Genomic DNA, 57,671 nt, shown 5'->3' on the forward strand with positions numbered 1-57,671 from the left:
CCATTTATAGAAAGTTGAATTACCCATGCCATATTTACGACAGAGCTCCTTGACAGGAATACCGGCTTCAGCTTCTTTTAAAATAGATACAATCTGATGTTCAGTCATTTTTTTCATAATTAAATCCCCTTTACTTTTATCATAGAGAATTTTCTACTTTTTTGCTGTACTATTTTAGGGGATAGTTACAAAGATATCGCACTATTTGCATCTGAAGAATTGGAAAAAGTGATATTGGATTTAATCGATGAACGTAAAAAGTGTGCTGGAGATGATATTATTTCTTTTATTATTCATAATAGTAATGAAAGTGAAATATTAAGTGATAGTGAGATAGTCGCACTTTCATTAAACATTTTACTTGCAGCTTCAGAACCAGTTGATAAAGTTTTAGCAAATTGTATCTATCACCTTTATAGAAATGAATCTTATATTGATCTAGTTATCCCCAATGATTGCAGCACTAATAGTATCTTGCAGGAAAGCTTACGAATTACACCACCTGTTCATTTAATTCCACGCCAAGTCGAGGATGATAGTTGTGTTGAAGGTGTTAACTTAAAAAAAGGAGATTTAATATTTTCCTTAATACCATCAGCAAATAGAGATGAAAAATATTTTGAACACCCAAACACATTCAATCCACGAAGAGAATTTAAGGGACATCTTTCATATGGAGTGGGAATTCATGCTTGTATTGGTGCTCAATTTGCAAATATGCAATTAAATATCGCCCTTCAAAAATTAGTTTTAATACTTAAAAATTATAAAGAAATTACACCGCCAACGTTCGGTGGAATATATACACGAGGCGCAACTCAATATAATCTGGAAAGAGTTTAATATGAAGCAATCGATTGACCTGACAACCTCAGAAAGAAAGTTAGTGTTTGCTATGACACTATCTAGTATATTGCCATTATTAGATAGCAGTATTGTTAATGTTATTTTACCCTCAATTTCGAATGACATTAATACCTCTTATGCTTATATGCAATGGGCTGTTACCATATATATGCTTGCTTGCGCAGCTGGCATATTACTATCACCTTATGTACATGAAAATTTTGGACTCAAGAAAGCATGGGTATGCTCAATTTTTGTCTTTCTTGTTGGTTCTATATTAGTTGGATTTTCATATAATCTGGTTTCTTTAATCTTGTATAGATGTCTACAAGGTTTTGGTGCAGGAATTTTAATTCCTATTACTCAATCTACAATAGCAACTTATTTTGGTAAGGAAAGACTAAAGCCGGTTATGGCATTGATTGCTATTCCGTCAGTCTTTGCCCCTGCACTAGGGCCAATTTTTGGAGCAATCATATCAGAACAGTTAAATTGGAGAATAGCTTTTTTTATCAACATACCTTTAGTACTTATGGCTTTTTTATTTGGTAGAACGACAATGCCTGATAATAAAACGTCTAAATACAATATGAATATTTATGTATTAATGACATTTTTAATTGCTTTAATAATATTTTTCATCTCTATTAAAAATATCACTTCTGGGCATTTTTTTGATATTTTTAATATTATTATGCTAGTTTTAGGTATTGGTTTGATGCTGGTTTCGCTTATTATTAATAACAAGTCAGACAGTAAACTGATCGATTTAAGTTCATTTAGTTGTATTCAATATTCGTTCGCAATAATTATGGGATTTCTGACGTCACTTATCTTTTTTGGTTTCATGATTTTTTTTCCTTTAATACAAGCAATAAATGATAATATATCTATTACATATATTGGTATGTTGCTAGCTCTACAAGGTGTAGGTGCCTGGTTGGCTAGAAAATTTATTTATAAATCTCTAAGTGAGATAAATTCATTTCTAATTATTGGTGTAGGATTAATAATATCAGCAATAAGTATATTAATAATTCAAGTAGGTGGCAACGCCTTTGAAATTATCGGTTTTACTGTTCGAGGTTCCGGATTAGGCGTCGCCACGATTGCTGTTCTCTCTTCTCCATTTGAGTTCTGTGATAAAAATCAAATTAAGGACACGAGCGCTATCACGCGTGTTACACAGCAAATTGGTGGTGCATTTGGAGGCGTAGTATCAGGAATATTAATCAACCTCACTCAACATCAAATAATTTCAATAAACTGCGCTTATCAGGCAATGTTTTTTGTGTCTCTGGCTTTTGGTTTTCTAGCGGTTATTGTCTATATTTTCTTTGGCCGAGTGAATACAAGGATTTAGCATACAAAAAAACGGAACATGTGAGTTCCGTTTTTTTCGCTTATTCAACGATACTGCTAAGCCACTTATTCAGTATTGAACAATTGAATGAACTATAAAGAGTCTCAACCGCTGACGCAGGTTTCAACTTTAATAAGGTATTTTTTCTGTTTAAACTAATTTTCTAAACCACTTACACAGTGTAACGGTATACTTTTCTTGCAGATATTCTTAGCGGTATGAAAAAGCATCAACTAATAAGATTATCCCGTGACAAGACAACTAAGTAGTGAATTTAAAAGAGAATGTGCAGAATTAGTTCTGAATTCTATATTTTTGGCAGGAATACCTTGTAGATATCTGCTCAGAACATCATGCACTAACATTCGGGTTACCAAATATTGGTGTTTATACTTGTCAAAGTATAATTTTGCCACTGCTCCAATTCCTGATGATTCAAAAATTGGACATAGTTGGTCAAAGCAAAATCGGGATTTATTTCCTCATTATAGGTAAACCAGATGTGTATTTCATTTTCTGCTATCTTCATAAAGCTTTCTACTTATTCTTTGGTTTCGTAAATACGGTTTAATTTGAAACTCCATTGACTGAACTAATCCAAGCTCATCTTTCAGGCAGCTTATTGAACTTTGATATCAAACTAGAGTTATCTGTACAGCAGGAAAGGCGCCTAGAATAGGGAAATGGCGATAAATAGTCACTTATCTAGAGGTATTTAGGTCTAAATATAAGCCCAAATGCCTCAAAAAAGCACGGTTAAAAATTTAGTTTGAGTGAAGCTTTACCGTACAAAGGTCTCAATAAAAATCAAAGTGGTTTATACATATGGTAATTTATCAGTACCTTGATCCTCGCCAAAATATTAGACAGTGCCCGCCTCTATCATTTTTTCGTTTTGGTAATATTGTTGTTCATATTGTTCAGGTGATACCCAGTCATTAGATGAATGACGGCGTATCCGATTATAATAGATTTCAATATATTCAAATAGTGCTTTATTAGCCAGTTTTCTCGTTTTGTAGTAACAGTCATGAATAATATGTGTTTTGAGTGTATGAAAAAAACTTTCAACAACCGCATTATCAAAGCAATTTCCTCTTCGACTCATGCTTTGCCTTAGTCCATATTGTAACAATAACTGCTTGAAATCAGCACTGCAATATTGGCTTCCTTGGTCACTATGAATGAGTACATTTTTAGGAAAATGACGCCGCAATAAGGCTTGTTTTAATGTATTACACACTAAATGACGGTCTATGTAGCGACTCGTTTGCCTAGCAATTACTTTTCGTCCATATAAATCGATAATCACCGACAAATATAACCAACCTTCTCCCGTTTTAATATAAGTAATATCGGTTACCCATGTCGTATTCGGCTTATCAGGGTTAAATTGCCTATCTAACGTGTTGGGCACAATATTGCGATGAGCCGTGTCTGTTTTATACTTGAATTTACGTGCTGCTTTACTCCGTAATCCCAATTGTTGCAAAACACGGCTAATTGTCCTTTCTGAAACTAGATAGCCCGCTTCCCTAGCATCATGAAGCAGGCTTGGCGCACCCAAACGGGCCTTATGTTGCCAATACTGCTTTTTAATATACTCGCTGAGTTTGGCTGATTTGTTTGCTCTTTTTAACCAAGCATCATAACCCGATGAACTGACACCAAGTAATGAGCATATCTTAGTAACGGGATAGCAGGTTAAATGATTTTTCATATAAGCGTACTTCACCGACTTGGATTATTGATGAAGTACACATGCGCCTTTTTTAGTATATCATTGGCCATTTTCAGTTCTTTAATCTCTTTTTCTAACGCCATAATCCGCTGTTGCTCAGCCGTTAACTCTCGACGGCTGGTTTTATTCGGGGAAAGTTGCCTAATCCATTTATCTAGGGTTGATTTACCCACACCTAGATGGTTGGAAAGTTCGCTAATAGAAAGGTGTGCATGAGATAATGCATAATCAACTGGTTGTTGTTTGAATTCGATACTAAATTTTTTAACCATGATATTTATCTCGCCATTTATAGAAAGTTGAATTTCCCATGCCATATTTACGGCAAAGTTCCTTGACAGGGATACCGGCCTCAGCTTCTTTTAAAATAGATACAATCTGATGTTCAGTCATTTTTTTCATGGTTAAATCCTCAGTGGATTAATAAAGAGAATTTTCTACTCTTTTGCTGTACTATTTTAAGGGGTAGTTACAGAACTGATCTTAAAATCCCAGCTTCAGGAAGAAATCATAAAAAAGCTTTAGTGCCCACAAAGGCACGTAAAACGTGGGCAAAGCAACTACAACAAAATCATTCAGTTACTATTGCTATGAGTTGTGCCATTGTTGGCTTAAGCCGTTGTGCTTACTATTATCAACCTAAGTTACTGGATGATTCAGTGATTGTTTCGGTGTTGAATGCTATCACAGATCGGCATTTACGCTGGGGCTTTCCTAAATGCTTTAATCGTATCAGATAGCTCGGCTATAAATGGAATCATAAACGGGTGTATCGGGTGTATTGTGAATTAAAGCTTAATCTCAGGGTAAAGCGTAAAAAACGCATTCCTCCACGATGCCCGGAAAGGTTATTAGTACCCAATAAATAAGGTGAATGTTGGTCAATGGATTTTATGAGTGACAGTAGTGGTAATCAACGTCACTTTAGGACATTCGATGTCATCGATGACTTTAATCGTGAGGCGTTAGGTATTGATATTGCAGTCAGCTTACCGGCAGGGAGAGTTACCCGTTACTTAGATAAACTGGCTGAATATCATGGGTATCCATTAAAAATACGAGTCGATAATGGATCAGAATTTACAGGAAAAACCTTTATAAACTGGGCTAAATCCCATGATATAGCCATTGATTATATCCAGCCCGGTAGCCCTTATCAAAATGGCTATATTGAACGATTTAATCGTACCTATCGCACAGAGGTATTAGATTTATATTTATTTAATAATCTGTAACAAGTAAGAAAGGTAACCGAAGAATGGCTAACCAGTTATAACACCGAAAGACCTCATGAAGCACTAAATAATATGACGCCGATTGAGTATAAAACACTAAAACAGGCAGCTTAATTTTCTACGTGAGTTGTGTACTGGGTTTGGGGTATTTACAAAACCACCCTATCAGATTACCCACCCGACTGAACAAAAGGCGATTTTAGATAATAGCCAAGAGTGGGGCGTGATTGATGACGAAACGGGTGAGCTTATCGACTATGGTCAATTTAAAAGACCCAAGAAAAAAGCCAGCCGAAAAAGAAAAACAAAAACAGCAAAACAAGCAGAAAAGCCCATAAAAGAGAATTCAGAGGATTAATTGTTAAGGTCAAAGCACTGCTGATCCAGTGCTTTGGAAGCAAAATTTATTGTAAAAATTCATTACCTACGTAAGTTGGCAAACAAAACTGTAAAAAATTTAAGATGCAGTCCAAAACCCTGTGACATTCACTTTGTCCTGCTGCAAAACAGCACGAATAGGCATTTGATTAACATTATGATCTTTTTCGGCTTGTTCTAATACCTGCATTTTACTTTCACCAACTAAATGTAGATAGATATTTTTACTATTTAAAATAGTAGGTAACGTTAAAGTAATACGATCAAGTGGCGCTGTTAATGGTGTCATTCCAACAACTTTTTGACCAGATTTCATATCTAAACCGGCCGCTAAATTAGCTGCCCCTGGGAATAATGAAGCTGTATGTCCATCTTCGCCCATACCTAAAACAATTACATCAAATGGCATCGGAATTTTATCTAACATCTTGTCAGTCATTTCGGCGCCATCAAATGGATTATCACAACTGTTTTTTAAACCGACAAAATTAGCCAATTTTGCATTGTTTTGTAATAAATGCGTCATCACTAACTTTTCGTTACTGGCATCATCATTATCATCAACCCATCTATCATCAACTAATGTAATAAAAGCTCGGCTCCATTCTATATTTTGTTGACTTAGTGATACAAATAATGGAATAGGTGTTTTCCCCCCCGAAACCGCAATAGAAGCATGTCCTTTTTGTACAATGGCCTGTTTTAATTCATTGACGATATGTGAGGTTAAATCTTCGATCAATAATTGACTATTTTGATATTTATTTAACGTAAACATAGTTATTTTTCCTTTATTCAAATTCGTGCCATGAATGCCCATCTTTAGTGATTAAGGCAACGGATGCGACTGGTCCCCAAGTTCCAGCTTGATAAGTTTTTGGTGGTTCTTTTTCTGTTTCCCATGCACTAATAATTGAATCAACCCATTTCCATGCTGCTTCAACTTCATCACGATGAACAAATAACGCTTGGCGCCCCCGCATAACTTCAAGTAATAAACGCTCATAGGCATCAGCGCTTTGTTGGTGAAAAGTTTCGCTAAAACTTAAATCAAGTTTAGTGGTTTGTAAATTGTGAGTACTATCTAATCCCGGTACTTTGTTTAGAATTTCAATATCCATTCCTTCATCAGGTTGTAAACGAATTGTCAATTTATTTTGCGGTAATTGTGGATAAAATTCACTAAATAGATTAAGTGGTAATGGTTTGAAATAAACAACAACTTCAGAACATTTGCTCGGTAAACGCTTACCTGTACGTAAATAAAATGGAACGCCCGCCCAACGCCAGTTATCAATATCAACTCGAATCGCAACAAATGTTTCGGTATTGCTTTTTTGATTTGCGCCGTCTTCTTCTAGATAGCCCGGTACATTAACACCATTAACGAATCCTGCTGTATATTGTCCACGAACTACTTTTTCGCGTATATTGGTTTTATCAATTGGCCTAAGGGCATTTAGTACGGCTATCTTTTCACTACGTAAACTGTCATCTTCAAGGTTAGCGGGTGGTGACATGGCAATCATGGTTAATATTTGTAATAAATGATTTTGCACCATATCACGCATTTGACCGGCTTTATCAAAATACCCCCAACGTCCTTCAATGCCTACTTGTTCAGCTACTGTAATTTCGACATGATCAATAGAATTACGATCCCAAAATGACGCAAACACTGTATTGGCAAAACGTAAGGCTAAGAGATTTAGTACTGACTCTTTACCTAAATAATGATCAATACGATAAACTTGTGATTCACTAAAGAATTTAGCCACCGAATCATTGATTTCACGAGATGATTGCAAATCAGTTCCAAGTGGTTTTTCCATCACAATGCGGTTTTGTGATTGATTTAATCCTGCGGCAGCTAAACCTTGGCAAATAGTCCCAAAAGCACCTGGATGCATTGCAAAATAGAAAATAGCGGGATGACCTGAATCAAGTTTATTTTTCAACCCTGCAAAACCCGCGCTATCATTAACATCTAATTTATGAAAATCCAATCGTTGACTAAATCGTCGCCAAATACTATCGTCTAACGGCTCCGGCATAAATGAGATGAGTGCATCTTTTGCAACTTCACAATAAGCGGCATGATCCCAATCAGCGCGTCCTACGCCTAAAATCTTGGTTTGTTCAGGTAGTTTTCCATATTTTTCTAGTTGATATAAAGACGGTAGTAATTTACGTCTTGTCAAATCCCCTTTAGCACCAAAAATAACTAAATCGCAAGCTGGGATATCAGACATGGTTTTCTCCTAGGATGGTATAATGTAATTATTCTATTATGTTGGATGGTTAGTGTACAGGCTAAATCATAACAATAGGCATTAGCCTACATTAGCGCTAAAACAAAAAGGTCACCACTGTGGTGACCTTTTGCTTGAAACAAGGAATTGGATAATATTCCAATATATAAATTATACGCGTACAAAATCCATATGAACTAATTTTGGTTTAAATGCATGACGTTGTACTGCTTGTACTTTTACTTTAACTGCTTTGCCGTCAACCTCGATAGTTAACACTTCAGAGTAAAACTCTGGTTTTTCTTGCATATTAAAGATTTGGTTGTGATCAAGCACAACAGAGATTGCAGGTTCAGTTCCACCATAAATGATGGCTGGGAATTGACCAGCGTGACGCAGGCGGCGGCTCGCACCCTTACCATGCTCTTTTCTAACTTCAGCTTTGAATGTAAACATATTTATTTCTCTTAATGATTTAAAATAAAAGCCAATTACAGGCGACCCAGTAGTTGACTATCAAACTAGCACTTTAAAAAGTGGTGTGGATTATAAAGTGTTATGCCTGTAAACGCAATCAATTAATCATATTACAAATGAGTAAAACATTGATTGCGTATGTGGCATAAAATATGAACGATTAGATCAATTCTATCAGAAAACCATAAGTTGATTTTTTATTAGGAGATGATTTTAATGGTTTTGTAATACAACCGGATTCTACACAAACCATTGATTTATATTCATCATCACCAAAATCCGCCATGGCTTTAGCTTTATTTATCCATGGATTCCAAGTAACTACATCACTGACATTAGTATTGGTTAATCGAATTGTTCGGATGCCATCAGTTATCGTTAGTTGTTTACTCGCATCAGTATAAATACGATCGACTTCTTGATTAAAAGTTAATTGACCTACTGTCGCCGGTTTGTTTTCAACTGCAAGTCGTTCTTGATAAGTTTCACCTAAACCTTTGACTACAACATGGTCAATGTTATCAATACCAAAATAAGTATGTAGCGCACTAGTTACATCAAAGTCAGCAAAACAGCTTAAAGTAACTTCACAAGTTTTACCTAAATGAAGATTTAATGACACAGTAAAAGGTTGGTGACAATAAGGTGCTGTCTGCTGATTATTAGTAAGAGACAATATGAGATCAACACCATTATCGCCCTCTTTACAAGAGTCTAATTTCCATTCAACAATACGCGCAAAACCATGAGAAAGATTCCCTAATTGACCAAACCAAGGCCAGCAAACGGGTACCCCTCCTCGAATAGCCACTCCTTGTTTAAAATTTGTTTTGTCGCTTAGCCAAACAACGGGGGGTTGCTCAGTAGCGGGTTGCCAAAATAGCAAATGTGCACCTTGTAATGTAACCGCTGCCTTGCAAGTTTTATGGTTAATAACCACAATAGGGAGTTCACCATAAGTCGATTGCTTAACCGATGAGCTTAGTGATACGCCTGATAAGCCACTATCTAAAATCGCTTTATATATACTCATACTTACTCCTAAATAATAAATTTAATCAACAATTAATATCGAAACATATCGATAATTGTACGCTTTTTAACTTAATAATAAAAACACTATAGATGCCAAAAGCTTTTTTTAATAAATTGGAGTAAAATGGCCGGCTATAAAAATAAGATAACACACGGGTTATTTTTGTTAAAAAGTTTCAGGAAAGGCTACGTTTATGTATAAAATCCCAATGAGTTTGTATATTCATATGCCATGGTGTGTACAAAAATGTCCTTATTGTGATTTTAATTCACATACCGTTAAAAGAACGCCAGATTATGAAGCTTATGTAGAGCATTTGATTAAAGATTTACAGCATGATGCTGTTTTTTGTTCAAACCGTTCAATTCATTCAATCTTTATTGGCGGAGGTACACCGAGTCTGTTTTCTGCTGAATTGATTGATAAATTATTATTGAATATAAATAAGATTATCCCCATAAATAAGAATGCCGAAATCACCATTGAAGCCAATCCAAATTCTGTAGATATAGAAAGATTCAATGGTTATCAGCAAGCAGGTATAAATCGAATATCAATTGGTGTGCAAAGTTTTCAAGCCGATAAGCTGGTTAAATTAGGGCGGATACATGATCCCAAAGAAGCAATCACAGCAGGAAAACTAGCCCAAAAATTAAATTTAAGAAGTTTTAATTTAGACTTAATGCATGGATTGCCAAATCAAAGTATTGATGATGCCATATATGACTTAGAACAAGCCATTGCTATCGCGCCGCCTAATTTGTCTTGGTATCAATTAACTATTGAGCCCAATACACTATTTGGATCAAAACCACCCGTTTTACCAGATGATGATAAACTTTGGGAAATTTATCAACGAGGACATCAATTATTGACAAGCCATGGTTATCAGCAATATGAAACTTCGGCTTATGCTAAAGAAGATTTCCAATGCCAACATAATTTAAATTATTGGCGATTTGGGGACTATTTAGGTATTGGATGTGGTGCTCATGGTAAATTAACACAACCTGATGGCAAAATTATTCGCACCATAAAAACGCGTCACCCAAAAGGGTATTTAGAAGGACGTTATTTAGATAAATATTATACAGTACCGGAAGAAGATCTGCCCTTTGAATTTTTTATGAATCGTTTTAGACTATTTGAACCAACTCCTAAACACGAATTTGAACAACGAACTTATTTACCATTACAAACAATCGAGAATCAAATAGCAACTGCCATTGAAAAAAACTATTTAATTGAGGATAAGCAAAACTGGCAAATAACCGATCATGGAAAGTTATTTTTGAATTCGTTATTAGAGCTATTTTTATAGTTAATTAAATGATATATATTAATTTATTTAAAATAAGATAATTGTTTACATTTATTTAACATGATAGATACGAACTATTTAATCAATCATTCTGTTATCTTTACATACTTTTTTTAAAAAAAAGTGCATAATGTCTCTCGACAATGCATTTATTTCATTGTTTTCCTATTCCTTATGTTTTCCCAATAACTTTGTTATTGGGATTTTTTTTGCCTATACTATTAATAGTATTATTGCTTTTAATGATTAGTTGAAAGAAGCGTGCGAAAGAAATTGTTCTTGTTGAGCTAATGTAGATGTGCCTTCCATTGGGCCTTTCTTAGATACGGCAAGTGCACCACTCGCATTTGCATATTGCAAGGCTTTTTCGACCGAATAACCTGCCAACATTAAACTGACGAATGTTGCGCCAAAACAGTCGCCGGCTCCTGTTGGATCCAGCAAATTGACCTTGTACCCATTAATATGCAGTGTTTTTAAATGACCTTGTTCATTAAGTCCATAGTAATTAGCGCCTTTAGTGCCCCCTTTTACCACTATATGCTTAATACCTTTTTTTAGCAAAGTAGACATGGTTTGTTGCTCTGTTTCACCATTATGCTCAGCAAAATAACTGACTTCATTTTCACTCGGTAAAAAGATATCGGTATATTCCATAATATAATCAAAAGATTGCTCCATTTCGGGTATATCAAACATCTCTTTGCGTAAGTTAGGATCGAATGAAATTGTACCGCCTTTATTTTTGATAATATCTAACGCTTTACGCATAGCATCAATCACGCGAAACGAATAAAGCGATGACCCCATTACATGTAAATGAGTACAATCTTTTAATAAGTTTTCATTAATATGATTAAATGAAAGTAAACCACATGCACTATTTGGAATATTAAAAATAAAATCTCTTTCGTTAGCACCTTTATAAGTAACAAATGCACTGCCGGTATTGGCTTTATGATGTGAAGTAATGCCATCAATAATCACACCGTCCTTTTTGAGGCGACTAATACACATTTTGCCAAAGGCATCTTTTCCGACACAACTAAAAAAGACAACGGGAAAACCTAATTTTGCAACTTGATCTGCAAATATTGCGGGAGCACCACTAACAAAAGGACCGATAAACTCTCCTGTTTGATCGAAACGTTGATTTTGTGTTTTCGCCAAAAACTCAACCAACAGCTCACCTATCGTGCAGATTTTAAAATGCATATTATGTCTCCAAGATGTTTTGATAAGTCACACAATATTTATTGGAAATAAGCTGATCAAAATGAGTATCTAATAATTGTTGATGATATTCAGTCACAGCCGGTCGTGACAAAACCACCATATCAATATCAGCTAATATCCCAATGCTATTGTTATCATTATGGGCGATGCGTTGTGGCAAAATGCCAATAGTATGTGCCGCTTTTTTCATTATTTGTTGATAAGTTTTAACTTGTTCTAAATTTTCAATAATCAATTGATTATCAGAATTAATTGCACTTAATTCAGTGATAAAATGCGTGACTGAAAATTGATTCAAGACAAAATTAATCATCTTGTTATCTTGCAAAATATTGCCATCAAGTAACACGCCGCCAACAACAATCACTTCAGCATCGGTAAATTCTTTTGCTAATTGTGCGTTACTAATATCATTCATAATAAGTATTAATGATTTTTTGCTATGTAAAAATGGAATCAATTTCCTTATTAAATTGCCATGGCTTAAAAACAACGTATCACCATCATTAATATAACTTAAGCAGACTTTGACTAATTCAATATCACGACAATCACTAACACTTTGTGTATAACTTTGGGTAATGGTACTTGCCTGATTAAACACACTCTCTGGAGCAATATAAATCGCTCCACCAAAGGATCGCTTTAAATATCCTTGCTGCTCTAAATAAGTTAAATCTTGACGAATAGTCACATTCGAGACTTGAAGCAATTCTGATAACTCATCAACTTTAACTTCGCCTTGCTGACGAACTATTTCTGCAATTTGCAATCGTCGCTTTAATAGGGCTGAAGATGCTCTAGCCAATTTTATTTCCCATGCTGTAGATAAAAATAAAGAAGCAGTGATAATAGAATTAATCCTATACTTGGTCAACATCAAACTAGATCAATGTTTTACCTTATAAATCATATTAATAATGCTTAACACATTCTTTATTTTGCAGCATTCCCTATATACATATTAACCATCAAAACGAAAATTTATAAATTATTTTTATTTCGTTTCGAAAGTAAAGTTGAATTTTGTGATCTATCTCACGTGATTACCACTAGAATAACTTACGTTTTGAAAGTATATTCATTAACAATAAATTTCAAAAAGAAAGTTATTAGCACAATATCAATCAAAACCAAATTATTAAGGGAAAGTCATATGTCTATCATTTCAAGCCACAATATGTTAAAAAAAGCGCAAACAGAACACTACGCTGTACCTGCCTTTAACATCCATAATTTAGAAACCATGCAGGTTGTTGTCGAAACTGTCGCCGAATTGCAGTCCCCTGTCATTTTAGCTGGCACACCTGGGACATATAGTTATGCCGGAACAGAAAATATTATTGCCATTGCTGATGAGTTATCGAAAAAACATAACATTCCATTAGCAGTTCATTTAGATCATCATGAACAATTCGACGATATAGCTCATAAAATTAGCGCCGGTGTTCGCTCGGTGATGATTGATGGTTCACATTTCCCATTTGAAGAAAATATTGCGATTGTTAAACATGTGGTGGATTACGCCCACCGTTACGATGTCAGCGTTGAAGCTGAACTAGGCCGTCTTGGAGGCGTTGAAGATGATCTCGTTGTTGATGCAAAAGATGCTTTATATACCAATCCTAAGCAAGCAGTAGAATTTATTGAAAAAACTGGAATTGACTCTCTTGCTATCGCCATTGGTACCGCACATGGTCTTTATAAATCAGAACCCAAACTAGATTTTGAACGCTTATCAGAAATCCGTTCAATGGTTGATATCCCCCTTGTATTACATGGTGCATCTGGCGTGCCAGAAAAGGATGTCCGTGAGTGTATTCGACGTGGCATTTGTAAAGTCAATGTCGCAACCGAATTAAAAATTGCATTTTCAGATGCCCTAAAACAGTATCTTATTGAACATCCTGATGCTAATGATCCTCGTCACTATATGAAACCTGCAAAAGCAGCAATGAAAGATATTGTCAAAAAAATTATTGCGACATGTGGATGTGCAGGCAAATTATAGGGGGTCGAGATGATGATCTATACATTAACGCTTAACACGGCAATCGATATGAATATTCATTGTCAGGGGCTTAACCCTAATAGCGTCAATCGCACATTACACACGAAATATAGTCCCAATGGTAAAGCAATCAATGTTTCCATTGTCTTACATAAATTTGCTAAACCAACTTGTGCAATAGGCTTTTTTGGCGGGTTTTCAGGTAAATATATTACCGATGAACTGACAAAAATGCAGATTGAAACAAAACCTTGTTTTATTGACGATATTACCCGTATCAATGTTTTTATTAATGATGGGCAAAATGAATATAAATTGGTGAGTAAAGGTCCATTTGTACCGAACGATAAAAAAATCGAACTGCTCACTATCATTGAATCATTAGTCAACAATAGCTATTTAGTTATTAGTGGTAGTTTACCTAATAATGTTGAGCCTGAATATTATGAAACTATTTTAGATTTATGTAATCAAAAAAATATTAAAGTTATTCTTGATATTAGCCACAAAAAATTAAGCCAGTTACTTACCTATAAGCCACTATTAATTAAACCTAATGATGATGAAGTAAAAGAGATTTTTGGTCTTGAAACAAGAACCACATCACAAATCATTACCACGCTAGAAACGCTACACGCGCAAGGTGCACAAAACATTTTATTAACCATGGGGGCCAAGGGACTCTACTTTTCTAATGGGGTGCATATTTGGTATTGCAATGCTGTAGCAATCAAATTAATCAGCTCTGCTTGTGCTGGTGATGCTTCACTGGCGGCTTTTCTTAGTGAATGGTTACCTGAGCAACAACATATTGAAAAATCAATAAAAAAAGCGGCTGCGACTGGTGCTAACGTGGCCGAATCAGATGGATTAGGGTTATTAGATAAAGTCAATATTTATATGGATCAGCTTGAAGTTACCCAAATAAAGTAAGGGGGATTATTATGAAAAAAATATTAGCTGTAACAGGCTGCCCAACGGGCATTGCCCATACCTATATGGCAGAAGAAGCCTTGAAAGTGGCTGCTGAAAAAGCAGGCGTTGAAATTAAAGTGGAAACCAATGGTGCAGGAGGGGCTGATAATGCCATCACCGATATAGATCTTGCCAGTGCAATGGGTGTTATTATAGCAGCAGACAAAGATGTCAATCCAAACCGTTTTGATGGATTGCCTGTTATTGAAGTCCCTGTCAAAGATGGTATTCATAAAGCAGCCGCACTAATTGAACAAATCACTTCAGGTAAGGTTCCTATCCGCAAAAGCGATAAAAACGACACCAAAAACTCGGTTTCACCATCTAACCCAATAGATGTAAAAGAATCGATGGGTCGACAGATTTATAAACACCTTATGAGTGGTGTCTCTAACATGTTGCCTTTTGTTGTTGCTGGTGGGGTATTAATTGCACTCTCATTTTTATGGGGGATCTATTCAGCAGATGAAACCAATGCACAATACAATGAATTTGCTGCATTATTGATGAAAATAGGCGGGCAAGCATTTGGTATTATGGTGCCAATCTTTACCGGTTTTGTCGCTTACTCTATAGGAGGAAGGCCTGGAATGGTTGCCGGTTTTGTTGGCGGGTTGATTGCCAATATGACCGGAGCTGGTTTTTTAGGCGGCATTATTGCTGGTTTTGCCGCGGGTTACTTGATGCTTTATGTCAAAAAGTGGTTAGACTGTTTGCCTCGTTCATTTGAAGGGCTAAAATCTATTTTTATCATGCCATTAATCGGTGTCTTTGTGATCGGTGCCGGCATGTATTTACTAGGCGGACCGATTGCAACCATTAACAATGCCATGAAATCATTCCTTGAATCATTACAATCCGCTAATCCTATTTTACTTGGTATAGTAATTGGAGCAATGTGCTCTTTTGACTTTGGCGGTCCTGTCAATAAAGCAGCCTATGTGACTGGCACCATGCTATTAGGTGAAGGTAACTTTTACTTTATGGCTGGAGTTTCTGCTGCGTGTATTGTGCCACCTTTTGTGATTGCTTTTTCAACGACTATTTTCCGCGACAAAGCTTTTACTGAAGAAGAACGTGCAGCTGGAATGGTAAACTATATTTTAGGTTCAACGCACATTACCGAAGGCGCGATTCCTTTTGCGGCAAAAGATCCATTACACGTGCTCCCAATCATGATGCTATCATCGGCCATTGCTTCTGTATTAACTTTCTTAAGCAAAATTCAAGTCCCTGCGCCCCATGGTGGCTTTTTAGTACTGCCATTGGTAAATAAACCTTTTCTCTGGGTGGGTTGTATTTTCGCTGGTGCACTTATTGGTGCCATATTATTAGGTTTAATGCGTATTCATCAAAATCGACAATTAGCAATTAAAGACACAGTATAATTAACCAGTTGATACATCGATAACTTTTCGGTATATCAAAATTAATAAGGACGAAAAATGAGTCATTTAAAACTGACAACTAATGATATTTCAATCATAAGCGGATCTCACTCTAAGCAAGAAGCCATTCAGTCAATATCAGAAGCGATGATCAAAGCCGGTTTAGTTAAAGATGATTATACTCAAGCTATGTTTGATCGCGATGCGCAAATCTCAACCTTTTTAGGTAATGGCATCGCAATTCCGCATGGAACCACTGACAAACGTGATAGTGTCATCGAAACAGGGCTAAAAATAAATTATTATCCTGAAGGAATCTATTGGGATGAAGATAACAATATTGCTTATGTTGTCATAGGTATAGCAGCAAAAACCAATGAACATCTAGATATTTTACGGCAATTAACTCGTGCTGTAATTGCTGAAGATACCCTTAAACGCATTAAAGCAATTAATACCACTGAAGATTTATTAAAAATATTACAAGGTAGTTGATATTAATCATCCCATGATGAGATTGTATTCTCATTCATGGGATTGATGTTTTTATGTTACTTAATACTAGTTGGCATTAGCTGTTAAGCTTAAGCTTTGATTTAAATATAAAGTTATTTTTTAGATTTGAAATATTTAAACCTATTATCGATAATGCTTTTATTATTATTTATTTCCAATAATACTAAATTCTTTTTAAAGCTAAGACTAAAGATAATAAATGGTTCACCGATATCAGAATAATAACGTTTATCATCTTCATTGATATGATGTTTAAATATCTAGTTACGATTGAAGGTATCAGTTAAAAACAAACAGACGTCCTAATTTAAAATCAAAACCTAGATTTGTAGTTTTATAATGAAGCCCATTTTAGCTTTCGACTATATCGTTTAATAGATGATTTTTTGTTAATAGAATTATATCCGTTTTAAAATAACTCGCAGATCTTCGCCCACCATAACAACTGATTCAAATCGAAAATTTGGCGCCATTGACAAATTGTGTAAGTTAGGCAATATACACATATCTTTTGCATTATGGCCAAGTAATTTAGGTGCGTAATAGATAATCAATTCATCAACTAAGTTTTGTTCTATTAGAGCACCAGCTAGCTGGGCCCCCGCTTCAACCCAGACAGAATTAATACCTTTTTGACCTAAAATTGTCATTAAATGCACTAAATCAATATTATTTTTGGGTGAGGATTCAACTATTAATTGGCTGTTAGGCTTATTGATGGAAATAGCTTGCTTCCGCACTACCCATATTTCGCCTAATTGCTTAAAAAGATTCTCATCACCGGTTAATTGGTTTTGACCATCAATAATGACACGAATGGGCTGCCGAATTTTTTCGGCGGAATAAACTTGTTTTATATCATCAGGTAATTCAGCATATCTAACCGTTAAACTCGCGTTATCGGTTTGTACCGTCATTCGGGTACTTAAAATACAACTTGCCTGTGCCCTAAACTGCTGTACATCTTGTCTTGCCTTGCTTGATGTGATCCATTTGCTTTCGCCCGATGCCATTGCCACTTTACCATCAAGAGAAGTGGCAAGTTTAAGTTGTACATATGGCAATCCAGTTCGCATTCGTTTTAAAAAGCCTTGATTGAGAGTTTCAGCCTGCCTATCTAATACCCCAACAACCACTTCAATTCCCGCATCACGCAATCGTTTTATACCATTGCCCGAAACATTTGGATTGGGATCTTGCATGGCAATAACAACACGCCTAATTTGCGATTTGATTAGGGCATCGGCACAAGGTGGCGTTCGACCAAAATGGCTACAAGGTTCTAGTGTTACGTATGCTGTTGCATCTTTAGCATTATTCCCTGCCATTTGTAGTGCATAAACTTCGGCATGTGGGAGCCCTGCTTTTTGATGATAACCTTTACCAATGATTTGATTATCTTTTACAATCACACAACCAACATTAGGATTTGGTGATGTGGTAAAACGACCGAGCTTGGCTAGCTCAATCGCTTGTTGCATATAAAAATAATCATTGTCGTTTATCATCGTCATTTGGGGTATTATTTCTGTTGTAGCTTAGCAATTTCATTACTAAATTGTTCGATATCATCAAAACTAAAATAGACCGAAGCAAAACGAATATAAGCAATTTTATCTAAGTTTTTGAGTTCTTCAATCACATAGTCACCAATTAATTTTGCTGGAACTTCGCGTTCACCAGTTGCTCTAAGTTTAGATTTTATACGTGTAATAGCATCTTCAATGGCATCAAAACTCACTGGGCGTTTTTCAAGTGCCCTTTTGATACCATTACGTAATTTATCTTCATTAAATGGTTCACGAACTTTATTGCTTTTAATGACATTAGGCATAATTAATTCAGCAATTTCAAATGTGGTAAAACGTTCATTGCACTCGACACACTGGCGACGGCGACGCACTTGATATCCTTCACCGACAAGACGTGAATCAATCACCTTTGTATCATCTGCATTACAAAACGGACAGTACATAACAATATCCTTATAATGACATAATTAAGCTTACAATAGCTGAAAATTTTAATTTAAACAAGGTTGATTAGTATCTTCTATTTTTAGATGGGGTAGTACAAGTAAATTTAAGCATTAAAAATGAAGATGATGACTGTGAGGATAAAATTGGCTAGTCAATCAAGTAAACAAATTGGGACACTATCATTAAGTAAAAAATGCCGTCGCCTATTGGGCAACGGCACAATATTTACCAATCTAAGTTAATTAAAAAATCACGTAATTTGGCAAAATCATCAGGCATATTATGGGAAAGTAATGTCATATCTGCGCGTTCTGCTAGCGCTTTTGGTAGTGGAATTGACTTACCAAGAATATCTTCAACCACCTCTTTAAATTTAGCTGGATGTGCCGTACCTAAAAACAGACCATATTCACCGTCTTGCAGTTGATCACGTAATGCACGGTAAGCAATTGCACCATGGGGCTCTGACAAATAGTTTTTTTGATTCAGTTCACGAACGGTCTGCTTAGCAACTTCATCAGACACAGCAGCATGACCAAGTGATTTAAGTGCCCAACCTTCTCTTTTATAAATTTCCTCAATTCGAGGCCAATTATTAGGTTGGCTAACATCCATTGCATTAGATAGCGTTGCAACTGTTGCGTGAGGTTCCCATTTTCCGGTTTCTAAATATCGTGGTACGGTATCATTCGCATTTGTTGCAGCAATAAACCGTTTAATTGGTAAGCCCATCGTTTTTGCTAGCAAACCAGCAGTTAAATCACCAAAATTACCACTGGGTACTGAAATCACAAGTTGTTCACGTTGCTTAGGCGTTAGTTGTGCATAAGCTTCAAAGTAATAACAAATTTGCGCTAGTAATCGGCTAATATTGATAGAATTAGCAGAATTCAAACCAATGTTAGTTTTTAATTCCTCATCATCAAACGCTTTTTTAACTAATGTTTGGCAAGCGTCAAAGTCGCTTTGAATCGCAATAGTATGGATATTATCACCAAGCGTACAAAAAAGTTTTTCTTGTAATGGGCTAATTTTTCCCTCGGGATATAAAATTACGACCCGAATATTAGGTAAATGATAAAATGCATGGGCGACAGCGGCTCCAGTATCACCAGATGTAGCGGTTAAAATAGTAATTTTTTTATCTGCTGCAACTTGGACTAATGCTTGCGCCATAAAACGTCCACCAAAATCTTTAAATGCGAGCGTTGGCCCGTGATAGAGTTCTAGTGAGCCAATATCTGCTTCTACCGATTTTACAGGTGCAGGAAATTGGAACGCATTGTTAACGAGCCCATGCATATCATCAAAGCTAATCTCATCACCAATAAAAGCAGATAAGATTTTAGCACTACGAGTCACAAAATCGAGTTCTAATAATGATTCAATTTCGTTTATAGAAAATTTAGGTAGCTCTTGAGGGAAGAATAAACCTTGCCCTCTTCCTAATCCTTGTTGCACTGCATCAGCAAAACTAACTTGCTGGTAATGATCTTTTAAGTTATACAATTTCATAATATATTCCAGTTATCTTTACGCTTTAATTTTGTGCTCTTTCTGATGTCAACTTAATCAGTGAAAGTTGGCGTCTTCTTAGGTTTAACCCGATTTTTTTATATATAATCAATAAATTTAGATCACTCTTGTACCTTGGGCATCTATTTTACAAATATGGGTAAAACCTTCATCATTTTGTAAATAACAATGTTTAAGCAGTGATTCAATTTGTTGAGCAGTTTCAAGTTTATCGGTAATCACAAACATTGTTGGACCAGAACCGGAAATACCCGATGCCAACGCACCAAGTTGTTTAACCCGTTTTTGTGTTTCATCAAAGTGAGGCAATAGCTGTTTGCGATACGGCTCTGCAATATTATCAAAAAGCATTGTCGCAGCTAGCTTAGATTGCTTGGTATAACAAGCATGCAAGAACCCACCAACATAGCGCCCATGCGCTATACAATCAGCTTTTTGATACTGGGCAGGTAATATTGCGCGCGCATCAGCGGTTGAAACCTTAATGCCTGGATATGCCATTACCCAGTACCAATCTTCAAAATGAGGTATCGATTCACTAATGATGCCCATTTCATCAAGGATAAGTTGCATTCCACCCAAATAGCAGGGTGCCACATTATCATAATGCACACTACCCGAAATACGCCCTTCAAGTTCACCCATCATTGAAAGCATTTCAAACTCATTAAATGGTTTATCAAAAAACTCATTTAAAGCAACAAACGCCCCAACCACAGAGCAAGCGCTTGATCCTAGTCCCGAGCCAATTGGCATATTTTTTTCAAGCGTCATACTGACAGGCAATTTTTTACCCATTGCTTGGCAAAAGCGCTGCCAACATTGATAAACAATATTATATTTAGGATTATCGGGTAGTTTTTTTACAAATTGACCTTTGCTAGTAAGGGAAAATTCATTAGCAGATTCAACGGTAATACAGTCCCCCAGCATCGCACCACTAATCGGGCTAATTGCTGCACCTAATATATCAAAGCCAACACTAATATTGGCCATTGATGCTGGTGCATAAACAGTTAAAGATTTATGACTCATTTAACCCCCAATTTTGCCAGATGTAGTTCGTAAAATATCAGCAAAAACACCTGCTGCTGTGACATCATTCCCGGCACCATAACCACGTAAGACCAAAGGAATTGGTTGGTAATAACGTGTATAAAATGCTAGGGCATTTTCGCCATTTTTGACTTTATAAAGAGGATCTTCACTATCGACAGCTTCAATTCTAACACTGCATTGATTGTTTTCTATGCTACCAACATAACGTAATACTTTGCCTTGTTTTGCCGCTTGTTCTGATTTTGCTTTAAACTCTAAATCTAATTGCGGTAATTTAGCCATAAACTCATCAATACTACCTTGCGCATATTGTTCAGGTAAAACCGATTCAACTTCGATTTGATCAAGCTCTAATTGTAATCCTGCTTCTCGGGCTAAAATTAATAGCTTTCTAGCGACATCTGTACCCGATAAATCATCACGAGGATCAGGTTCAGTAAAGCCTTTTTCTTTTGCCAATTTAGTGGCTTCAGACAATGACATGCCCTCATCAAGTTTTCCAAAAATAAAAGAGAGCGAACCTGATAATATGCCAGAGAATTTAATTAGTTCATCCCCAGCATTAAGTAAATTTTGTAAGTTTTCAATAACGGGTAAGCCAGCTCCAACATTGGTGTCGTACTGAAATTTACGTTTACTTTTTTCGGCTTCTTGACGTAAACGTAAATAATAAGCCATTGAACTTGTATTTGCTTTTTTATTTGGCGTGACAACATGAAAACCATTAGCTAAAAAGTCTGCATATTTATCAGATATTTCACCACTAGAAGTACAATCAACTAAAATGGGATTAAGTAATCGATTATTTTTAGCAAACTCAATAATTCCATCTAATGAGTAACTATTTTCACTGTGCTTAATTTGCTCTCGCCAATTTGAAAGATCGATACCATCGCGATTAACAACGTTATGTTTAGAATTAAATAACCCACAAACACGCAAATCGATCTGTTTATTTTTAAGCCATGCTTGTTGACGTTCGATTTGATCAATTAATGCACCACCAACACCACCGACACCAATCACAAACACATCAAGCATTTTATCAGTACCAAATAACATCTGATGTGCAACACGTACGCCCATCACGGCAACATCATTATCAACCACAACTGAAATAGACCGTTCAGATGAACCTTGTGCAATTGCAACAATATTAATATTGGCTCTAGCAAGCGCTGTAAAAAAGTTAGCCGATAAGCCTCGCAATGTCCGCATACCATCACCGACAACAGAGATAATTGCTTGTTTTTCGATCACTTCAATTGGTTCAAGTAATCCATCTTTTAATTCTAAGAAAAACTCATCACTTAATGCTTCTTCTGCGCGATACAGTTCAGTTTGAGGTACACAAAAACTGATACTATATTCTGATGAAGATTGAGTAATGAGTACCACTGAAATACCTGCATAAGACATTGCTGAAAAAACACGGGCAGACATACCAACCATGCCCTTTAATCCAGGACCAGAAACATTGATCATTGCCATGTTATTTAAATTGGTAATACCTTTTACTGGGTTTGTTGAATCAACCACATTTGCTCCAATCAGTGTTCCCGGTGCATCAGGGTTATTCGTATTTTTAATTAAACAAGGGATTTGGAACTGGGCAATAGGTAAAATTGTTCTTGGGTGAAGCACTTTTGCACCAAAATATGAAAGTTCCATGGCTTCTTGATAAGACATCGTTGTAAGTAGTTTAGCATCGGGTACAATACGGGGATCACAGGTATAGACACCATCAACATCTGTCCATATTTCACAGCTATTAGCACGTAAGCATGCTGCTAGTACCGAAGCTGAATAGTCTGAACCATTACGCCCAAGAACAACTAACTCGCCTTTCTCATTACCTGCTGTAAAGCCAGGCATTAAAATAATATGATCTTGTGGGATACGCATTTCACTAATGCGGTGTGAAGACTCTGCAATATCGACCGTTGATTCTAAATAGCTACCTTCTGCAATTAACATCGCGACTGGATTGATTACAGTAACTAAATGCCCCTTAGCCTTTAGTAGCTCTTCCATAATGGCGATAGAAAGTTTTTCACCACGGCAGATAATTGATGCATTAATGCTATCAGGACATTGACCTAATAAACCAATCCCCTTAAGCAATTGCTTAATATTATTTAATTCATCAAGTGCAAAGCGCTTCATCTGTTCATAAGCAAAATTAGGTTGTGCTTTTGCAATGCCTTCTAATAAATCAGCAAAGATTTTTTCAGCATCATAGATATTATTTTGTATATCTTGCCCTGCAACTGTTTTTTCTACCATTGCGACTAAATGATTAGTAATTTTAGCCGGTGCTGATAAAACAGCTGCGTTTTGCTCTTGCTTAGCATTATTTTCAATAATCTCTGCAACGCGTAAAAAACGTTCTGCGTTAGCGACAGAAGTTCCTCCAAATTTTAAAACTTTCATATCACACCTTTACTTATTGTTCTAATTTATGCCCATTAAAATCCAAAATACCTTTTGCCAAAAAGGCAGCAATTTTAAAAATATTACTATAAATATCAAAATTTTATCTTTTATTTGTTTTTATGCTTTTTGAACATATTTTTTATATAAACTAAAAACCCGCCTTTTTTGGCGGGTTTTTATATTTTTTAAGGGAAAATCAACCCGCCCTATATTGAATAATAGTGCTTAAGGTGCCAATAATGTTTGAAATAGTCATTATCATTTTCATCACTTCCCTAACTAAATTTATACTTTAAACGCTAAAAACAAAACAGCCCGACATTTTCATGTCAGGCTGTAATTTTAAAAAACTTTTTTACTGTTTTCGTACTCATGAACGACTTTATTCAAAGCTTGGTAGATGCTTTCAGTATCTTGTTTTTTTAACGCTTCATCAAGAATATTAAGGTACGATAACATTAACTTTTGATTGTCTTCTGCAAACGTAGGCGATATTTCCTGATCTTCATATAGCATGACATAAGTGCGCGCAAATCCAAAGATCAAAAAATAAACTGCTGCATTTTTAGGGTCTTCTTGAATCAATGTCCGCATAGCGTTGCGCAGTTTCACATAGCTATCTGTACCCGGTAAGCTTGTTGCAAATGTTTTAGTTACTTCAGTAAATGTCATTACCATTAACCTCAATCAAAATTACAAGGGAAAAGAATAGCAATCCAAAGAAAGAAGTGCAAGTCTATTTTGTTTTTTATATCTATTTTTTAAAATTAAAGAATATCGGTATTTATAATTTAATCCCGATGTTATTTGATTATTCACCTTCTTTGTAAACCGCTAATCCAGCTTGAGCTTGTGCGACAGGCATTATCTCTAGTGAATTAACATTAAAATGTGTTGGTGTATTAACTAGCCATGAGACAGTATTGGCGATATCGTCTGGAGTTATATAATCAATACCCTTGTATACGGCAGCTGCTTGCTCATTATTTCCATGAAATCTAACATTAGAAAATTCAGTATCACCACATAATCCAGGTTCGATATTAGTCACCCTAATGTTTGTTCCTAAAAGATCGGTACGCAAATTAGCACTAAATTGTTTAACAAAAGCTTTAGATGCACCATATACATTTCCACCTTTGTAAGCATAGGTACCGGCTACAGAACCAAGGTTAATGATGTATCCAAAATTACGCTCAACCATACTAGGCAAAAGCTGATGGGTCAAGTGGATTAATCCAATTATGTTAGTTTGGATCATTGTTTCCCAATCATTATAATCGGCTTGATAAGCAGGCTCTAACCCCAAGGCTAATCCAGCATTATTAATTAAAATATCGACAGGTTGAAATTCTTTAGGTAGCTGCAACAATATTGACTCTACTGCATCTTTTTTTGTGATATCCAAAGCTAAAAAAGTAAAGTTTCTTCCCAATTCATCCGCTAGCTTTTGTAATTTTTCTGCACGCCTAGCGACACCTACCACTTTATAGCCATCTGCAATTAGCTTACGACAAATAGCTTGCCCAAATCCAGAAGATGCACCAGTAACTAAAGCGATATTCATATTAAATCCCCTTATTGACTATATAACAATTTGAGTGTATTTCCATAAATGTAATAGGTACAAACAAGAAAGTAGTAAATAAAAATATACTAAAACACATACTTTTCTGAAAGTTTTTTACAAATTATGAAATACTAATAAAAAACCCGCTAATTAAGCGGGTTGATATTTAACACTTCATTTAGCTGGTTCTTCCACTGGCTCTTCATCTTTTAATGGAACAATCAAAGTATCAATATGGGTATTATTGATAAGTTGACGAGCAGAAGACATTAATTTACTCCAGAAATCCTGATGATGCCCACACACAACCAGATCAATGTTATATTCGTGAATCGCTTCAATTAATACTTGGTCAAATTCCCCATTGCCCGAAAGAGTATGAGCGATAGGATAACCTGCATCATCCGCTAATTTATTTAATGCAAGATGTGCATCTTCGGTAATACGATCTTTCATATCATTCATATTGATATCAACTAAACCCGTGTAAAGATCTGAATAATTAATACCAACATGAATCAATGATATTTGAGCATTATATGGCCTAGCCATCGAAACGGCTTTTTCGACAAGAACTTCACTTTCAGGCGATAAATCAACTGCGACTAATATATGTTTATAAGCCATGATACTTTACTCCTTCCTATTTTTAACGCTCAAGTAAATTGAAAATCAGTACTCTACTTTTACTACTAAATTAATTTTTGAGCAAGCCAAAAAAGTGATCCAGATAACAAAATCGAAATTGGAAGTGTTAAAATCCATGTTAATGCAATACTTTTAATGGTTTTACTTTGCACGCCACCACCATCAACAATCATCGTTCCCGCAACCGATGAAGAAAGAACTTGAGTTGTCGATACGGGCATGCCGGTGTAACTTGCAATCCCAATTGATAAAGCTGTTGTGATTTGTGCTGATACTCCTTGTGCATAAGTCATGCCTTTCTTACCAATTTTTTCACCGATAGTAATCGCCACACGACGCCAACCAATCATCGTCCCTACCGCTAATGCCGAGGCAACCGCAACAATAATCCAAATTGGGGCATACTCTACTGTCTTAAGTAAATCATTATTTAAAGATTTAAGATATTGTTTGTCTTCTGATGATACATTCGGTTGTTTGGCAACATGAGATACCGTATCAGATAAACATAACAATATACGTCTAGTTTGTGATCGTTGATCAACAGTCAATGAGTCGTAATCATTGATTTTGTTAAATAAGTGATTAGCAATCCCTAATGTGATAAATGAGCGTGAATAATCACAATGATATTTATTCAAATCGCCTTCTGGAATACTGGTGTCTAATGCTGGCTGCGTACCAATTATCGTATTTAAATCATCATTATGGGTAACAAAATACTCTTGAATATTGTGAATCGCATTACGAGTATTTGTAATATCATAGGTGGATGCATTCATGTTAACAATAAAGCCAGCAGGAGCAATGCCCATTAATACTAACATTAATAAGCCGATACCTTTTTGCCCATCATTAGCACCATGTGAAAAACTCACACCAGCAGCTGAAATTATAAGCATAATGCGAATCCAAAAAGGGGGTTTCTTTTTGCCATAGAGTTTTTCACGTTGTTCTGGCGTCATGAAAATACGTTCTCGTTTTTTGCTGCTTTTTTTACTTTGGCTTTTACGTGTCCAATATTTCCTCAACAAAAAGATCATCAAGCCTGCAATCACAAGACCTACAACAGGGGAAACAATTAATGATAAAAAGATATGAATCATCTTAGGAATATTAAGGGCATCTATTATTGATGTATCCATAATAAATGCATTAGTCAGTGCCACACCAATAATTGAACCAATTAGGGTATGTGAGCTTGATGCTGGAATACCAAGATACCATGTTCCAAGATTCCAAATGATAGCCGCAAATAAAATAGAAAAGACCATAGCAAGCCCATGTGATGAACTTACATTAAGCAATAAATCAGTAGGTAATAGATGAACTATGGCATAAGCCACACTGAGGCCACCAAGCAAAACCCCAAAAAAGTTAAACATACCAGCCATAAAAACAGCGAGTTGTTCCTTTAATGCCCTAGTATAAATTACTGTTGCAACAGCATTAGCTGTGTCGTGGAATCCATTAATTGCTTCATAAAAGAGTACAAAAAACAGTGCCAAAACTAATAGTATAATGGTCGAAAATTCTAATTCAGCAAATAGATGTAACATAATATATCTTTCTGTTGTTAATAGCGGCCCTATTATCCTTGAGAATAGGGCAATGAGCAAAACAATTTTTAAATTTTTCGTTTTGCATAATGTGCAGCTAAAAGCGCACAAATCATTAATTGAACTTGATGAAAAATCATTAAGGGTAAAATCATTATGCCAATTATCGACATAGGAAAGATAATGCTAGCCATAGGAATACCGCTCGCTAAGCTTTTTTTGGAACCACAAAACACAATAGTGATTTCATCTTCTTTGTTAAAACCCAGTAATCTTGAACCATAAGTTGTTATTAATAAAACAATAATTAACAATATAATAGAATAAAAAATAATTGATAAAAGTGATAACAAACTAATTTGAGACCAAATGCCATTAGCAACGGCATCACTAAAAGCTACATATACAACTAATAGAATCGAGAATCGATCGGTGTTGGAAATGACACTTTTATATTTATCCACCCATTTGCCAATAAAGCGTCTTGATAAGTGACCAAGTAAAAATGGCAACATAAGTTTTAACATGATAGAAGTGATGGCATCTAGCATATTCATAGAATTTGAAGCTTGGGTATGCATCAATAAACTCACTAAAACAGGCGAAATAAACACCCCTAATAATGTTGATGCTGAAGCACTACAAATAGCCGCAGCCACATTGCCTTTTGCAATTGAGGTAAACGCAATAGCAGATTGAACGGTTGCCGGTAATACGCAAAGATAAACAAAACCTAAATAAAGATTTTGTGATAAGAAAGTGGGAACCAAAACTTGCATTATCACCCCAAGGATCGGGAAGATAACAAAAGTAGTCATAAAAATAACCAAATGCAATCGCCAATTTTTTATGCCAATAACAATTGCTTGAAAAGAAAGCTTGGCGCCATGCATAAAAAAGAGTAAGCCAATAGCAAAGGTTGTGAGGTTTTCAAAAAAAACTTTGGTTTGCCCCTCACATGGGAAAAAGCTTGCTGTAATAACGACACAAATTAGCGTTAATAAGAATGGATCAAGTTTAAAACGTTGGAGTATATTCATAGCTTTTAGCTTAATTAGTTAAAAAAAATCGCCACAATTGTGGCGATCTAAATAGAAAATAAAGTTTATTCTAAGAAACTACGAAGCACATCGGATCGACTTGGATGGCGTAACTTACGCAAGGCTTTAGCTTCAATTTGACGAATACGTTCACGTGTGACATCAAATTGTTTACCGACTTCTTCTAGTGTATGATCTGTATTCATATCAATACCAAATCGCATACGTAACACTTTGGCTTCTCTTGGCGTTAGTCCAGATAAGATATCGCGTGTCGCACTGCGTAGGCTTTCAGACGTAGCTGCATCTAACGGTTGCTCAAGAGCGGTATCTTCAATAAAGTCACCTAAATGGGAATCTTCATCATCCCCAACAGGTGTTTCCATTGAAATAGGTTCTTTAGCAATCTTAAGCACCTTACGAATTTTGTCTTCTGGCATTTGCATGCGCTCTGACAACTCTTCAGGCGTTGGTTCACGACCAATCTCTTGTAACATCTGACGTGAAATACGGTTTAGTTTATTGATTGTTTCAATCATATGCACCGGAATACGGATTGTTCTTGCTTGATCGGCAATAGAACGAGTAATAGCTTGCCTTATCCACCAAGTTGCATAGGTTGAAAATTTATAACCACGGCGATATTCAAACTTATCAACCGCTTTCATCAAACCAATATTACCTTCTTGAATAAGATCTAAGAATTGTAATCCGCGGTTAGTATATTTCTTCGCAATAGAGATAACGAGTCGCAAGTTAGCTTCAACCATTTCTTTCTTAGCACGACGTGCTTTAGCTTCACCAATAGACATACGTCGATTAATATCTTTAATTTGCTCAATAGAAAGATTAGTTTCTGTTTCAATTTGCTGTAATAGATTGATCTGAACTTGGATAGGTTCTTCAAATTCTTTCAAACTTACAGCAAATGCGCTTTTAGCAGTTAATGCCTTGTGATACCAGTTCATGTTATTTTCATTACCGGTAAAATGCGTCATAAACTGCTTTTTCGGCATTTTGCATTGTTCCACACAGATCTTCATAATGGCTCGTTCATGTGTTCTAACGCGCTCCATCATGCTTCTCATATTATTAACAAGAATATCAAACTGCTTAGCAACTAAACGGAATTGTTTGAATATTTCTGATAAATTTTCGATCCCTTTTTGTGCTTTTTTATGAGCACGACCATATTTTTTTATAGCCTCAGAGGTTTTATCATGTTGCTCTTTTAATTCAGCAAATTTAGCTTTTGCAACTTCAGGATCGATAGAAGCATCATCATCAGTTGAAGCATCGCTTTCTTCATCCTCGTTCTCATCGTCGCTATCATCAATGTCAATTTCGGTTTCACTAACTAACTCTTCAGGTAGTTCTTCCGCAACTTCTTCAGCATTCGGATCAACAAAACCTGTAATCAAATCAGATAAGCGAACTTGTCCGCTTTCGATTAAATTATATTGCTCTAAAAGATAGGTAATGGCTTCTGGATATTCGGATACCGAAGTTTGAACCTGATTAATACCATCTTCAATACGCTTAGCAATATCAATTTCGCCTTCACGCGTTAACAGTTCAACCGCTCCCATTTCGCGCATATACATACGAACGGGATCGGTTGTTCTACCAATTTCTGACTCAACATTAGATAATACTAATGCTGTCGCTGCTTCAACGGCCTCTTCATCAGGGACATTATCGGAAAGTAATAACTCATCAGAATCTGGGGCTTCTTCAAGAACTTGAATCCCCATATCATTAATCATTTGGATAATATCTTCAATCTGATCTGAATCAATAATCTCTTCAGGCAAGTGATCGTTGACATCAGCATAGGTTAGGTATCCTAGCTCCTTACCTCGAATGATTAGGAGTTTAAGCTGTGATTGAGAATTTTGCTCCATAAAAGGTATCCACTTTAGTTATTTGGTCATCTATATTATATATGTAGAACAGTATCTGAAATCTACATTTACCCTATATATTTAGTCTTTTTTTGATAAAACAAGTATTAAAGTCGCCAATTCTTTTTTCTCTGCGGTACTTAAACCGGAGACTCTCTCTTTTGCGATTAGTTCATCTTGCCTTTGGGCGAGTATGTTATCATACAACTCTTTTAAAGTATGTGAAAAAGTTGAATCTATTTCATCATCTTGATAATGACACTCCCATGTTGATAAACGATTTAATTGTTTATAAAACGGTCTATCTATACACTCTGTTAATATTTGTGCTGTCGTTATATTGGGATAACGTTGACATAATTCAAGTAATTCAATGAAGATCTCAATACCTGCCATTTTAACTTGGCGAATCACATTAATATCAGAAACTTGCTCAGCAAGATTAGGATATTGAAGTAATAAACCAATTAAAACACGCATAGTGGTTAATTTCATTTGTGATACAGGGGCTTTTTCTTTCGCCTTTTCATCACCTTTAGAGCGATTTTCATTCATTAATTGCTCTAGCTGAGAAACATCAAGCAAACCTAAATAATTGCCAAGTTTTTGTAATAAATTTAATCTGAAAGCTTTTGCCTTAATTTGATCAAGTAGCGGTAAAGCTAACGAGCTCAATTTAGCTTTTCCTTCAGCAGTTTTTAAATCAACCTGTTTCAAAAGTTCATCAAATAAAAACTTTGATAAATTTGAGGCCTCATTTAAATATTTTTCAAAACCCGCTTTACCAACCTTACGAACAAAACTATCCGGATCTTCATCTTGAGGTAAAAAAGCAAAGGTAATTTTCTTACCATCGATTAAGCAAGGCAATAATACATTAAGAGCTCGCCATGCGGCACTTCGCCCAGCATTATCGCCGTCATAACAAAATATTACCGAATCTGTTGCTCTAAATAATAACTTAATATGTTCTTCTGACGTTGCCGTACCTAAAGAAGCAACTGCATAATCAATGCCATATTGAGCAAGCGAAACCACATCCATATAACCTTCAACCACAATGAGTTGTTGAGGATTACGATTCACTTCTTGTGTTTCATAAAGTCCATAAAGTTGAAAACCTTTATGGAAAATTGGGGTTTCCGGTGAATTAATATATTTTGCTGGGTCATTAATGATAGTTCGGCCACCAAATGCTATCACGTTTCCTTGCCTATCACGGATAGGGAACATGATTCGTGCCCGAAAGCGGTCATATTGATTACCACTATCATTGGTTACAAGCATTCCTGCTTGTTCATAAAGCACTGCTTCAGCTTTTGTGTTAACAATGTTTTGTGAAGTTAACCGCCAATCATTAGGGGCAAAACCAATTTTATATCTAGCAATAATTTCAGCGTTAAGCCCTCGATTTTCAAGATATTTTTGAGCATCAATAGATGTTGGTAATACTAATTGCTGCTGGTAGAAATCCGTGATTTTAGCCATCAAGGCATACAAATCACGACGTACATTTCGAGATTCAATATGCTTGGATTGATCTATTTGATTGTTATCACTGTCAATATAAGGTACTCGAATCCCTTGCATACTAGCCAATTCTTCAATAGCTTCAGGAAAAGACAACCGTTCATATTGCATTAAAAAATTAACAACCGATCCCGATGCACCACATCCAAAACAGTAATAGATCTGCTTTTTCTCATTAAGCGAAAAAGAGGCTGTTTTTTCATCATGGAAAGGGCAGCAACCAAAATAGTTATTCCCCTTTTTTTTCATTTTAACGCGTTTACTAATCACATCAAGAATGCTAGCTCGAGCAATGAGATCTAAAATGAAATCGCGAGGGATATGACCTTTCATGATAAATTTTCAACCAATTTAGGTGTTATAGAAAGACAACAAGCCGTATCAAAAATACGGCTTGTTAGAATTCTTTATATTAAAAAGATAACAAATTGATTTTAATATCAATTCAAGTTTTCAGTATAAATAATCTTAAAAACAATTAATATAGACGAGTGCGACGAGCGTTTTCTCTTTCTAATTTTTTAGCATGGCGTTTAACAGCTGCCGCTTTAGCTCGTTTACGAATAGTCGTTGGTTTTTCGTAAAATTCACGATTACGAACTTCAGCTAAAACTCCTGCTTTTTCACAAGAACGTTTGAAACGACGTAATGCTACATCGAAAGGTTCATTTTCACGTACTTTAATTACTGGCATGTGCCTCTCACCTCAAATTTGTTTAATATCACAAGGGACTAAAATTTAGTGCGCAATTTTACCCCTAATCAATATATGTTGTAAAGTAAAAAATCGAATTATTCTAAGAGAGCAAATTAATTTGCCAATCAACATATAGCGTCAGATAATAAATGAAATCTGATTAAGAATAAACAGGAGTTTTTCATGCCATCATTTACAGGTCAATATCCAACTCGCCGCTTACGTCGTAATCGTGCCCATGATTTTAGTCGTCGTATGGTTGCAGAACACAGCTTGACCGTCAATGACCTCATTTATCCAGTTTTCATTATTGAAGGCAATAATGTTACTGAACCCATTACCTCAATGCCAAATGTAAATCGAATGAGTATTGATGTATTACTAAAAGAAGCAGAACAAGTAGCTAAATTAGGGATTCCTGTTCTTTCATTATTTCCTGCTATTGAACCAGCAAAAAAATCACTACTTGCTCAAGAAGCATATAATGAAACGGGATTAGTACCGAAAGCGATTCGAACATTAAAAAAAGAGTTCCCTGAGCTAGGCATACTCACTGATGTCGCACTTGATCCTTATACCACCCATGGACAAGACGGCATTATTGATGAACAAGGGTACGTGCAAAACGATCGCTCTGTTGAGACGCTTGTAAAACAAGCGCTAATGCAAGCAGAAGCGGGAGTAGACATTATCGCACCAAGCGATATGATGGATGGACGCATTGGCGCAATACGTAATGAGCTAGAAAAACACGGTTTTGTTAACACCCAAATTATGGCTTATTCAGCCAAATATGCATCTTGTTTTTACGGTCCTTTCCGTGATGCTGTCGGCTCTGCCCAAAATATTAAAGGTGGCAATAAAAAAACTTATCAGCTCGATCCTGCTAACAGTGATGAAGCATTACAAGAAATTTATCAAGATTTAAGCGAAGGTGCAGATATGGTCATGGTTAAACCGGGTATGCCTTATCTTGATATCGTGCAAAGAGTCAAAGAAACTTTTGCTGTGCCGACTTTTGCTTATCAGGTTTCTGGCGAGTATGCCATGTTAACAGCGGCAATTGAAAAAGGTTGGTTAGATGAAAAATTAGCCATTACGGAGTCTTTACTTTGTTTTAAACGCGCAGGAGCCGATGGTGTATTAACCTATTTTGCCAAACAAGTCGCCGAATGGTTACACCAAAAATAAATATATTTATTCAAATAGATAATAATTACGCACTCCAATATTTGGAAGGCGTATTTATTCCGATACCGGACGTGAATATCAAAGCACAGGCGAACACCTATTTGTTAAAACGTGTAATAACCATTATATCAATCAATAATTTACAAAACCTGCCTGCAAACGAATGGGAAAGCGGAAAGAATGACACGGTTAAACTGCATAAAGCGATTTCAGGGAAAACGCCTTATGAGTTTTTAGAAGATTATTTTAATCATGAAGTGTAAACAACCTGACTTTCCCTACAAAATATCTAACATATCGAATCATATTATCAACCATACTACTTAATAACAATACAACTTCCATTCTTCCTTGGGCATCGATAATAAGAAATAAAAATAAGTGATTACTTAGCCTTGGTTAATAATTATTCTTTGCTAAAAATTGTAAAAAAGTTTCGGGGAAGCTATATGTTTAAGTAAAAATCTGATAATATTTACAGGGATAAGCGATAAGGGAATAAAAAATGATTTATGAACTCGTACCAACCGAATTGCATGATGAATTCAAAGCTTTTCATCATGACCTAGAAAAAATAGCATCGCAACATGTAGAAGCTTGTCCATTTTGTAAAAAAACTGCATTTTATTTAATTCGTTCAAAACCAACTAAAACATACCGCTGTAAAGATTGTCATAAATATTTTACCGTTTCAACCAATACTCCTTTCAATCGTTTAATGCCATTTAATTGGTTAGAACTTATCTTTACTAGTCGCATAAAAAATATTAGTTATATCAATATTGCAGAAAAACTTGAAAGCTCATTAGAAAAGGTAATACGTCGAGATCGTGCTATTATTCATTATCTTCAAATCCATTACCCATCATTGCATAAATGGTATACACATCAAAAACAAACCACATTAATGCCAACTTTAGCAGAACAACATCAAACCATTAAAGCTAAAGTAACCACCTTATTGAATGAACAAAGCCCAACGTGTATACACTGCGGATCGAACGAAACAACCAAAGTCGGTTCTCGCACTTGCTATCGCTGTAGGCGCTGTCGACATAGTTTTAATATTTTAAGCAACACTAGTTTAAACCGGATACCAAAACCTGAATTATGGCTACAATTCATTGATCTACTTGTTTCTGGAGCGAATAATTTACAAATAAGAAAAGCACTTAATTTACACAATGATACTGTACGTAAATGGCGTTCGGCTTGGTACCACATGATGAAAGATTGGCACTGCGAAGCACTTGCTATTTGGTGCAAAAATAAATAAGACAACAGAATAAAAGGAAATCAGCTCTATGAAAAAAAATAGTTTATTTTTATATATATGTATATTTGGCAGTACACTGTCCATCAGCGGTTGCGATGATAAAAAAACAGTTGATGAAAAAAACTTGCCACAATTACCGACAGCAATGATTAATAGTTATCTTTTTCATACTGAACCAGAACTTTTACCGTTTAGTAAAATGATTAAACAGCAACATATTCAAGGATCATCAAGTAAAATCATTAACTACAATGAACAAGGCTTTGTAGCTAATTATGATTTAGAAGGGTTACATGGCGACATTAACTATGAAACAGCTAAATATAGCTACGGCATGGGTGACACCAGAAATGTTTATGAGATTACTTTTGATTCATCGAAAAATATTCTTGGCATGAAAAACAATAATAATGATATAGTTGCAAGTTCAGAATTTGATGAACAAGGTCGTTTGGTTGAAACCACCCTATCACGATTTGCAGAAAATAACGTCATTTTTAACAGTAAAATTATTTATGATAACAACCGTGTCGAGCTTGTGTTATATAACGCTTATGTTCCTGTTGATGAAAAAACAAAGTTTCCTGTATTAGCACAAGAAAAAGATGTCGTTTACAATGCCAATAAACAATTAGAAAAAACCATCACCAGAACCTTTAAATTAGCATCAAATGGTGACATCATCATTAATGATAAAAATGAACAAGAGGTTGAACTCACCGAAACGTGTACTTATTCGGATTATAATCAAAACAACGATTGGACTAAAGCTGTTTGTATTACAACAGGCGATGAATCAAAAACTGTTAATCTAACTAGAACTATTGAATATAATTAATCATTGCCATATTCATCATAGTCACGGCAAAGTGTAATTGTATCTTCAATTAAGCGTCTTGCAATGGTGCCATACTCTGGGATTTTAGGTAATTGTGTGTAATGGTACCAGTTTGCTTCAATGAGTTCATTTTTGTCTACCACTATTTCACCACTATCATAATCAGCTAAATAAGCCATCATTAATGAATTAGGGAATGGCCAAGGTTGCGAGCCTACATAACGAATATTCTTAATTTTGATTCTTGACTCCTCAAATACTTCCCGCTCAACTGCGGTTTCCATTGTTTCACCAATTTCAGTGAAACCAGCTAAAACAGTATATAAGTTATCTTGATTATGCCTAACATGCTTTGCTAATAAAATTTTATTTTTGTGGCGAATAGCCACGATAATAGATGGTGAAATTTGTGGATAGTAACGCTCTTTACAATGGTCACACATACAGCACCATTCTGTATTACTAATATACATCTCATGTCCACAATAGCCACAATACTTATGAGAACGATAAAACTCAGAAAGTTGTACAGCTCGACCTGCCATATTAAATAATGATTGATCAGTTATATCCAGTAATTGACGAATTGAACTCATTGCATGTTTCATTTCATCACAAATCAGCCAAGCAATTTGCCCATTCCATTCACCTATTGGTTGCGCACGCTTATGGGTAAAACCGAGCTGATCGGCACGCCCAATAGGAACATCACCATTAGGCAACCATAATCGACCATTAGCACTGACAAACCAATAACCGATTTCATTACCAGTTAAATTAAATTGTTGTTGTATATTCATATCATTGACACCAAAAATAAAAACGAAAAAGGAGGATTTACTCCTCCTTTTTCCAATACTATTTCTTTTTCTTCTCGTGAAGTCCTTTTTTCTCAAGTTCCCAGTAGATAACACGCTGCTGAGCAATTGTGAATAAGTTACTAACAATATAATATAAAACTAAGCCTGATGGGAACCATAAAAAGAACAATGTAAAAATTAATGGCATATAAGTCATTAATTTTTGTTGTAGTGGATCGGTAACAGGAGTTGGTGACATCTTTTGGATTAAGAACATGCTAGCACCCATTAATAAAGGCAAAATATAATAAGGATCTTGCGCTGATAAGTCATAAATCCAAAGTGCAAATGGCGCATGCCGTAGTTCAACTGCATTACCTAACATATAGAATAATGACAAGAAAATCGGCATTTGAATAATTAATGGCAAGCAACCACCTAATGGATTCACTTTCTCTTGCTTATAAAGCGCCATTGTTTCCATACTCATTTTTTGTCTATCATCACCATAGCGCTCTTTTAAAGCCTCTATACGAGGTTGCAATAACTTCATTTTTGCCATTGAACGATACTGCGCACGAGTTAATGGGAATAAAATACCTCGAACAATAAATGTGATGACAATAATAGAGAAGCCCCAATTACCCACAAAACCTTGAATAAACTTCAATAAATAAAACAAAGGCTGCGATAAGAACCATAACCACCCGTAATCAACAATTAAGTCAAGATGGTTAGCGGTTTCTTTCAATTGACTTTGAATTTCTGGTCCTAACCATAATTTGGCTCCAATAGTTTGTGTGCTACCTGCAGGAATAACAGCTGACTCACCTTTGAAACCAATCGTTGCTTGTGATTTATTAGCCGTTGCTCGTGTATAAAATAAGTTATTTTTATCCTGTGTTGGCACCCATGCTGAAGCAAAATAGTGCTGTAACATCGCAACCCAGCCTGTTTGCGTCTCAACTGCTAACGCTTTATCTTTGATATCATCAAAACTATATTTGCTGTAGTTAGTATTCGAACTTGAATAAGCGGTGCCACGGAATGCACTTTGTCCTAGTCCACTTCCCCCTTCGGTTGGTATATCATCGGGTAATTTAATGGTTTGTTTTAATTGACCATACATTGCTACATCAACAGGTACATTGCTTTGGTTATTAATGTCATACTGAACATCAATTGCATAATTACCACGATGTAATATGTAATATTTAGTATAACTTACACCATTAACTTGATAAGTAAGTGGAACACGCAATTCATCTTGCCCATCAGCTAGCACATATTCAGACTTTTCAGTTTGATATACAGGACGTTTTGAGCCTTGAGTCGCATTATCTGGACCATCTTTACCTGTTAAACCACTTTCTGCAATATAAACAAAATCGGGGCGTGATGTTAATAATTGGAAAGGCGTGCCAGAATGAAGCGTTTGCTCATATTTTAACAGTTGTGCAGCTTGTACATCACCGCCATAAGTATTAATGGTGAGTGACAATACATCTGATTTTACAATAACTGTTTTACCCAGCATTGAGCCATCAGCTGAATTATCATCACTCATTTGTTGCGTTAATTGATTTGCGATTGGCGGTTTAGGTGCGTGATCTTCCTCCCACGCTTTCCAAATGAAAAAAGATACAAAAAGTAAAGCAATGACTAAAATATTACGTTGAGATCCCATTAGTGTTTTTCTCTATTGGTTTTAATTTTTGGAGGAACAAAGTCTTCTCCTCCTTCATGTAAAGGATGACATTTTAATACACGTTTAACTGTTAGCCAACCACCTTTTATTAATCCAAAACGTCGTAATGCAATTATTGCGTATTGTGAACATGTCGGTGTAAAACGACATTTAGGGCCAAGTAAAGGACTAATAACACGCTGATACACACGAATAAAAAGCACAAAAGCATTTACTATCATACATTTAAATGCATAAACATGCTGTTTGATAATTAATTTAAATTTATTCAAACCTCGTACTTGGTTATGATTCGCTGGCATAATTTATTTAGTGTTTCAACGATTTGCTGATTATCTAAGTCTATAACAGGTTGTTTAGCCATCAAAATAAAATCGATATTAGGAAGTTGATGTTGATGATGTCGAAAATACTCTTTAGCCAGCCGCTTGATGCGATTACGCTCATGAGCTCGTTTTACCTGTTTTTTAGCTATAGCAAACCCTAATCGCATATGATTATGGTTATTTTTACGTGCAACTAACGTTAAAAAAGGAGAACCAGCTCGAATGGACTCTTGAAAGACATGATTGAAATCAAAGGGAGTTAACAATCGTAACTCCCGCGGAAAAGTGAACTTAATCACCCAACTTTAAATCAGCTAGCAACAGTTAAACGAACACGGCCTTTAGCACGACGGCGAGCAAGAACTTGACGACCGTTTTTAGTTGCCATACGAGCACGGAAGCCGTGAGTTCTATTGCGTTTTAATACTGATGGTTGAAATGTGCGTTTCATGACGATTTATATCCAAATCTAATTTATCAACAGGTTGCAGAGTTTAAACTCCACAGCATTAATTAAAGAGGTCGGAATTATAGAGCCTATTTTATTTTCCGTCAATGAGATTTTCATAGAATGTTTTTTCGCAATTTAACCCCATATTAAGTGAATTAATCATTCACTGATAGTACACGCTTACTTTTTTCACCGCCCACTTCGCGCGCTAATTTTGGCACTAAATAACCCGATACTTGATCAGCAAGTTGTTTCATTATTATTTTTGCGGACTCATCATCAACCAAAAAATGAGCAGCGCCTTGCACTTTATCTAACAAATGGATGTAATAAGGCAAAATCCCAATATCAAAAAGCTTATTGCTCAACTGAGCCAAAATATCGGCATTATCATTAATATTTTTCAACAATACGCTTTGATTTAGCACAGTTACACCGCTTTGTTTTAAAAGCTTAATTGCATAAGCAACAGCATTATCAATCTCATTTGAATGATTAATGTGAGTAATGACTATTATTTGCAACCTACTTTCAGCAAATAACCGACAAAGTTCAGGCGTCACTCGCGAAGGAATAACAACGGCCAAACGTGTATGGATTCGTAATCGCTTAATATGTGGGATTTTTTCTAGTGCATTAATCAAAAAAGCCATTTCATGATCTTTTGCCATTAGTGGATCACCACCAGATAAAATAATTTCATCAAGTTCAGGGTGATTTGCAATATATTCAAGCGCAATACCAAGGTTCTTTTTATTGCCTTGATTATTATGATAAGGAAAATGCCGCCTAAAACAGTAACGACAGTTAATTGCACACGCCGTTTTTGTGATCAACAATGCGCGATTATGATACTTATGCAATAACCCTGCAATGGCATTATCTTGCTCTTGTAATGGGTCATGACTGTAGCCATCAACTTTTAATAATTCCTTATCATGACAAAGCACCTGTAGTAAAAGTGGGTCATTACTATCCCCCTTTTTCATTCGGTTAATAAAAGCCCTAGGGACACGAAGCGGAAACTGTTTTTTTGCCTGTTGCATAGGGATTGAGATGGTGTCAGGATCTAGACCTAAATAGGAATATAAAACGTTGATATCTGTCACAACATTGGCAAGATCAACAATCCATTCATCTTTATTATTTGGTAGTTCAATTTTTTGCTGTATAATATGGCTCATTTTTTGTAATTCAGAATTTTAGTTGGAGCTTTTATGGCATCTTATAGTACTAATGAGTTTAAAGCTGGTCTTAAAATAATGCAAGATGGTGAACCGTGTGTCATTGTTGAAAATGAATTTTATAAACCGGGTAAAGGTCAATCCATCAATCGCGTAAAAATTAAAAAATTACTTTCAGGTAAAACTGTCGATAAAACATTCAAATCAGGCGAATCAGTCGAAGCGGCTGACGTTGTTGATATGAACTTAACTTACCTCTACACCGATGGTGAGTTTTGGCATTTTATGAATAACGACACATTTGAACAACTTTCGGCTGATGCTAAAGCAGTTGGCGACAATGCAAAATGGTTGGTTGATCAAGCTGAATGTATTTTAACATTATGGAATGGTCAACCAATTGCTGTAACACCACCAAACTTTGTTGAACTTGAAGTGATCGAAACTGACCCAGGTTTAAAAGGCGACACAGCAGGAACCGGTGGTAAACCAGCGATTTTATCAACTGGTGCGGTAGTCCGTGTACCTTTATTTGTACAAATTGGCGAAGTCCTTAAAGTGGATACTCGCTCAGGCGAATATGTATCACGCGTTAAATAAAATCGCGTACTTTTAAGTTCGCTTTTACCCCCCGAAAAGAGAGGTTGGTCTAACCTCTCTTACTTATCTAAATAGCACAAATTTAAAATTCAAGCTTACTGTTTTCCAGTTATTAAAATCCTTTAAAATCTGTCGAAATTTAATTATCAACACAATCAACGTTGATAAATTGAAAATGCTAATTTTTATTGCTGACAAGCTATAAGAGCACAAGCTTTTAAACCTCGTCGACTTGTGAGCCCGCTTTAGGCAAGGCTTTGTTCTTTGATTGCTTGTCCTTAATTAGCGCTATAAGCCCGTGCGCAACCCAAGGATTAAGAACAGCCATTAAACTAGGGAGCGGTGCAAAGGCCATAATTGATAATGGAGGCACTGAACCAATAAATGTCACCGTTGCCCGATCCCACATCGAACTGACCGCTGAACTGACCACTCATCGCCGTATCACTTGTCCAATAGTTGTAGGGGACGAAATCTGCACCACTATAATTGTACATGAGCCCCCACTCCGTGAATAATCCAGCACCTATTTGACGCTGATAATGATTACCACTTGATGGTGGCGTTGCGCCAATGGATCCTTGGCAATGCAAACCTGAGTCAAGACCAGAACAAATCGCGTTAGTCAGCTCCTTGACCTGTGGCACACGATAACCCAAACGACTACACCAAGTTACCATATCAGGATAGTAATATAATTCAGCTCCTCGGTTCACAAACCATTTCTGTATGACAAATCCATATCTTACTATCTCTTTACCCTCTCTATCTCTACCCACTAACTCAAAGGCCTGTGGTAACTTTGGCACGGTAATTTGATTAGGATAGGGATCACCCCATTGAGTTCTTGCCTCTGGACCTGTTAGCGTCACACGAAACTCGACATAGCCTTCGTCATTACATTCTGTTTTTCGCGTCACTGTGGCAGTAATTCCCTCATGCGTAACTGGCGCTCCCCATGTCAATTCACTTGCTTCTCCCATTATGATGAAATCAAAATATAATCCATCAGCCCCCGTAGTTGGGAAGTTAAGCGCGTATGATGCTGGATCCGTTGATTGAACTAGGAATCCATAATCGGGGTTCCATATGTCAGCGGGGCCCGCGAAGTGAAGCCTGCCGTAATCAAGATTAGGTCTTACGGATTTGAGGATCCCCCATTGTGACGATGGCAGTATTATGGCATCACTACGATTTTCCCCTCGACCACTTTTACCTATTAATGCCTGCGAATTCCATGAAAAAGACAATAATAACACAGCCAATACCAACGAGATTTTTCGAGATAATTTTGGTGATGATTTGAAAGATAATTTCGAGGATATACACGAGGTAAGAGCTAAAACCCGTCTAAGGTATCTATTCGATAAATTTAAGACATAGGTTTGCCAGTGCTGGTGTCTGGTGTCTGGTGTCTAAAATGATAATGCATTATGGTTTACCTGTCAAGTAAATTCATGTTTTATTTGGTTTTTTATGTTTATATGCTTATTAAGTAAGCCAAATTTTCAACTGGTTAAAGTATAATCGTTTAAAAAAAGTTTGGCTAGTTTTTTTGGGTGATTTTTATAAAGATTTATTAAGAGTTATTTTTATGAAGCTCTGTGAAAAGCTTTAAGGGTTTCAAATTTTTGTCTTTTGTAAAAAACAAAAAAGGCAAATAAAATCAACATACTATCCAAAACATCTACAGAACAAACATACAACTATCATAACATCGAAAGGTGTGAATATAGCTGCCTTTTCCTGCTTCGGAATGTACCGATAAAGTAGGGGTAAATTTTATTTTGCACCCATGTAGTTTAACTGGCGCCATGATTCATAAACCACAACAGCTACAGAATTAGATAAATTCATACTACGGCTCGTTGCTAACATGGGAATACGTATTTTTTTATCTTGAGGTAATACATCAAGTATGGCTTTCGGTAAGCCTCTAGTTTCTGGTCCAAACATTAAAAAGTCATGTTGCCGGTAATTAACTTCATTATGAGACCTTTGCCCTTTTGTGGTTAAGGCATAAACTTGTGTCAACAAGTCGATTTGATTGGTATCTAAGAAATGGTTGAGATTTTTATAACGTTTTACATCAACAAATTCTTGATAATCAAGCCCAGCTCGTCTTAATTTTTTGTCATCCCAGAAAAAACCCATGGGTTCAATAATATGTAAATTAAAGCCAGTGTTAGCACAAAGGCGAATAATATTACCAGTATTAGCGGGAATTTCGGGTTCAAATAAAACAATATTTAAGACTGAATTTGACACAACTTTTCTCTTTCACTATTTATTGATGTTTATGAATTGGCAATACTATCACAATTCTAAGTCCGCCAAGATGACTTTTTTCAGCTTTTACGGTTCCGTGATCGCGTATAATGGCATTGGCAACAATAGCGAGCCCTAATCCAGTTCCACCTGATTGGCGATCTCGAGCTTCACTTGTACGATAAAAGGGTCTAAAAATTTGTTCTAATTCACTTTCAGCAACCCCTGGGCCATCATCATCAATTGTAATGGTTATCTTTTTTTGTTGTGCTACAAAATTGACAACAATCTGTTTATTGGAATAACGAAATGCATTACGTATAACGTTTTCAAGTGCACTACATAAAGCAACAGGATAACATAAAATGGTGTGGTTGGTTGGAAGATTGGCAACGGTAAACTTCTTGCCTATTTGTTCTGCTTCAAAAGCAGCATTATCAAGCACTTGTTTAAACAACAGATTAATTTGATTAAATTCACGGATTTCATTATTGTCATATTGCTGCCTTGCCAATGATAATAAATCACCAATCATAGAATCTAACTTTAATGCCTCAATATCAATACGCACAACTTCACTGCTTTCACCTTGTTTTCGACGTAATAAAGCTGTAGCAAGCTGCAACCGAGTCAAAGGCGTGCGTAATTCATGAGAAATATCAGAAAACAGGCGGTGCTGCACCTCTTGCATTCGCTTAAGCTCCCTAAGCATATGGTTAAAACTAGCACCAGTTGCTTTATATTCAGAGGATCCTATTTGTTCAAGTTCTGGCCACTCTTGTAAATTGCCTTTTGCAACCTGATCTGCTGCTTTTTTCAGTCCTCGTGCTGGTTTAGCTATACTCCAAGATAACCACAGTAAAAAAGGCGAACTGGCAAGCATCGTTAAAGCTAATAATAAAAAAGGATGATCAAATATAAAGTTAACAAATTGTGATTGAATGTCAGTTGCTTGTTGTAAGATATACAATTGATATTCTGTATTGGCATAATGGACTAAAAAAGGCCCTATAATTTCTTGTGAATCATAAATCTTCTTGGCTGGATCATCGACATTACTGGATTTTTCTCTAAAGTTCTTCACTAAATCGATATTTTTAGTCTCAGCGGTAATGATTTGCTCATTGGGTGTAACAATAAATAAAGATTGACCTGATTTCTGGTGATTATCCATCACAACAATAAAACGCATCCACCATCGAAAACTATCTTTAGGCACATTAACAAGATCATTCTCAACCTGACGAGCTAATATATTACCTGCTTCTTTATCTTTATTTGCTAAATACGTTAAATTTCGAGAATCAAGGCTCGGTAATACCATTATTAACATGAGAAAAAAAACGATGGTCAGTAAAAATATAGTGAAAATTCTGATTGTTAATCGATCAAAAATCCACATATTATCTGACCTTCTTAAATGTTATTCTAGCCTTACAACAAATCATCTTGTTGATCCACGACAAATAAATAACCTTTAGTGCGTAGTGTTTTAATCCAAGGTAAACCATCACTTCGATGAGGGAGTTTTTTCCGTAAATTAGAAACATGAACATCAATCGAGCGAGCAAGCGGGACAAGCTCTTTACCTAAAACAGATTCACTTAACTTTTCACGTGTAATTATTTTGCCTGCGTTTTCAAGAAATGTAAGCAATACTTGAAACTCAGTACCCGTTAAATCAATATACTTGTTATCAAAAAAAACAGATTGCTGTTTTCGATTTACACTAAGTTTATCAATTGTATATTGAATCGGTTTATCAGCAGCATCATTTTCTGTATTATCCCAACGAGTTCTACGTAAAAGCGCATTAATTCGAGCAATAAGTTCTCTATCATTAAATGGTTTTTGAATGTAATCATCAGCACCAAGTTCAAGGCCAATAACTTTATCATCTTCACTATCTTTAGCCGTTAAAAAAATAACAGGTACAGTAAACTTACCTCTAAGTTGAGATAATAAACTAAATCCATTCATTTCAGGCATCATAATATCAAGTAAAATAAGATCTATGGTTCTGTCAAACTTTTCTAGAGCCTGAATACCATTATTCGCTATTTCAACTTGATAGCCTTCTAATTCGAGTAGTTCTCGTAATAATAAAGTAATCTCCTGATCATCATCAACGACAAGTAATTTGCTGTTCATTACATTCCTCTTTCTATCTATATCAAATTCATTCTTGATATTTATTTTTATATTAATAACAAATATAGTTTTTGTTTAAGAATTCATTATATATGTAAAAAATAAGAATAATATAGTAAATTATTGTTAAGATTTATATAGAAAATATTTTTACATTATTAAACCCTTGGTCAATTAAATAAAGTGCTTGCAACTTGCTCATTACGCCACGTTCACAATAGAGTAAATATTGATTTGATTGATCCAAATTTCCAAATTGCGTTGCCAATTTGTAAAATGGAATATGCTTGATTTTAATATCATTCAATACAAGTGGATTATCTTCTTGCTCTTCTGGAGAACGAATATCAATAACCACATGATCTGCACTCAGTGTTGTAACAGTTTCGACTTGAGTAATCTTTGTGTCAGATTGTTTTGCAATCTCACGTATATCAATGTTTTCAGCTTCGGCAACAGCTTTATCTAAAATTGTGAAATCGAAATTTAATTCTTCTGCTTCAATTTTTTCTTTTACGGCTTTAACCGTTGGTTTTTTAGATATCACACCACAAAACTCAGGCATTGTTTTAGCAATATCTTCCGTTCCAATTTGGCGTGCAAGATTAATAATCGTTTCTTTATCATGCGTGATAAGAGGACGTAGAATTAATGTATCGCTAGCATTATCAATTAACCGTAAGTTAGTCAATGTTTGACTCGATACTTGACCTAATGCTTCGCCAGTCACAAGAGCTTCTACTTTGTAACGTTGCGCAATTTTTGATGCCGCACGAATCATCATTCGTTTTAGAATCACCCCCATTTGCCCATCGTCAATTTTTTCCAGAATTTCACCAACAACATCAGAAAAATCAATAGCAATAAAACGTACTTTATGTGAGCTACCAAAACGCTCCCATAAATAATGTGCCATCTGTTTAACACCGATCTCGTGAGTTTTGCCACCAAGATTAAAGAAACAATAATGTACTCGGCTACCGCGCCGAATTAGCATATAGCTTGATACTCCCGAGTCAAATCCACCCGATATAAGCGAAAGAACATCTTCTTGGGTACCTGTTGGAAAACCACCAATTCCTGCATGTCGGCCTTTTACCAGTAGTAACTTGTCTTTATCTATTTCAAGATTAACCGTGATTTCTGGGTGGGTTAATTTAACCTTAGCTGAAGATACGTATTGATTAAGCCCACCACCAACATAACGCTCTACATCAATTGAAGTAAATTCATGTTTACCACGACGTTTAACCCGTACACAAAATGTTTTGTTTTCAATCAATGGTGCATAATAATCCAACACTTTTTCAAAAATATCATGCATATCAACAAAAGCCAGTTCATCGACAGCTAAAATATGATGAATGCCGGGGATCCGAGTTAATAGCTCAAGTATCTGATTTTCGCTATTTTCAATTTTTGGACGGACTTCAATAAAGTCCCAATGACGAATAACCGCTACATCTTCAATATGATGCTTTAAAATATTACGAATATTACTGGTTAATATTTTAATAAAACGCAAACGAACAGAATCACTTTTAATGGTAATTTCGGGAAAGAGCTTAACAATAAATTTCATAAATACAATGTGCCATAATAAAAATGGCGACATTATACTGTTTTTTTAGATAGAAACGTACCATTGATTATCACCTCCATTTTTAAAGCCTACAAATTTACATTTAATCTTTAAAAAAATTTACAAAAAAAAGGGTATAACTAGATTATAAAATATACTACACTATCTGGGTAACATTTTGCGTCAATGGTAACAATTTGAGAATTTTTAAGACTATAAAATAAAACAATGAATTAACTTGACAAGTTAATCGGAATAATTCATAAGGATAATTTATAATGACACAACAGCAAAAGGTTTATAAATTAATCAGAAACAATGTGGTTCCCCAAAATTTTACATTCATTTTTTTCTTTTATTTTTCTCTTCTTTCATTCTCAGCAACAGCTGCATTATCAGCAACGTCGGCAAAAACAATTAAAGGAAATGCACCTATTTTTATTTCGACTTTTTCTGAAAATAACCTAGGTTTTACCGTTAATGATATTTTTTACAGTAAACAATTAGAAAATATTCCTAAATCATTTGATAAAAGCCTTACACTCAATGACTTTATCATCAAAATGCCGATGGTCGCTGATCTTAAATTTTCATCGACTCAGAACTACAATGATGAGGATGGAGACGATGGTAAGACTTCCGATAATGGAACTTTTTCTATCGGTGCGATTACCTTTAAATGGTTTGATAACACAGGGCGAGAAATCCCAAAATCTCAGTATGGAAAAGTGATTGGTTGTGGTAGTGGGTTTCAAATGCCACTCAAGTTAGCCATTACCCTTTCAGATGTGCAAGTCCACTCAGAATATGGCGATCCAAAAGATAGTGAATCATCTCATTTAACCAAAATTTATCAAATTAATATTGATTCAGCGATCTGTTTTGCTAAACCAAACCAAATGATCGTTAACAATAATCAAACTTGGGGAAGTCCTTATCATTTTACACAAAATGGTAAAACAGATTGTGCACTTTTAGGTTATGAGAATATTGATAGTTCTATAATTGATCCTAATCGTGGGAGTAAAGGCTGGAATAAGCCTGGCACTGAATATAGAGATTCACTTTGTGGCGGTGGATACGATCATAGCGTTTTTGACCCTATCAATGGATTTTATGCATCTGCCAATCCGAAGTTCCCAACAACAGGATTTCCAGGTGCTCAGTTTCAATTAATTATGACTGGCGCCCAAACAGATTGGAATTATTCTGTAAATGCAACCCCAATAGGTAGTGTGACTGTAGATGAAAATGGCATGGTTTATCTCAATAATAAACCTAATGGCACAGTAACGATATCGGCAAAATTTAAACTGGATTCCAACATAGTACACAATTACACATTTAACCCAACCAAAACTTGGGTTGTTCCACAAAAAGGTTCATACACTTATGAACAAGTAACGCAGGTTTGTGATGGCGAAGCTAACATACCAACTCGAGCAGAAATGTCAAACTCACCTAATGCTTCAGCTTCATGGAAAACAATACCACTAACTTGGGACTTGTTTACACGAACAATCAATCAAGGGCTATTAAGTGAATGGGGTATGACCTCCCATCCAAATTACCCTAAATCCAATTGGTTCAAAGAAGAACAGTGGTTTTTTTCATCTGATAGGTTTCCACTAACACATCTACACCCAGAGCTTTCTAACAGATATGCGATTGACGCTTGGATAGGACAAATTCAAGTGTGGGGAAAAGAACAGCGATTACATGCCGTATGTAAGAAATAATGACCTTAATTTAAATTGAAAGTAATTAAGGTGATAGATAATGATGGTGCTTATTTTAGTTTAAAAATTGACAATTTTTGATTGATTAAAAGAGATATTTTTCAAAATAAACCGATAATTCATGAAATTTTACTTGCTTGTTGGTCTGTCTTTCGCTAATATTCCGCACCAATAGATTCTGTTGTATAACATATAAAATTGACAGGTTGAAATGTACGAACTTCTAATTATAAGTTATTTGATCATCGCTTTAGTAATTATCGTTTTAGTTTTGATTCAGCGAGGTAAAGGCGCAGATATGGGGTCTTCTTTCGGCTCGGGCGCGTCAGCAACTTTGTTTGGGTCTTCAGGAAGTGGTAACTTTTTGACTCGTACAACAACGTTATTAGGTATTTTGTTTTTTGTCATTAGCATTCTATTGTCGAATTTAGGTAGTAAGCCTCATGCAGCTTCAAATCACGAATTTGACAACATTGAAGATAGCGTACCAGCAACGACACAGCAAAATGAAGGTGGAGCTGAACAAACCACAGCACCTATTGCTCAACCGACACAACAAAATCCAACATCGGATATTCCTGAATAAAAACGGCGCCGTGGTGGTGAAATTGGTAGACACGCTATCTTGAGGGGGTAGTGCTCTAAGGGCATGCGGGTTCAAGTCCCGCCCACGGCACCAAATCAATAAACAGCAACATTCTTTTAAACCCAACAAAGTACACCAAACCCAGTAATAACAAGCCTTAAAGTCTATTTTATTGCCCATTAAGTATCATTAAGGTACATTTACAACCAAAGTTTTTAGGACTATATTAAGGACTATGCAAACATATTAAAATAATTTCATAGTCCCATAAGAGAAAAGTATGCCTAAAAAAGTAACCCCAATGACGGATACACAAATAAAGAATGCCAAGCCACAAAGTAAGGATTATCCTATTTATGATGGAAATGGTTTGCTTTTACTTATTAAGTCAACAGGGGCAAAAATATGGCAATTCAGATATTACCGCCCTATAACTAATAATAGGACTACTGTAAGCTTCGGAAGTTATCCAGAAGTTTCGCTACAGCAGGCACGAAAACAACGAGATGAAGCGCGAGAATTAATAAAGCAAGGGATAGATCCACAATATCACAAAGCGGAACAAGAACAACGTAAGCAAGAAGCTTGTAATAATACCTTTTACGCTATGGCTGAGAAATGGTTCAAATTCAAAACAGAACAAGGTTTAGAAGAACAAACGCTCAAAAAGGCTTGGCGTTCATTAGAAAATCATGTTTTCCCTTATATAAAAGATATTCCAATAAACCAAGTAACAGCTATCAAAGCGATTAACGCATTACAGCCATTAAATAACAATAATAAATACGAAACAGTAAAAAGAGTTTGCCGGCGAATTAATGAAATAATGTATTATGCTGTCAATATGGGAATTATCGATAATAACCCTCTAGCCAAAATCACCGACGTATTTAATAGCCCGAAAGTAAAGAATCAGCCAACTATTCCCCCTACTGAGTTACCGCAGTTCATGCAAGCTTTAGCTATGGCAAAGATTGAATTGCAAACTAGATGCGTGATTGAATGGCAGTTATTAACATTAACGCGACCAAGTGAAGCCGTAGGGGCTAAGTGGGAAGAAATTAATCTAGATAAAAAATTATGGAGTATTCCTGCCGAACGCATGAAAATGGATAGACCTCACAATATACCCTTATCACCGCAAGCAATAAAAATACTTGAGATAATGAAATCTATTAATCATAAAAGTGTGTTTGTTTTCCCAACAGCAAGACCGCCTTATAACAAGCCAATGAGTAGCCAAACCGCTAACATGGCAATAAAGCGCATGGGATACAAAGATAAGTTAGTTGCGCATGGATTAAGAGCTTTAGCTAGTACCGCTTTAAACGAACAAGGCTTTAATTATGATGTCATTGAAAGCGCGTTATCGCATGTAGATAAAAACGCAGTAAGGCGAGCCTACAACAAAGCAGAATATGAACATCAAAAGCGTATTATGCTTGACTGGTGGGGTGACTTTGTTGAGCAAGCAAGCCAAGGAAATGTCTCACTATCAGGTAACCGCAATTTAAAGCTAGTTAATCATTAACCATATCGCGCTATTCATACCGTGCCCCATATTTGGGTTACAAACTTCAATTATCCATAATAACCACTCCTCATATCTGAGGGGTGTTTTTTCAAATGTCACCCTTTACTTACCCAGTCATTAGGCTGTTTTTATGCTTACCCCCCATAATCTTAAACTTTTAATATAAAGTGTTCACTACTATTCACTAACCTAATATTAATTTATATATATCAATATATTATATACTTATTATATATATTTTTTGGTGTTCACTAGTATTCACTACTATACACATTATTAAAATAATCTTGATCCTGTAATTAACTAATTGAAATATAAATATATTTAGATAGCGTTATTTTTTTATTAAAATAAAATAATTATTAATCATAATGTTAAGTTAGGATCATTTTAAGGTTGATCCAGGGCTATTATTAGAGGAAAAGAATAAATGCTCTATGGTGATTTCCACCATACAGGGAGATTACAGAAAAGGTAACATTAAAAAAACTAAAAAACTAAAAAAATCGGGTTAGCGTTAAAATGAATGAGAGTGGGCGGTTTAGAACGTATAGGGTCGTAGGAATTTACCCCCCCTCCTATTGGTTGGCTTAGTGAATTTTTGGACACGTTAGAAAGCAATCTAATAATTCGCCTTATTGGATTATAATAGCCTTATTATTAGTAAGTTAGGTGGTAATATGGCAGGGCGAAAATCAAAGATAAAGGACATGTTAAAACTAGGGCAAGAGTATTTGCATAAACAGGGCTATATCAAAAATGGCGAAATCATTCCCTCTATGGCTGGACTGGCTTTATATGCTAACTGTTCAAGGTCGAGTTTATATAATTATGCGAGTTCAAGCGAAGAATTTAAGGACATGTTAGAACTTATCAAAGCGCGCCAAGAAGTGGAGTTAATTAATAAAGGCTTAAAAGGCGAGTTTAACGCGAGTATTGCCAAATTGATGCTTGCTAATCATGGTTATTCTGAAAAGCAGACATTAGATCATCAATCTATGGGTAGTAGCATTATAGATAAATCCAAACCAATGCGCATAGAACTAGTATCGCCACCACCAAAGGATTTAACCGCCTGAAATCCCCCCTGCTCAAAATTAGCTACTACTTATGGAATTTAAATATCTTAAAATCCGTTTAATTAATGAGAACTAAATACAATTTCTTCAATAAAAAAACAAAAGGTGGTTTAAGAGTTTATTATTAATTAGATTAAAAAACAAGCAATCAAAACTAAGTTTAATTTTATTGAAAACACAATATCTACTTAGCCTTTATATAAAAATAACTACATATAGTGTTTTTAGCAAAATCTTTCATGTTAAGCGTCAATAAAGGTCAATAAAGGTAAATAAACATTAGTAGACATTTAATAAAAAACAGATAAAATTACATCTAACAATGCCCCTATACCACTTTCTATAAGTCAATCTAACAATTGATTTATAGTTACGTTCGGGGCTTTCTTTTATCTAAAAATTGTTTATGAAAATAACAAAAAAAAACAATTAAATGCTATAAAAGTTATGATCAACAGCTTGAGCTTTTGAAAAAAAGAGGAATGATTATATCTGATGAAGAATGGGCGATTAAGAAACTAAAACAGGTGGGTTATTATAGATTATCTGGTTTCTGGTATCGATATCGCTGTCCTATTACTTTTCATCTACAGCAATCCCCTACGAATTTGATATTAAACCCAATTCGTTTTCCAAGCATCCCAAAGAGAAAAAATATTTTTACTCCCAATACGACGATTGAAAAAATTAATTCTTTATATCTTTTTGATTGTGAATTAAAGATATTATTATTTGAAGGAATTGCTAGAATTGAAAATTTTATGAGATCAGTTATAGCTCATACTATAGGCGAAATTGATCCGCTGGGGTACAAGAACAGATCTCTTATAGATACATGTTACTTGAATACGCATAATGGGTTCAAATCAAAATATGACCAGTGGTTGGATAAACTTAATAATAGTATAGAAAACAGTAAAGATGATTGTATTCGTTGGCATAAAGAAAATTATCAAGATATTCCTATTTGGGCTGTAACAGAGATATGGGATTTTGGAATGTTATCTAAATTTTATGGAATGCTGAAAGATAGGTATAAATTGGTTATATGCCAAGCAATTTTTAATGATAAAAGATTGGCTAACTACCATAAGAAAAATATGAAAGGCGCATTACAACATTTAAATATTATAAGAAATAAATGTGCTCACCACGCTAGAATTTGGAATAATTCAATAAATTCCTCTAAATTTAATCTAAAATTGTTAGATGAATTAAAGATTATTAACCCTAATGATGTCAGTTGGGAAAAGATATTTGGAACTATTTGCTTAATGTGGATGTTAATAAGGTTATTTAGTACTAATTCAAAATGGTTAAAGAAAATTATCAATCATATAGACCGCTTACCTATTTTAGTTGATGATGTTAATTATGGTGAAATGGGATTTACTTGTGCTCACTTAGATAATTTAAAAAAGTTGATTTAACTACCCCCTCCCATTTTTATGTATAAATAAACAGTGCTATAACATATCTAAAAGCATATAAATTTATTATTTGTGTCGTAGCTGATCTATTGACAATAAAAATAGGCATCCAAACAAGTATCCAGCAAAAAGGTATTTAATAAATGGATACCAATTTAATCATAAAAGGCAGTTATCTTCATTATGAAGACAGCTTATAAAATTCTTTCCTAAATTTTAATTTAAATAAAATTAAATATTTATTATTTTTTTCTCATATTGATTTATATTCTGTTTTAAACAGTTAAATACATATTGATATAACAAAATAGAGCTATATAATATTACACAACTTGTGTAATTGTACTTTTTAGGAGGCATAATATGGCTACATCATCATTTAGCAAAACGTTTGTTTTGGCTGAGCCTCGTGACATTAATGTATTTCAGGAACTAGAGAAAGCACAAAGTACGATAAAAACTCGCGAGCGAGACGAGAAAGCCGAATCTAAAAAAGCAGTAAAATTATTTTCTAAAGTTTTAACCCGAAAAAATGCTCACGGTTAATCTAGATGAACTTATTAATGAATATGACGAGGAGGAAATAAAAAGCCTCCTTTGTTGTTTTTCTTGCCCTAGAAATAAGGATTTACAAGATTTTTTATGCAATTCATCGATAGAATTTAGCAAAAGGAACGTATCAAAAACCTATCTTATTATCAACGAAGATAATCTTGATATTCTCGCCTATTTTTCTTTAGCATTTACATCAATACAATCAAGTGATTTTGAAATATCTAAAACATTAGTATCTAGTATGGATGGCTTTAATAAGCACGCTACAGAAATAAAAGTTCATTTGATTGGTCAAATTGGTAAAAATTTCGCAATTGAAAATAATCCTATAAATCTTAGGTTAATATTACAAGAAACTTTCACAATAATTAAACAAATCCGCGCTATGGCTGGCGGTAGATTTGCTATATTAGAATGTAATAATAATCCCTCATTGATAGCACTATATAAAAAATACGGATTTAAAATATTGCCTACCAAAGAAGATGGTGATCATCTTATCACTATGTGTATAAAAATTCCTGATTAGTAACCCCAATAATTTCATACCTAAAAAAATTTAATGCATATAAACACAGTGCTATAATGTACCTAACTGTATATTAATGTATTATTTGCGTCTAGGCTGATCTATTCATAATAAAAATAGGTATACAGTGAAAATACTTTAAATTAATGGATACTAATATACTAATCTAAGCAAAAGCGGTAATAATTGCTAAAGCTTGCTTCCACAGAAAAAGGGAAGCCATTGCTTAAGTAAATCGGACCCGATTAAGATTCAAAAGGCAGTTATCTTCATTATGAAGACAGCTATACATATATCCGTGTAGCAAACTAAAATTATTTTTATTGAAAATAATAAGATAAATTAGCACATATTTAGAATGTATACTTATGTAAAAGTAGATTACTATCATTAGAAATAAATTGTTATATTTTATTGGAGCTAAATTTATGTGCGAAAAATTTTATGAGTATGATCGATGTGTAACTATCTTTCATTACGATAAATGGTATAAATTTTTTATAACTAAAGAAGATAATTACTATCAATCAAAAGAAATTGGACTTCCTGCAAACGCACCAAATCAATAAACAACAACATTCTTTTAAACCCTAAAAAGCACATCAACCCCAACAATAACAAGCCTTGAAGACTATTTCATTATTCTGTAAGTATCAGTAAGGTTCGTCTACATCCAAAGTTTTTAGTTATATGGTTAGGTATACAAATACAATATATATACCTAAAATTATTACGATCCAAAATACTCTACTATTAATACATTTTTAGTTTAAGGCGCTATTCACAAGAGTAAGAGTAGATTGTATTGGTTAGATACAAGAATGCTCTGTAATTTAAATCAAATTTAGTTAAAAGGTGATAATGGACTTGCGGTTAGTATTAGTTAGTATAGAATTTTCGTAAAGATAACTTCAATATGTAAATAGTCAGGAAATAGAATGTACACTTTAAAAAAATATTTAGCTGGTTTATTGGTGTTTTTTAGTGCATCTTGTTTTTCATTAGAGCATCTTGTCACTTTTGTTTGTACTGGTAATACTGGAAGAAGCCCTATGGCAGAAGCTATCGCTAGTGATTACATAAAAAAACACAATTTTAATATTGTCGTTCAATCCCGAGGTGTCAATGTTGATCCCAAAGAAGTTGTACCCGAAGATGGAACTATTACTGTTTTAAAGTTAAGGGGCATTGATATTTCATCACACAAAGCGACACAATTAACGAAAGAAGATATCGATAAATCAGAATATTTGTTGACCATGACGCAAAAACATAAAGACACGATTTTAAGTGAATATCCTGAAGCTAAAGATAAAGTATTTACATTAGCAGAATTTTCAACAGGCAAAAAGGAAGACCTTTCTGACCCATATAAAAAACCACTGGAAGCCTATACTAAAGTGGAAAGCCAATTAGATGAGTTTTTGCCATTAGCCTTAAATAAAATAGCAAAAGAGTAATATACTATTGAAGTATTAATTGGTATAACAAAATATGTGCATAATTGATAAACCGCCTGAATTGGCGGTTTTTTATATAGATTTGGATATGGTTTATCATACATCAAGAGCTTACTGAAAATACTGAACAAAAAAACGATCACACCTTTAGTTGTCCAAACTCAATTAGTAATTATAAGCTGAATCTGTAATTATATTTTATACTAAAACGTATAGTTACCTGAAACTTTTTTACAAAATACGCCAATGTTTTGCCGACAATGTCGGCAAAACAAATTAAGCAAACCCTCTTAAACCTACCACATGCACATGTTCTTGGTTGTTCATCACTTTACGTACAAGTTTATACGTTGTGCCTTTTTCTGGGCTGATGTTTTCTGGAGCGGCAATGATTAATTGCATTTCTAGCCGTTCGCAAAGCTCAAATAGAGTTGCAATGGATTTGGCATCTAGTCGAGCAGCTTCGTCCAAGAATAATAAACGACATGGTAAAATGTCTTTATTACGTAGTCGTTTGGATTCTTCTTCCCAACTTTGAATAACCATGAGTAAAATTGACATACCCGTACCAATTGCCTCACCAGTTGATAGCGCACCACTTTCAGCACGTAGCCACCCATCTGCACCACGATTCACTTCAACATCCATTTCAAGATAATTCCGATAATCAAGCAGTTCTTCACCTATATTTTGCGCAGTTCGTTGTCCCATATCAATATGTGGGTTTAAACGTTGATAAAGTTTAGCTACAGCTTCTGAAAACGTAATACGATTATTACTAAATAGATCTTGATGTTCGTTTTGCTCATCAGATAATGCTGATAACAGAGTAGAGTGTGCTTCTCGAACACTAACATTTAAGCGTACGCCATTGACTTGACCGAATGCTACCGCTTGTAAACCTTGATTAAGCATACGTATACGATTTTGCTCTCGCTGTATAGTTTTACGGATAATATTGGACACGCTCTTTGAACTAATTGCCAGCTGCTGTTCACGCGATGTGAGTTCTTCCGTTAAGCGTGACAATTCAATTTCCATCTGTTCGATCGCTTCAATAGGGTCATCTGTTTTCACAATATCTTGGCGAATTCGTTCGCGTAAATGTGCATAAACTGCGATATAGAATTGAATTTTACGTTCTGGACGTTTTGGATCTTCTGATAATCTTAAAACATCCCGTAGATGTTCATTGTCATTAACTGCCAAGCGTAACGAACCCAATGCCTTATCCGACATAGAACGTAGCTCATCAGCACTTAAGTAAGCAAGTTCTCGGCGATGTAGTCGACGTTCAACACTATTTTCTTTAACCAACCTTAATACTAAACACCATCCTGCTTTCGCTTGTACTACCTGTTCGCGAAGTTGTTTATAATCACGCAGTGTTTGAGTTAAGCGTTTTTGCATCTGTGTCATTTCGCTTTCACACATAATCAGTTGTTTTTCAAGCGCTGTACAATGTTGACGGTTATTATTTAATTTTTGATGGACTTCATCACGGCGCAATCGCGCTCGTTCTTCTGTGATCGCGTCCGCTTTTACGCCAATTTGTTCGATCTCTTTTTGTAGTTCATGCAACATATCACGCTTAGTTTCAAATGCACTTTTGAGCGAGGCAAGCGTTTGGTTATATTGATTATATTTATCT

54 protein-coding genes, 1 tRNA gene and 3 pseudogenes (1 of these 58 running past the window's edge) are annotated in these 57,671 nt (G+C 35.2%); 24 read left to right on the forward strand and 34 right to left on the reverse strand.

Annotated features, from left to right (window positions below; genetic code table 11):
- Positions 1–117 (reverse strand): transposase (locus ACYIAM_RS05075; protein WP_483747552.1); only part of this gene is annotated, 117 nt, incomplete at its 3' end.
- Between the two features lie 117 nt (positions 118–234).
- On the opposite strand from ACYIAM_RS05075, the gene ACYIAM_RS05080 reads away from it, so the two are divergent.
- Both ACYIAM_RS05080 and ACYIAM_RS05085 read left to right on the forward strand, forming a co-directional pair.
- The gene (locus ACYIAM_RS05080; RefSeq protein ID WP_483747493.1) at positions 235–843 is read left to right on the forward strand and encodes a cytochrome P450; all 609 of its coding nucleotides are present in this window, start codon (positions 235–237) and stop codon (positions 841–843) included.
- A 1-nt stretch (position 844) separates the two neighbouring features.
- Positions 845–2,209: an MFS transporter gene (locus ACYIAM_RS05085; RefSeq protein WP_483747494.1), complete on the forward strand. Its 1,365-nt coding sequence runs from the start codon at positions 845–847 to the stop codon at positions 2,207–2,209.
- A gap of 862 nt (positions 2,210–3,071) precedes the next feature.
- Here the strand turns inward: ACYIAM_RS05085 and ACYIAM_RS05090 are convergent.
- Both ACYIAM_RS05090 and ACYIAM_RS05095 read right to left on the reverse strand, forming a co-directional pair.
- Positions 3,072–4,222, reverse strand: a pseudogene (locus ACYIAM_RS05090) (IS3 family transposase).
- A pseudogene (locus ACYIAM_RS05095) lies at positions 4,218–4,352 on the reverse strand (transposase); the annotation flags it as partial. The pseudogenes ACYIAM_RS05095 and ACYIAM_RS05090, both read right to left, overlap by 5 nt.
- 122 nt (positions 4,353–4,474) lie before the next feature.
- Between ACYIAM_RS05095 and ACYIAM_RS05100 the strand changes: the two are divergent.
- The 3 genes and pseudogenes from ACYIAM_RS05100 (at position 4,475) to ACYIAM_RS05110 (ending at position 5,543) form a co-directional block, all read left to right on the forward strand.
- Positions 4,475–4,690 carry a hypothetical protein gene (locus ACYIAM_RS05100; RefSeq protein WP_483747495.1) on the forward strand — a complete coding sequence of 72 codons (216 nt, stop codon included), beginning with the start codon at positions 4,475–4,477 and terminating at the stop codon, positions 4,688–4,690.
- A gap of 144 nt (positions 4,691–4,834) precedes the next feature.
- Positions 4,835–5,299 (forward strand): annotated as a pseudogene (locus ACYIAM_RS05105) (integrase core domain-containing protein).
- A 13-nt stretch (positions 5,300–5,312) separates the two neighbouring features.
- The gene (locus ACYIAM_RS05110; RefSeq protein WP_483747496.1) at positions 5,313–5,543 is read left to right on the forward strand and encodes a hypothetical protein; all 231 of its coding nucleotides are present in this window, start codon (positions 5,313–5,315) and stop codon (positions 5,541–5,543) included.
- Positions 5,544–5,642: 99 nt separating this feature from the next.
- On the opposite strand, the gene pgl is transcribed toward ACYIAM_RS05110, so the two are convergent.
- From pgl to ACYIAM_RS05130, 4 genes are all read right to left on the reverse strand, one after another.
- Entirely contained in the window at positions 5,643–6,341 is a 699-nt protein-coding gene (gene pgl, locus ACYIAM_RS05115; RefSeq protein WP_483747497.1) for a 6-phosphogluconolactonase, read from the reverse strand.
- Between the two features lie 13 nt (positions 6,342–6,354).
- On the reverse strand, positions 6,355–7,815 hold the full coding sequence (gene zwf / locus ACYIAM_RS05120; protein WP_174796618.1) for a glucose-6-phosphate dehydrogenase: 1,461 nt from the start codon (positions 7,813–7,815) through the stop codon (positions 6,355–6,357).
- Between the two features lie 171 nt (positions 7,816–7,986).
- Positions 7,987–8,271 carry a 50S ribosomal protein L25 gene (gene rplY / locus ACYIAM_RS05125; RefSeq protein WP_065637261.1) on the reverse strand — a complete coding sequence of 95 codons (285 nt, stop codon included), beginning with the start codon at positions 8,269–8,271 and terminating at the stop codon, positions 7,987–7,989.
- A 181-nt stretch (positions 8,272–8,452) separates the two neighbouring features.
- Complete coding sequence (locus ACYIAM_RS05130; RefSeq protein WP_483747498.1) at positions 8,453–9,325, reverse strand: D-hexose-6-phosphate mutarotase; 873 nt, start codon at positions 9,323–9,325, stop codon at positions 8,453–8,455.
- Between the two features lie 196 nt (positions 9,326–9,521).
- Here ACYIAM_RS05130 and hemW point away from each other — a divergent pair, with 196 nt between their 5' ends.
- Entirely contained in the window at positions 9,522–10,649 is a 1,128-nt protein-coding gene (gene hemW, locus ACYIAM_RS05135; protein WP_483747499.1) for a radical SAM family heme chaperone HemW, read from the forward strand.
- A 246-nt stretch (positions 10,650–10,895) separates the two neighbouring features.
- Here the strand turns inward: hemW and ACYIAM_RS05140 are convergent, their stop codons facing one another.
- Together ACYIAM_RS05140 and ACYIAM_RS05145 are read right to left on the reverse strand one after the other, a co-directional pair.
- Positions 10,896–11,864 carry a sugar kinase gene (locus tag ACYIAM_RS05140; protein ID WP_174796621.1) on the reverse strand — a complete coding sequence of 323 codons (969 nt, stop codon included), beginning with the start codon at positions 11,862–11,864 and terminating at the stop codon, positions 10,896–10,898.
- A 1-nt stretch (position 11,865) separates the two neighbouring features.
- The gene (locus ACYIAM_RS05145; RefSeq protein ID WP_174796622.1) at positions 11,866–12,693 is read right to left on the reverse strand and encodes a DeoR/GlpR family DNA-binding transcription regulator; all 828 of its coding nucleotides are present in this window, start codon (positions 12,691–12,693) and stop codon (positions 11,866–11,868) included.
- A 348-nt stretch (positions 12,694–13,041) separates the two neighbouring features.
- On the opposite strand from ACYIAM_RS05145, the gene ACYIAM_RS05150 reads away from it, so the two are divergent.
- The 4 genes from ACYIAM_RS05150 to ACYIAM_RS05165 are packed head-to-tail and all read left to right on the forward strand — an operon-like array spanning position 13,042 to position 16,754.
- Positions 13,042–13,896, forward strand: a complete 855-nt coding sequence (locus ACYIAM_RS05150; protein WP_483747500.1) for a tagatose bisphosphate family class II aldolase — start codon at positions 13,042–13,044, stop codon at positions 13,894–13,896.
- Between the two features lie 12 nt (positions 13,897–13,908).
- Positions 13,909–14,829 (forward strand): 1-phosphofructokinase family hexose kinase, encoded by a 921-nt coding sequence (locus ACYIAM_RS05155; RefSeq protein WP_483747553.1) that lies wholly within the window; start codon positions 13,909–13,911, stop codon positions 14,827–14,829.
- A gap of 11 nt (positions 14,830–14,840) precedes the next feature.
- Positions 14,841–16,259, forward strand: a complete 1,419-nt coding sequence (locus ACYIAM_RS05160; RefSeq protein WP_483747501.1) for a PTS fructose transporter subunit IIC — start codon at positions 14,841–14,843, stop codon at positions 16,257–16,259.
- 57 nt (positions 16,260–16,316) lie between these two features.
- A complete protein-coding gene (locus tag ACYIAM_RS05165) occupies positions 16,317–16,754 on the forward strand; it encodes a PTS mannitol transporter subunit IIA (protein WP_483747502.1) in 438 nt (145 codons plus the stop codon).
- 419 nt (positions 16,755–17,173) lie between these two features.
- Here the strand turns inward: ACYIAM_RS05165 and ribD are convergent, their stop codons facing one another.
- From ribD to rpsU, 13 genes are all read right to left on the reverse strand, one after another.
- On the reverse strand, positions 17,174–18,283 hold the full coding sequence (ribD, locus tag ACYIAM_RS05170) for a bifunctional diaminohydroxyphosphoribosylaminopyrimidine deaminase/5-amino-6-(5-phosphoribosylamino)uracil reductase RibD (RefSeq protein ID WP_483747554.1): 1,110 nt from the start codon (positions 18,281–18,283) through the stop codon (positions 17,174–17,176).
- 14 nt (positions 18,284–18,297) lie between these two features.
- Positions 18,298–18,750, reverse strand: coding sequence for a transcriptional regulator NrdR (nrdR, locus tag ACYIAM_RS05175; protein ID WP_065587000.1), 453 nt, complete (start codon positions 18,748–18,750; stop codon positions 18,298–18,300).
- Positions 18,751–18,979: 229 nt separating this feature from the next.
- Positions 18,980–20,269, reverse strand: coding sequence for a threonine synthase (gene thrC / locus ACYIAM_RS05180; protein ID WP_483747503.1), 1,290 nt, complete (start codon positions 20,267–20,269; stop codon positions 18,980–18,982).
- 117 nt (positions 20,270–20,386) lie between these two features.
- Entirely contained in the window at positions 20,387–21,325 is a 939-nt protein-coding gene (gene thrB, locus ACYIAM_RS05185; protein WP_483747504.1) for a homoserine kinase, read from the reverse strand.
- The gene (thrA, locus tag ACYIAM_RS05190) at positions 21,326–23,782 is read right to left on the reverse strand and encodes a bifunctional aspartate kinase/homoserine dehydrogenase I (RefSeq protein ID WP_483747505.1); all 2,457 of its coding nucleotides are present in this window, start codon (positions 23,780–23,782) and stop codon (positions 21,326–21,328) included.
- Between the two features lie 345 nt (positions 23,783–24,127).
- Complete coding sequence (locus ACYIAM_RS05195) at positions 24,128–24,457, reverse strand: hypothetical protein (protein ID WP_174796629.1); 330 nt, start codon at positions 24,455–24,457, stop codon at positions 24,128–24,130.
- A gap of 139 nt (positions 24,458–24,596) precedes the next feature.
- The gene (locus ACYIAM_RS05200) at positions 24,597–25,352 is read right to left on the reverse strand and encodes an SDR family NAD(P)-dependent oxidoreductase (protein ID WP_483747506.1); all 756 of its coding nucleotides are present in this window, start codon (positions 25,350–25,352) and stop codon (positions 24,597–24,599) included.
- Positions 25,353–25,529: 177 nt separating this feature from the next.
- Positions 25,530–25,982, reverse strand: coding sequence for a universal stress protein UspA (gene uspA / locus ACYIAM_RS05205; protein WP_065637249.1), 453 nt, complete (start codon positions 25,980–25,982; stop codon positions 25,530–25,532).
- A gap of 65 nt (positions 25,983–26,047) precedes the next feature.
- Positions 26,048–27,562 (reverse strand): inorganic phosphate transporter PitA, encoded by a 1,515-nt coding sequence (gene pitA, locus ACYIAM_RS05210; RefSeq protein ID WP_174796631.1) that lies wholly within the window; start codon positions 27,560–27,562, stop codon positions 26,048–26,050.
- 68 nt (positions 27,563–27,630) lie between these two features.
- Complete coding sequence (locus ACYIAM_RS05215) at positions 27,631–28,602, reverse strand: bile acid:sodium symporter family protein (protein ID WP_483747507.1); 972 nt, start codon at positions 28,600–28,602, stop codon at positions 27,631–27,633.
- 65 nt (positions 28,603–28,667) lie between these two features.
- Entirely contained in the window at positions 28,668–30,506 is a 1,839-nt protein-coding gene (rpoD, locus tag ACYIAM_RS05220; protein ID WP_483747508.1) for an RNA polymerase sigma factor RpoD, read from the reverse strand.
- An 81-nt stretch (positions 30,507–30,587) separates the two neighbouring features.
- Positions 30,588–32,369 carry a DNA primase gene (gene dnaG / locus ACYIAM_RS05225; RefSeq protein ID WP_483747509.1) on the reverse strand — a complete coding sequence of 594 codons (1,782 nt, stop codon included), beginning with the start codon at positions 32,367–32,369 and terminating at the stop codon, positions 30,588–30,590.
- A 145-nt stretch (positions 32,370–32,514) separates the two neighbouring features.
- Positions 32,515–32,730, reverse strand: a complete 216-nt coding sequence (gene rpsU / locus ACYIAM_RS05230; RefSeq protein WP_034882800.1) for a 30S ribosomal protein S21 — start codon at positions 32,728–32,730, stop codon at positions 32,515–32,517.
- Between the two features lie 186 nt (positions 32,731–32,916).
- Between rpsU and hemB the strand changes: the two genes are divergently transcribed.
- The 4 genes from hemB to ACYIAM_RS05250 all read left to right on the forward strand — a co-directional run bounded on the left by hemB (position 32,917) and on the right by ACYIAM_RS05250 (position 36,038).
- Positions 32,917–33,924: a porphobilinogen synthase gene (gene hemB / locus ACYIAM_RS05235; RefSeq protein WP_174796635.1), complete on the forward strand. Its 1,008-nt coding sequence runs from the start codon at positions 32,917–32,919 to the stop codon at positions 33,922–33,924.
- A complete protein-coding gene (locus ACYIAM_RS05240) occupies positions 33,906–34,187 on the forward strand; it encodes a hypothetical protein (protein WP_483747510.1) in 282 nt (93 codons plus the stop codon). The genes hemB and ACYIAM_RS05240 overlap by 19 nt, the downstream gene beginning before the upstream one ends.
- Positions 34,188–34,429: 242 nt before the next feature.
- Positions 34,430–35,200 carry a transposase gene (locus ACYIAM_RS05245; protein WP_483747511.1) on the forward strand — a complete coding sequence of 257 codons (771 nt, stop codon included), beginning with the start codon at positions 34,430–34,432 and terminating at the stop codon, positions 35,198–35,200.
- 28 nt (positions 35,201–35,228) lie between these two features.
- Positions 35,229–36,038 carry a hypothetical protein gene (locus ACYIAM_RS05250; RefSeq protein ID WP_483747512.1) on the forward strand — a complete coding sequence of 270 codons (810 nt, stop codon included), beginning with the start codon at positions 35,229–35,231 and terminating at the stop codon, positions 36,036–36,038.
- Here the strand turns inward: ACYIAM_RS05250 and nudC are convergent.
- The 6 genes from nudC to epmB all read right to left on the reverse strand — a co-directional run bounded on the left by nudC (position 36,035) and on the right by epmB (position 40,507).
- Positions 36,035–36,838, reverse strand: a complete 804-nt coding sequence (gene nudC, locus ACYIAM_RS05255; RefSeq protein WP_483747513.1) for an NAD(+) diphosphatase — start codon at positions 36,836–36,838, stop codon at positions 36,035–36,037. The genes ACYIAM_RS05250 and nudC overlap by 4 nt on opposite strands.
- A gap of 58 nt (positions 36,839–36,896) precedes the next feature.
- Complete coding sequence (gene yidC / locus ACYIAM_RS05260; RefSeq protein WP_483747514.1) at positions 36,897–38,525, reverse strand: membrane protein insertase YidC; 1,629 nt, start codon at positions 38,523–38,525, stop codon at positions 36,897–36,899.
- Positions 38,525–38,767, reverse strand: coding sequence for a membrane protein insertion efficiency factor YidD (gene yidD / locus ACYIAM_RS05265; protein ID WP_174796641.1), 243 nt, complete (start codon positions 38,765–38,767; stop codon positions 38,525–38,527). The genes yidC and yidD overlap by 1 nt, the downstream gene beginning before the upstream one ends.
- A 47-nt stretch (positions 38,768–38,814) precedes the next feature.
- Entirely contained in the window at positions 38,815–39,171 is a 357-nt protein-coding gene (rnpA, locus tag ACYIAM_RS05270; RefSeq protein WP_174796642.1) for a ribonuclease P protein component, read from the reverse strand.
- Between the two features lie 11 nt (positions 39,172–39,182).
- The gene (gene rpmH, locus ACYIAM_RS05275) at positions 39,183–39,323 is read right to left on the reverse strand and encodes a 50S ribosomal protein L34 (protein WP_025314679.1); all 141 of its coding nucleotides are present in this window, start codon (positions 39,321–39,323) and stop codon (positions 39,183–39,185) included.
- A 155-nt stretch (positions 39,324–39,478) separates the two neighbouring features.
- A complete protein-coding gene (gene epmB, locus ACYIAM_RS05280; protein ID WP_483747515.1) occupies positions 39,479–40,507 on the reverse strand; it encodes an EF-P beta-lysylation protein EpmB in 1,029 nt (342 codons plus the stop codon).
- A 33-nt stretch (positions 40,508–40,540) separates the two neighbouring features.
- Between epmB and efp the strand changes: the two genes are divergently transcribed.
- Complete coding sequence (gene efp, locus ACYIAM_RS05285) at positions 40,541–41,107, forward strand: elongation factor P (protein WP_483747516.1); 567 nt, start codon at positions 40,541–40,543, stop codon at positions 41,105–41,107.
- Positions 41,108–41,439: 332 nt separating this feature from the next.
- Here the strand turns inward: efp and ACYIAM_RS05290 are convergent, their stop codons facing one another.
- The 5 genes from ACYIAM_RS05290 to thiI form a co-directional block, all read right to left on the reverse strand.
- Entirely contained in the window at positions 41,440–42,366 is a 927-nt protein-coding gene (locus tag ACYIAM_RS05290; protein ID WP_483747517.1) for a hypothetical protein, read from the reverse strand.
- Between the two features lie 523 nt (positions 42,367–42,889).
- Positions 42,890–43,375 carry a tRNA (uridine(34)/cytosine(34)/5-carboxymethylaminomethyluridine(34)-2'-O)-methyltransferase TrmL gene (gene trmL / locus ACYIAM_RS05295; RefSeq protein ID WP_483747518.1) on the reverse strand — a complete coding sequence of 162 codons (486 nt, stop codon included), beginning with the start codon at positions 43,373–43,375 and terminating at the stop codon, positions 42,890–42,892.
- Between the two features lie 19 nt (positions 43,376–43,394).
- Complete coding sequence (gene cpxA, locus ACYIAM_RS05300) at positions 43,395–44,771, reverse strand: envelope stress sensor histidine kinase CpxA (protein WP_483747555.1); 1,377 nt, start codon at positions 44,769–44,771, stop codon at positions 43,395–43,397.
- A gap of 38 nt (positions 44,772–44,809) precedes the next feature.
- The gene (locus tag ACYIAM_RS05305; protein WP_174796646.1) at positions 44,810–45,526 is read right to left on the reverse strand and encodes a response regulator; all 717 of its coding nucleotides are present in this window, start codon (positions 45,524–45,526) and stop codon (positions 44,810–44,812) included.
- A gap of 133 nt (positions 45,527–45,659) precedes the next feature.
- Positions 45,660–47,108, reverse strand: a complete 1,449-nt coding sequence (thiI, locus tag ACYIAM_RS05310) for a tRNA uracil 4-sulfurtransferase ThiI (RefSeq protein ID WP_174796647.1) — start codon at positions 47,106–47,108, stop codon at positions 45,660–45,662.
- Positions 47,109–47,386: 278 nt separating this feature from the next.
- Between thiI and ACYIAM_RS05315 the strand changes: the two genes are divergently transcribed.
- The 9 genes from ACYIAM_RS05315 to ACYIAM_RS05355 all read left to right on the forward strand — a co-directional run bounded on the left by ACYIAM_RS05315 (position 47,387) and on the right by ACYIAM_RS05355 (position 56,020).
- Positions 47,387–48,847: a hypothetical protein gene (locus ACYIAM_RS05315; protein ID WP_483747519.1), complete on the forward strand. Its 1,461-nt coding sequence runs from the start codon at positions 47,387–47,389 to the stop codon at positions 48,845–48,847.
- Positions 48,848–49,058: 211 nt separating this feature from the next.
- Positions 49,059–49,433, forward strand: a complete 375-nt coding sequence (gene secG, locus ACYIAM_RS05320; RefSeq protein ID WP_483747520.1) for a preprotein translocase subunit SecG — start codon at positions 49,059–49,061, stop codon at positions 49,431–49,433.
- Positions 49,434–49,440: 7 nt separating this feature from the next.
- A tRNA-Leu gene (locus tag ACYIAM_RS05325) sits at positions 49,441–49,526 on the forward strand.
- Between the two features lie 187 nt (positions 49,527–49,713).
- Positions 49,714–50,964, forward strand: coding sequence for an integrase domain-containing protein (locus ACYIAM_RS05330; protein WP_483747521.1), 1,251 nt, complete (start codon positions 49,714–49,716; stop codon positions 50,962–50,964).
- Between the two features lie 683 nt (positions 50,965–51,647).
- Positions 51,648–52,046 (forward strand): terminase small subunit, encoded by a 399-nt coding sequence (locus tag ACYIAM_RS05335; RefSeq protein ID WP_483747522.1) that lies wholly within the window; start codon positions 51,648–51,650, stop codon positions 52,044–52,046.
- 482 nt (positions 52,047–52,528) lie between these two features.
- A complete protein-coding gene (locus tag ACYIAM_RS05340; RefSeq protein ID WP_483747523.1) occupies positions 52,529–53,476 on the forward strand; it encodes an Abi family protein in 948 nt (315 codons plus the stop codon).
- 363 nt (positions 53,477–53,839) lie between these two features.
- Positions 53,840–54,022, forward strand: coding sequence for a hypothetical protein (locus tag ACYIAM_RS05345; protein WP_065627087.1), 183 nt, complete (start codon positions 53,840–53,842; stop codon positions 54,020–54,022).
- Positions 54,009–54,560: an acetyltransferase gene (locus tag ACYIAM_RS05350; protein WP_483747524.1), complete on the forward strand. Its 552-nt coding sequence runs from the start codon at positions 54,009–54,011 to the stop codon at positions 54,558–54,560. Before ACYIAM_RS05345 ends, ACYIAM_RS05350 begins: the two co-directional genes overlap by 14 nt.
- Positions 54,561–55,498: 938 nt before the next feature.
- Positions 55,499–56,020 (forward strand): low molecular weight protein arginine phosphatase, encoded by a 522-nt coding sequence (locus ACYIAM_RS05355; RefSeq protein ID WP_483747525.1) that lies wholly within the window; start codon positions 55,499–55,501, stop codon positions 56,018–56,020.
- 276 nt (positions 56,021–56,296) lie between these two features.
- Here ACYIAM_RS05355 and mukB read toward each other — a convergent pair whose 3' ends face one another.
- On the reverse strand, positions 56,297–57,671 hold the end of the coding sequence (mukB, locus tag ACYIAM_RS05360; protein ID WP_483747526.1) for a chromosome partition protein MukB. Its footprint extends 3,044 nt past the window's final position; the window shows 1,375 of its 4,419 coding nt (coding positions 3,045–4,419); the start codon falls outside the window, past its right edge; the stop codon is at positions 56,297–56,299.

This window comes from Gilliamella sp. X-60 (assembly GCF_057063585.1).

Coding starts and splice junctions, on each gene's coding strand:
- ACYIAM_RS05085 (WP_483747494.1), top strand. CDS start 845: ATGAAGCAATCGATTGACCTGACAACCTCAGAAAGAAAGTTAGTGTTT.
- pgl (WP_483747497.1), bottom strand. CDS start 6,341: ATGTTTACGTTAAATAAATATCAAAATAGTCAATTATTGATCGAAGAT.
- zwf (WP_174796618.1), bottom strand. CDS start 7,815: ATGTCTGATATCCCAGCTTGCGATTTAGTTATTTTTGGTGCTAAAGGG.
- rplY (WP_065637261.1), bottom strand. CDS start 8,271: ATGTTTACATTCAAAGCTGAAGTTAGAAAAGAGCATGGTAAGGGTGCG.
- ACYIAM_RS05130 (WP_483747498.1), bottom strand. CDS start 9,325: ATGAGTATATATAAAGCGATTTTAGATAGTGGCTTATCAGGCGTATCA.
- hemW (WP_483747499.1), top strand. CDS start 9,522: ATGTATAAAATCCCAATGAGTTTGTATATTCATATGCCATGGTGTGTA.
- ACYIAM_RS05140 (WP_174796621.1), bottom strand. CDS start 11,864: ATGCATTTTAAAATCTGCACGATAGGTGAGCTGTTGGTTGAGTTTTTG.
- ACYIAM_RS05150 (WP_483747500.1), top strand. CDS start 13,042: ATGTCTATCATTTCAAGCCACAATATGTTAAAAAAAGCGCAAACAGAA.
- ACYIAM_RS05155 (WP_483747553.1), top strand. CDS start 13,909: ATGATCTATACATTAACGCTTAACACGGCAATCGATATGAATATTCAT.
- ACYIAM_RS05160 (WP_483747501.1), top strand. CDS start 14,841: ATGAAAAAAATATTAGCTGTAACAGGCTGCCCAACGGGCATTGCCCAT.
- ACYIAM_RS05165 (WP_483747502.1), top strand. CDS start 16,317: ATGAGTCATTTAAAACTGACAACTAATGATATTTCAATCATAAGCGGA.
- ribD (WP_483747554.1), bottom strand. CDS start 18,283: ATGATAAACGACAATGATTATTTTTATATGCAACAAGCGATTGAGCTA.
- nrdR (WP_065587000.1), bottom strand. CDS start 18,750: ATGTACTGTCCGTTTTGTAATGCAGATGATACAAAGGTGATTGATTCA.
- thrC (WP_483747503.1), bottom strand. CDS start 20,269: ATGAAATTGTATAACTTAAAAGATCATTACCAGCAAGTTAGTTTTGCT.
- thrB (WP_483747504.1), bottom strand. CDS start 21,325: ATGAGTCATAAATCTTTAACTGTTTATGCACCAGCATCAATGGCCAAT.
- thrA (WP_483747505.1), bottom strand. CDS start 23,782: ATGAAAGTTTTAAAATTTGGAGGAACTTCTGTCGCTAACGCAGAACGT.
- ACYIAM_RS05195 (WP_174796629.1), bottom strand. CDS start 24,457: ATGACATTTACTGAAGTAACTAAAACATTTGCAACAAGCTTACCGGGT.
- ACYIAM_RS05200 (WP_483747506.1), bottom strand. CDS start 25,352: ATGAATATCGCTTTAGTTACTGGTGCATCTTCTGGATTTGGGCAAGCT.
- uspA (WP_065637249.1), bottom strand. CDS start 25,982: ATGGCTTATAAACATATATTAGTCGCAGTTGATTTATCGCCTGAAAGT.
- pitA (WP_174796631.1), bottom strand. CDS start 27,562: ATGTTACATCTATTTGCTGAATTAGAATTTTCGACCATTATACTATTA.
- ACYIAM_RS05215 (WP_483747507.1), bottom strand. CDS start 28,602: ATGAATATACTCCAACGTTTTAAACTTGATCCATTCTTATTAACGCTA.
- rpoD (WP_483747508.1), bottom strand. CDS start 30,506: ATGGAGCAAAATTCTCAATCACAGCTTAAACTCCTAATCATTCGAGGT.
- dnaG (WP_483747509.1), bottom strand. CDS start 32,369: ATGAAAGGTCATATCCCTCGCGATTTCATTTTAGATCTCATTGCTCGA.
- rpsU (WP_034882800.1), bottom strand. CDS start 32,730: ATGCCAGTAATTAAAGTACGTGAAAATGAACCTTTCGATGTAGCATTA.
- hemB (WP_174796635.1), top strand. CDS start 32,917: ATGCCATCATTTACAGGTCAATATCCAACTCGCCGCTTACGTCGTAAT.
- ACYIAM_RS05240 (WP_483747510.1), top strand. CDS start 33,906: ATGGTTACACCAAAAATAAATATATTTATTCAAATAGATAATAATTAC.
- ACYIAM_RS05245 (WP_483747511.1), top strand. CDS start 34,430: ATGATTTATGAACTCGTACCAACCGAATTGCATGATGAATTCAAAGCT.
- ACYIAM_RS05250 (WP_483747512.1), top strand. CDS start 35,229: ATGAAAAAAAATAGTTTATTTTTATATATATGTATATTTGGCAGTACA.
- nudC (WP_483747513.1), bottom strand. CDS start 36,838: ATGAATATACAACAACAATTTAATTTAACTGGTAATGAAATCGGTTAT.
- yidC (WP_483747514.1), bottom strand. CDS start 38,525: ATGGGATCTCAACGTAATATTTTAGTCATTGCTTTACTTTTTGTATCT.
- yidD (WP_174796641.1), bottom strand. CDS start 38,767: ATGATAGTAAATGCTTTTGTGCTTTTTATTCGTGTGTATCAGCGTGTT.
- rpmH (WP_025314679.1), bottom strand. CDS start 39,323: ATGAAACGCACATTTCAACCATCAGTATTAAAACGCAATAGAACTCAC.
- epmB (WP_483747515.1), bottom strand. CDS start 40,507: ATGAGCCATATTATACAGCAAAAAATTGAACTACCAAATAATAAAGAT.
- efp (WP_483747516.1), top strand. CDS start 40,541: ATGGCATCTTATAGTACTAATGAGTTTAAAGCTGGTCTTAAAATAATG.
- ACYIAM_RS05305 (WP_174796646.1), bottom strand. CDS start 45,526: ATGAACAGCAAATTACTTGTCGTTGATGATGATCAGGAGATTACTTTA.
- thiI (WP_174796647.1), bottom strand. CDS start 47,108: ATGAAATTTATTGTTAAGCTCTTTCCCGAAATTACCATTAAAAGTGAT.
- ACYIAM_RS05315 (WP_483747519.1), top strand. CDS start 47,387: ATGACACAACAGCAAAAGGTTTATAAATTAATCAGAAACAATGTGGTT.
- secG (WP_483747520.1), top strand. CDS start 49,059: ATGTACGAACTTCTAATTATAAGTTATTTGATCATCGCTTTAGTAATT.
- ACYIAM_RS05330 (WP_483747521.1), top strand. CDS start 49,714: ATGCCTAAAAAAGTAACCCCAATGACGGATACACAAATAAAGAATGCC.
- ACYIAM_RS05335 (WP_483747522.1), top strand. CDS start 51,648: ATGGCAGGGCGAAAATCAAAGATAAAGGACATGTTAAAACTAGGGCAA.
- ACYIAM_RS05340 (WP_483747523.1), top strand. CDS start 52,529: ATGATTATATCTGATGAAGAATGGGCGATTAAGAAACTAAAACAGGTG.
- ACYIAM_RS05345 (WP_065627087.1), top strand. CDS start 53,840: ATGGCTACATCATCATTTAGCAAAACGTTTGTTTTGGCTGAGCCTCGT.
- ACYIAM_RS05350 (WP_483747524.1), top strand. CDS start 54,009: ATGCTCACGGTTAATCTAGATGAACTTATTAATGAATATGACGAGGAG.
- ACYIAM_RS05355 (WP_483747525.1), top strand. CDS start 55,499: ATGTACACTTTAAAAAAATATTTAGCTGGTTTATTGGTGTTTTTTAGT.